General features: G+C 71.9%; 50 protein-coding genes and 1 pseudogene (1 of these 51 running past the window's edge). 24 read left to right on the top strand and 27 right to left on the bottom strand.

The features are described from left to right. On the bottom strand, positions 1-46 hold the beginning of the coding sequence (gene argG / locus ABGB14_RS33060; protein WP_347647762.1) for an argininosuccinate synthase. Its footprint begins 1,400 nt before the window's first position; the window shows 46 of its 1,446 coding nt (coding positions 1-46); the start codon lies at positions 44-46; its stop codon lies beyond the left edge, outside the window. Positions 47-133: 87 nt separating this feature from the next. Further along, positions 134-838, bottom strand: a complete 705-nt coding sequence (locus ABGB14_RS33055; RefSeq protein ID WP_347647761.1) for a GntR family transcriptional regulator — start codon at positions 836-838, stop codon at positions 134-136. 109 nt (positions 839-947) lie between these two features. Between ABGB14_RS33055 and ABGB14_RS33050 the strand changes: the two genes are divergently transcribed. The 6 genes from ABGB14_RS33050 to ABGB14_RS33025 are packed head-to-tail and all read left to right on the top strand — an operon-like array spanning position 948 to position 6,056. Then, positions 948-1,697 (top strand): sulfite exporter TauE/SafE family protein, encoded by a 750-nt coding sequence (locus tag ABGB14_RS33050; protein ID WP_347647760.1) that lies wholly within the window; start codon positions 948-950, stop codon positions 1,695-1,697. Positions 1,698-1,699: 2 nt separating this feature from the next. Then, a complete protein-coding gene (locus tag ABGB14_RS33045) occupies positions 1,700-3,082 on the top strand; it encodes an amidohydrolase family protein (RefSeq protein ID WP_347647759.1) in 1,383 nt (460 codons plus the stop codon). Beyond that, a complete protein-coding gene (locus ABGB14_RS33040) occupies positions 3,079-4,317 on the top strand; it encodes an MFS transporter (RefSeq protein WP_347647758.1) in 1,239 nt (412 codons plus the stop codon). The genes ABGB14_RS33045 and ABGB14_RS33040 overlap by 4 nt, the downstream gene beginning before the upstream one ends. Further along, positions 4,317-5,018: a fumarylacetoacetate hydrolase family protein gene (locus ABGB14_RS33035; RefSeq protein WP_347647757.1), complete on the top strand. Its 702-nt coding sequence runs from the start codon at positions 4,317-4,319 to the stop codon at positions 5,016-5,018. The genes ABGB14_RS33040 and ABGB14_RS33035 overlap by 1 nt, the downstream gene beginning before the upstream one ends. Continuing rightward, complete coding sequence (locus ABGB14_RS33030; RefSeq protein ID WP_347647756.1) at positions 4,996-5,868, top strand: polysaccharide deacetylase family protein; 873 nt, start codon at positions 4,996-4,998, stop codon at positions 5,866-5,868. Before ABGB14_RS33035 ends, ABGB14_RS33030 begins: the two co-directional genes overlap by 23 nt. Positions 5,869-5,906: 38 nt before the next feature. Further along, the gene (locus tag ABGB14_RS33025; protein ID WP_347647755.1) at positions 5,907-6,056 is read left to right on the top strand and encodes a hypothetical protein; all 150 of its coding nucleotides are present in this window, start codon (positions 5,907-5,909) and stop codon (positions 6,054-6,056) included. 9 nt (positions 6,057-6,065) lie between these two features. On the opposite strand, the gene narI is transcribed toward ABGB14_RS33025, so the two are convergent. From narI to ABGB14_RS32970, 11 genes are all read right to left on the bottom strand, one after another. After that, on the bottom strand, positions 6,066-6,779 hold the full coding sequence (narI, locus tag ABGB14_RS33020; protein ID WP_347647754.1) for a respiratory nitrate reductase subunit gamma: 714 nt from the start codon (positions 6,777-6,779) through the stop codon (positions 6,066-6,068). Beyond that, positions 6,776-7,393, bottom strand: a complete 618-nt coding sequence (narJ, locus tag ABGB14_RS33015) for a nitrate reductase molybdenum cofactor assembly chaperone (protein ID WP_347647753.1) — start codon at positions 7,391-7,393, stop codon at positions 6,776-6,778. Before narJ ends, narI begins: the two co-directional genes overlap by 4 nt. After that, the gene (gene narH / locus ABGB14_RS33010; RefSeq protein WP_347647752.1) at positions 7,390-9,036 is read right to left on the bottom strand and encodes a nitrate reductase subunit beta; all 1,647 of its coding nucleotides are present in this window, start codon (positions 9,034-9,036) and stop codon (positions 7,390-7,392) included. Before narH ends, narJ begins: the two co-directional genes overlap by 4 nt. Further along, positions 9,036-12,683, bottom strand: a complete 3,648-nt coding sequence (locus ABGB14_RS33005) for a nitrate reductase subunit alpha (protein WP_347647751.1) — start codon at positions 12,681-12,683, stop codon at positions 9,036-9,038. The genes narH and ABGB14_RS33005 overlap by 1 nt, the downstream gene beginning before the upstream one ends. Before the next feature lie 127 nt (positions 12,684-12,810). Then, positions 12,811-14,274: an aldehyde dehydrogenase family protein gene (locus ABGB14_RS33000; RefSeq protein WP_347647750.1), complete on the bottom strand. Its 1,464-nt coding sequence runs from the start codon at positions 14,272-14,274 to the stop codon at positions 12,811-12,813. Positions 14,275-14,347: 73 nt separating this feature from the next. Continuing rightward, on the bottom strand, positions 14,348-15,124 hold the full coding sequence (locus ABGB14_RS32995; protein ID WP_347647749.1) for a GntR family transcriptional regulator: 777 nt from the start codon (positions 15,122-15,124) through the stop codon (positions 14,348-14,350). A gap of 39 nt (positions 15,125-15,163) precedes the next feature. Further along, complete coding sequence (locus ABGB14_RS32990; RefSeq protein WP_347647748.1) at positions 15,164-15,853, bottom strand: response regulator transcription factor; 690 nt, start codon at positions 15,851-15,853, stop codon at positions 15,164-15,166. After that, on the bottom strand, positions 15,850-17,043 hold the full coding sequence (locus ABGB14_RS32985) for a sensor histidine kinase (protein WP_347647747.1): 1,194 nt from the start codon (positions 17,041-17,043) through the stop codon (positions 15,850-15,852). Before ABGB14_RS32985 ends, ABGB14_RS32990 begins: the two co-directional genes overlap by 4 nt. A gap of 10 nt (positions 17,044-17,053) precedes the next feature. Continuing rightward, positions 17,054-17,503: a hypothetical protein gene (locus ABGB14_RS32980; protein ID WP_347647746.1), complete on the bottom strand. Its 450-nt coding sequence runs from the start codon at positions 17,501-17,503 to the stop codon at positions 17,054-17,056. Then, entirely contained in the window at positions 17,500-18,024 is a 525-nt protein-coding gene (locus tag ABGB14_RS32975; RefSeq protein ID WP_347647745.1) for a hypothetical protein, read from the bottom strand. The genes ABGB14_RS32980 and ABGB14_RS32975 overlap by 4 nt, the downstream gene beginning before the upstream one ends. Before the next feature lie 145 nt (positions 18,025-18,169). Continuing rightward, entirely contained in the window at positions 18,170-18,661 is a 492-nt protein-coding gene (locus ABGB14_RS32970; RefSeq protein WP_347647744.1) for a hypothetical protein, read from the bottom strand. Positions 18,662-18,938: 277 nt separating this feature from the next. On the opposite strand from ABGB14_RS32970, the gene ABGB14_RS32965 reads away from it, so the two are divergent. Beyond that, positions 18,939-19,973, top strand: coding sequence for a Glu/Leu/Phe/Val dehydrogenase dimerization domain-containing protein (locus ABGB14_RS32965; protein WP_347647743.1), 1,035 nt, complete (start codon positions 18,939-18,941; stop codon positions 19,971-19,973). A gap of 4 nt (positions 19,974-19,977) precedes the next feature. Here ABGB14_RS32965 and ABGB14_RS32960 read toward each other — a convergent pair whose 3' ends face one another. Beyond that, positions 19,978-21,012: a hypothetical protein gene (locus ABGB14_RS32960; RefSeq protein WP_347647742.1), complete on the bottom strand. Its 1,035-nt coding sequence runs from the start codon at positions 21,010-21,012 to the stop codon at positions 19,978-19,980. 23 nt (positions 21,013-21,035) lie between these two features. Between ABGB14_RS32960 and ABGB14_RS32955 the strand changes: the two genes are divergently transcribed. The 8 genes from ABGB14_RS32955 (at position 21,036) to ABGB14_RS32920 (ending at position 29,355) form a co-directional block, all read left to right on the top strand. Next, on the top strand, positions 21,036-21,488 hold the full coding sequence (locus ABGB14_RS32955; protein ID WP_347647741.1) for a MarR family transcriptional regulator: 453 nt from the start codon (positions 21,036-21,038) through the stop codon (positions 21,486-21,488). Further along, positions 21,485-22,279: an SDR family oxidoreductase gene (locus ABGB14_RS32950; RefSeq protein WP_347647740.1), complete on the top strand. Its 795-nt coding sequence runs from the start codon at positions 21,485-21,487 to the stop codon at positions 22,277-22,279. Before ABGB14_RS32955 ends, ABGB14_RS32950 begins: the two co-directional genes overlap by 4 nt. Before the next feature lie 124 nt (positions 22,280-22,403). Beyond that, complete coding sequence (locus ABGB14_RS32945) at positions 22,404-23,528, top strand: ATP-binding protein (RefSeq protein ID WP_347647739.1); 1,125 nt, start codon at positions 22,404-22,406, stop codon at positions 23,526-23,528. Further along, positions 23,521-24,639, top strand: a complete 1,119-nt coding sequence (locus ABGB14_RS32940) for a hypothetical protein (protein ID WP_347647738.1) — start codon at positions 23,521-23,523, stop codon at positions 24,637-24,639. Before ABGB14_RS32945 ends, ABGB14_RS32940 begins: the two co-directional genes overlap by 8 nt. Then, positions 24,609-25,298, top strand: a complete 690-nt coding sequence (locus ABGB14_RS32935) for a response regulator transcription factor (RefSeq protein ID WP_347647737.1) — start codon at positions 24,609-24,611, stop codon at positions 25,296-25,298. The genes ABGB14_RS32940 and ABGB14_RS32935 overlap by 31 nt, the downstream gene beginning before the upstream one ends. 177 nt (positions 25,299-25,475) lie before the next feature. Continuing rightward, positions 25,476-26,849 (top strand): sodium:alanine symporter family protein, encoded by a 1,374-nt coding sequence (locus ABGB14_RS32930; RefSeq protein WP_347647736.1) that lies wholly within the window; start codon positions 25,476-25,478, stop codon positions 26,847-26,849. A 42-nt stretch (positions 26,850-26,891) separates the two neighbouring features. Then, the gene (locus tag ABGB14_RS32925; RefSeq protein ID WP_347647735.1) at positions 26,892-27,491 is read left to right on the top strand and encodes a DinB family protein; all 600 of its coding nucleotides are present in this window, start codon (positions 26,892-26,894) and stop codon (positions 27,489-27,491) included. A 253-nt stretch (positions 27,492-27,744) separates the two neighbouring features. Further along, positions 27,745-29,355 (top strand): ABC-F family ATP-binding cassette domain-containing protein, encoded by a 1,611-nt coding sequence (locus tag ABGB14_RS32920; RefSeq protein ID WP_347647903.1) that lies wholly within the window; start codon positions 27,745-27,747, stop codon positions 29,353-29,355. A 15-nt stretch (positions 29,356-29,370) separates the two neighbouring features. Here ABGB14_RS32920 and ABGB14_RS32915 read toward each other — a convergent pair whose 3' ends face one another. Genes ABGB14_RS32915 through ABGB14_RS32905 form a run of 3 tightly spaced genes read right to left on the bottom strand, consistent with a single transcriptional unit; the run spans position 29,371 to position 33,702 of the window. Beyond that, a complete protein-coding gene (locus ABGB14_RS32915; RefSeq protein WP_347647734.1) occupies positions 29,371-31,296 on the bottom strand; it encodes a hypothetical protein in 1,926 nt (641 codons plus the stop codon). After that, positions 31,284-32,282: a hypothetical protein gene (locus tag ABGB14_RS32910; RefSeq protein ID WP_347647733.1), complete on the bottom strand. Its 999-nt coding sequence runs from the start codon at positions 32,280-32,282 to the stop codon at positions 31,284-31,286. Before ABGB14_RS32910 ends, ABGB14_RS32915 begins: the two co-directional genes overlap by 13 nt. Beyond that, positions 32,269-33,702: a hypothetical protein gene (locus ABGB14_RS32905; protein WP_347647732.1), complete on the bottom strand. Its 1,434-nt coding sequence runs from the start codon at positions 33,700-33,702 to the stop codon at positions 32,269-32,271. The genes ABGB14_RS32910 and ABGB14_RS32905 overlap by 14 nt, the downstream gene beginning before the upstream one ends. A 248-nt stretch (positions 33,703-33,950) precedes the next feature. On the opposite strand from ABGB14_RS32905, the gene ABGB14_RS32900 reads away from it, so the two are divergent. Continuing rightward, positions 33,951-35,300: a DUF4407 domain-containing protein gene (locus ABGB14_RS32900; protein ID WP_347647731.1), complete on the top strand. Its 1,350-nt coding sequence runs from the start codon at positions 33,951-33,953 to the stop codon at positions 35,298-35,300. Continuing rightward, positions 35,290-36,780 carry a serine/threonine-protein kinase gene (locus ABGB14_RS32895; protein WP_347647730.1) on the top strand — a complete coding sequence of 497 codons (1,491 nt, stop codon included), beginning with the start codon at positions 35,290-35,292 and terminating at the stop codon, positions 36,778-36,780. The genes ABGB14_RS32900 and ABGB14_RS32895 overlap by 11 nt, the downstream gene beginning before the upstream one ends. 182 nt (positions 36,781-36,962) lie before the next feature. Here ABGB14_RS32895 and ABGB14_RS32890 read toward each other — a convergent pair whose 3' ends face one another. From ABGB14_RS32890 to ABGB14_RS32880, 3 genes are all read right to left on the bottom strand, one after another. Further along, on the bottom strand, positions 36,963-37,868 hold the full coding sequence (locus tag ABGB14_RS32890; RefSeq protein ID WP_347647729.1) for a class I SAM-dependent methyltransferase: 906 nt from the start codon (positions 37,866-37,868) through the stop codon (positions 36,963-36,965). Between the two features lie 200 nt (positions 37,869-38,068). Then, positions 38,069-38,722, bottom strand: a complete 654-nt coding sequence (locus ABGB14_RS32885; protein ID WP_347647728.1) for a TetR/AcrR family transcriptional regulator — start codon at positions 38,720-38,722, stop codon at positions 38,069-38,071. Then, on the bottom strand, positions 38,719-39,303 hold the full coding sequence (locus tag ABGB14_RS32880) for a TetR family transcriptional regulator (RefSeq protein WP_347647727.1): 585 nt from the start codon (positions 39,301-39,303) through the stop codon (positions 38,719-38,721). Before ABGB14_RS32880 ends, ABGB14_RS32885 begins: the two co-directional genes overlap by 4 nt. A 95-nt stretch (positions 39,304-39,398) precedes the next feature. Here ABGB14_RS32880 and ABGB14_RS32875 point away from each other — a divergent pair, with 95 nt between their 5' ends. After that, positions 39,399-40,439: an NAD(P)-dependent alcohol dehydrogenase gene (locus tag ABGB14_RS32875; protein ID WP_347647726.1), complete on the top strand. Its 1,041-nt coding sequence runs from the start codon at positions 39,399-39,401 to the stop codon at positions 40,437-40,439. Positions 40,440-40,451: 12 nt separating this feature from the next. On the opposite strand, the pseudogene ABGB14_RS32870 reads toward ABGB14_RS32875, so the two are convergent. From ABGB14_RS32870 to ABGB14_RS32855, 4 genes and pseudogenes are all read right to left on the bottom strand, one after another. After that, a pseudogene (locus ABGB14_RS32870) lies at positions 40,452-42,514 on the bottom strand (ABC transporter ATP-binding protein). Then, on the bottom strand, positions 42,511-43,425 hold the full coding sequence (locus ABGB14_RS32865; protein WP_347647725.1) for an ABC transporter permease: 915 nt from the start codon (positions 43,423-43,425) through the stop codon (positions 42,511-42,513). Before ABGB14_RS32865 ends, ABGB14_RS32870 begins: the two are co-directional and overlap by 4 nt. Next, the gene (locus tag ABGB14_RS32860) at positions 43,418-44,398 is read right to left on the bottom strand and encodes an ABC transporter permease (protein ID WP_347647724.1); all 981 of its coding nucleotides are present in this window, start codon (positions 44,396-44,398) and stop codon (positions 43,418-43,420) included. The genes ABGB14_RS32865 and ABGB14_RS32860 overlap by 8 nt, the downstream gene beginning before the upstream one ends. 6 nt (positions 44,399-44,404) lie before the next feature. Further along, on the bottom strand, positions 44,405-45,598 hold the full coding sequence (locus ABGB14_RS32855) for a serine hydrolase domain-containing protein (RefSeq protein ID WP_347647723.1): 1,194 nt from the start codon (positions 45,596-45,598) through the stop codon (positions 44,405-44,407). A gap of 153 nt (positions 45,599-45,751) precedes the next feature. Between ABGB14_RS32855 and ABGB14_RS32850 the strand changes: the two genes are divergently transcribed. The 3 genes from ABGB14_RS32850 to ABGB14_RS32840 are packed head-to-tail and all read left to right on the top strand — an operon-like array spanning position 45,752 to position 50,896. Next, entirely contained in the window at positions 45,752-47,353 is a 1,602-nt protein-coding gene (locus ABGB14_RS32850) for a D-aminoacylase (RefSeq protein ID WP_347647722.1), read from the top strand. A gap of 17 nt (positions 47,354-47,370) precedes the next feature. Beyond that, positions 47,371-49,140 carry a serine hydrolase gene (locus ABGB14_RS32845; protein WP_347647721.1) on the top strand — a complete coding sequence of 590 codons (1,770 nt, stop codon included), beginning with the start codon at positions 47,371-47,373 and terminating at the stop codon, positions 49,138-49,140. A gap of 25 nt (positions 49,141-49,165) precedes the next feature. Further along, the gene (locus tag ABGB14_RS32840; protein ID WP_347647720.1) at positions 49,166-50,896 is read left to right on the top strand and encodes an ABC transporter family substrate-binding protein; all 1,731 of its coding nucleotides are present in this window, start codon (positions 49,166-49,168) and stop codon (positions 50,894-50,896) included. A 7-nt stretch (positions 50,897-50,903) separates the two neighbouring features. Here the strand turns inward: ABGB14_RS32840 and ABGB14_RS32835 are convergent, their stop codons facing one another. The 3 genes from ABGB14_RS32835 to ABGB14_RS32825 all read right to left on the bottom strand — a co-directional run bounded on the left by ABGB14_RS32835 (position 50,904) and on the right by ABGB14_RS32825 (position 54,117). Beyond that, positions 50,904-52,550, bottom strand: coding sequence for a helix-turn-helix domain-containing protein (locus ABGB14_RS32835; RefSeq protein WP_347647719.1), 1,647 nt, complete (start codon positions 52,548-52,550; stop codon positions 50,904-50,906). A gap of 71 nt (positions 52,551-52,621) precedes the next feature. Then, entirely contained in the window at positions 52,622-53,383 is a 762-nt protein-coding gene (locus ABGB14_RS32830) for an ABC transporter permease (protein WP_347647718.1), read from the bottom strand. Further along, positions 53,380-54,117 carry an ABC transporter ATP-binding protein gene (locus ABGB14_RS32825; protein ID WP_347647717.1) on the bottom strand — a complete coding sequence of 246 codons (738 nt, stop codon included), beginning with the start codon at positions 54,115-54,117 and terminating at the stop codon, positions 53,380-53,382. The genes ABGB14_RS32830 and ABGB14_RS32825 overlap by 4 nt, the downstream gene beginning before the upstream one ends. 111 nt (positions 54,118-54,228) lie before the next feature. Between ABGB14_RS32825 and ABGB14_RS32820 the strand changes: the two genes are divergently transcribed. The 3 genes from ABGB14_RS32820 (at position 54,229) to ABGB14_RS32810 (ending at position 56,727) form a co-directional block, all read left to right on the top strand. Continuing rightward, the gene (locus ABGB14_RS32820) at positions 54,229-55,332 is read left to right on the top strand and encodes a sensor histidine kinase (protein WP_347647716.1); all 1,104 of its coding nucleotides are present in this window, start codon (positions 54,229-54,231) and stop codon (positions 55,330-55,332) included. Then, complete coding sequence (locus ABGB14_RS32815; protein ID WP_347647715.1) at positions 55,329-55,973, top strand: response regulator transcription factor; 645 nt, start codon at positions 55,329-55,331, stop codon at positions 55,971-55,973. The genes ABGB14_RS32820 and ABGB14_RS32815 overlap by 4 nt, the downstream gene beginning before the upstream one ends. 109 nt (positions 55,974-56,082) lie before the next feature. Further along, on the top strand, positions 56,083-56,727 hold the full coding sequence (locus ABGB14_RS32810; protein WP_347647714.1) for a GntR family transcriptional regulator: 645 nt from the start codon (positions 56,083-56,085) through the stop codon (positions 56,725-56,727). Positions 56,728-56,951: the final 224 nt, after the last annotated feature.

The raw sequence follows: 56,951 nt of genomic DNA, 5'->3' as shown, positions 1-56,951 counted from the left end.
TGCCGACACGTTCGCCGACAGGCAGAGAAGTGAGAACCTTGGACACGCGTGAAGTATATACATAGTTATGCATGATCATGCAACATCATCGTGCGACGGCCCCTCCGCCGTGTCGCGATCTCCGGAGAACGGCTCAGCGCGCGGGCTGCGTGGCCGCCGCGGCTCGGGGTTCGTTCTCCGAGGCCGGTTTGTACGCCCGCCCCGCGGCCTCGATGTGCGCCTTGGCCGCCCTCCCCGCCGCCTCCGGGTCGCCCGCGCGGATTCCGGCGACGATGGCCCGGTGCTGCTCGGTGATCGCGCCGGCCCAGTGAGGGTCGTCGAGGTTGGCCACGGTCGTGACCGCGATGCGGTCCCACACCCGGTGCAGGGTGTCCTCGAGGAACGGGTTGCCGGCCGCCGCTCCGATGGCGCGGTGCAGGGCCAGGTTGGCCTGGGCGGAGGCGTGGGCGTCGTGGGTCTGCACCGCCGCCTCGACCGCGTCGACGGCCTTGTCGAGCGCGTCGATGTCGGCGGGGGCCAGCTGCCCGCGCGCCTGCCGGGTGGCGGCCAGCTCGGCGGCCAGCGCTTCGAGCGTGGCGCGCAGGACGAACAGGTGCTCCGCCTCGGCGACGGTCAGCGCCGCGACGGCGACGCCGCGGGCGGCGGGGATGACCAGCCCTTCGGCCAGTAACCTGCCGATGGCCTCGCGGACGGGAGTGCGGCTGACGCCGAGGTCGGCGGCCACGGCGGCTTCGGTCAGCCGCTGGCCGGGGGCGTATCGCCCCTCCGAGAACCGGTGGCGCAGCGCCACGTAGACCGCATGGGCGCTGCCCGGCTGGGATTCGGAAGAGACCGCCATGCGGCGAGTATACATTGCATGCAATCGCCTCTCGAACACTCTTGACATGCATTGCATGCAATGAATACGTTGCCTCCCAAGCAAGGCAGGGAGCCGGAGGGAGGACGACATGCTCGACCCGCTGCAGCTGCTCGTTCTCGCCGGTGCGGGCTTCCTGGCCGGCGCCGTGAACGGTGTCGCGGGCGGCGGTTCGCTGATCTCGTTCCCCGCGCTCATGGCGATGGGATATTCGCCCATCGCCGCCAACGTCACGAGCGCGCTGGCCACCCTGCCCGGCTACGCGGGCGGGCTGGCCGGCTACCGCGACGAGCTGCCCGCCGTGCGCCCGCGGGTGCCGCGGCTCGCCGTGGTCAGCGCCTGCGGCGCCGCGTGCGGGTCGGCGATCCTGCTCGCCGCGCCCGCCGAGCAGTTCGAGTCGGTCGTCCCGTTCCTCGTCCTCGTCTCCGTCGTCGCCCTTGCTCTTCAGGAGAGCCTGGCCCGGCGCGTCGGCGGGGACAGGGCGGCGGGCGGCGGTCGCGCGCTGCTGGCCGGCCAGTTCGTGGTCGCGATGTACGGCGGCTACTTCGCCGCCGGGCTCGGTGTCATGATGCTCGCCGTCCTGGGCACGTTCCTGGCGGACGACCTGCACAGGCTCAACGCGCTCAAGAGCGCGCTGTCCCTGGTCGTCGGCCTGGTCTCGGCCCTGTGCTTCTCCGTGTTCGGGCCCGTGGAGTGGATCCCGGTCGCTGTCATGTCGCTCACCGGGCTGGCCGGCGGCCGGAGCGGAGTGGTGCTCGCCCGGCGCGTGCCGCCCCACGTCTTACGGTGGCTCATCGTCGGCTTCGGTCTCATCCTGTCCGTCGCGCTCTTCGTGAGGTGACCATGCGCGAACGACCTGATCTTCTCATCACCGGCACCCACCTGATCTCCATGGACTCCGCCGTCGGCGACGTCGCGGACGCCGACGTCCTGGTGCGTGACGGGCGGATCGCCGAGATCGTCCCGCACGCCGGCGCGCGCGACGCCATGGACGCGGAAGTGATCGACGGCACGGGCACGATCATGCTGCCCGGCTTCGTCGACACCCACTGGCACCTGTGGAACTCCCTGCTCCGCGGCACGGTCGGCGACCGTCCCGGCAGCGGCTACTTCACCGTCAAGCGGGCCCTCGCACCCCACTTCGAGCTGGGCGACTTCTACTGGGCGGCCCGGTTCGGGCTGGCCGAGGCGATCAGCGGCGGCATCACGACGGTGCACAACTTCGACCACAACGTGCGCGGTCCCCAGGACGCCGACGCCAACATCCAGGCGCACCTCGACTCCGGCCTGCGCGGGCGCTTCTCGTACGGCCCGCCGGACTCGGCGCCGCCCGAGGCCACCAACGACCTCGACGACCTGCGCAAGCTGCGGGCGCGCTGGCCCGCCGAGCAGCTCGACGGCAGGCTGGACTTCGGCGTCGCGCTGCGCGGGCCGTACCGGACGCCTCCCGAGGTGTACGAGCGCGAGTGGGCCGAGGCCCGCGCGCTCGGGATGCCCATCACCATGCACTGCGACCGGTGCCTGCGCGAGGAGGGCTGCCGCGCCTGCGGCCTCGTACGCCTGGAGGAGCTGGGCCTGCTGGGCGAGGACGTGCAGGTCGTTCACGCCGTGCACGTCGACGCCCGGGACATCGAGGCGCTCGCCCGCACCGGCACCAGGGTGTCGCTGAGCCCGATGACCGAGCTGCGCACGATGGGCTTCCCGCTGCTCACGGAGCTGCTGGAGGCGGGCGTGCCGGTCTCGCTCTCCCTCGACACGCTCGCCATGCCGACCAGTGCCGACATCCTCGGCCACCTGCGCATGATCGTCTCGATGGAGGCGGCGCGTACGGGTTCCGGCACGGTCACCCCGCGCCGGCTGCTCCAGCTGGCCACCATCGACGGGGCCAGGGACCTCGGCCTCCACGACACCATCGGCTCCGTCACCCCCGGCAAGAGCGCCGACCTCGTGATCCTGCGGGGCTCCGACATCAACCTGGTCCCCTCGGGCGACCCGGTGGAGGCGCTCGTCTACACCGGCCAGGTCGACAACATCGACACCGTCATCGCCGACGGCCGCGTGCTCAAACGGCGGGGAGGGCTCGTCCGCGACGACGACGAGCCGGACCCCGTCGCGATGGCGGCGGCCCGCCGGGACGCCCTGCTCGCCAGGGCCGCGGCGGCGGGCGACTGGCCCCCTTCATCGACCACGCCGTCAACCACCGCAGGCGAAGGGAGTCTGCAATGACCGCCCCCCACCCCACGGCCGAGCGGAGCGCGCTCGCGCCCAAAGTAGCCGTCACCATGTTCGGCCTGCTGCTGCTGGCCTACACCATCAACGCCATGGACCGGATGGTCTTCCCCATCCTGCTCGTCGAGGTCCGCGCCGAATACGGCTTCAGCCTGGAGGCGGCGGGCCTGCAGGCCACCGTGTTCGCCATCGGCATGGGCCTGGCCGGACTGCCCGCCGGATACCTCCAGCGCAAGCTCGGGCGCAAGCGCACGATCGTCGTCGGCACGCTGGTGTTCTCGATCGCGACCGCGCTCACCGTGGTCTCGGTCGGGTTCTTCGACATGCTGCTGTGGCGCGTGTTGTCCGGCGTCGGCGAGGCACTCCAGCTCGCGATGATCATCGCCGTCGCGTCGAGCGCCTTCCCGGCCCGCCGCGGCGTGGCGATCGGCAGCGTCAACATGGCCTTCGCGGCCGGCTCGATCATCGGCCCCTCGCTCGGCAGCGTCCTGCTGGAGGGGTACGGCACGTGGCGGGCCCCGATGATCGCCTACGCCCTCATCGGCATCGCGCTGTCGCTGGCCATCGTGTTCCTGGTCTCGCCGCGGCTGACCGAGATCGACCCCGCCGAGAGCACGTCCAGGCACGTCGGCGGCGCCCGCCGGCTCCTGTCGCGCAACCCGCTCGTGCTGGCCGTCATCACGGCCCTGTTCGGGCTGGCCGACTTCGCCTTCATCGGCCTGTACGCCAGCTACCTGCGCGACCAGCTCGACTACAGTCCCGGCGGCGCCGGGTTCGTCATCGGCCTGTCCGGCCTGGCGGCCTTCGCCTCCCCGGCCGGCGGCTACCTGGCCGACCGGTTCAGCCCTCGGGTCGTGCTGACGGTGCTCAACCTCGGCGTGGCCGCCAGCGGGTGCGCCCTCTTCCTCGGGTCCGCGTCCACCCCCTGGCAGGCGACCTTCTCGTTCCTCTTCGGTCTGTTCGCCAGCGCCGGCATGTACGTCGCCGCGGCCAGCTACCTCGTCAAGTCGGCCGGCAGCGAGATCGTCAGCCGGGCCGCCGGGCTCTTCGTCACCTGCATCTACGTGGCGGCCGGCGTCGCGGGCCTGCTCTTCAGCACCCTGGTCGAGGCCACCGGCTGGGTCGGCGCGGGCATGGTGCAGATCGTCGGCTTCTCGGTGCTGGGCGCCGCCCTGGCGCTCGCGTTGCGCCCCGACCTGTTCAGCAAGACCACCACTCCTGAGGTTCACTGATGCTCTGGCAACCCACCCAGGTCACGCTGCCCGTGAGCGGCGGCCCCGACCGTTTCCCCGTACGCCGCGTCTACTGCGTCGGCCGCAACTACCTCGACCACATCAGGGAGATGAAGGAGGGCGACGAGCGCGACGACCCCTTCTTCTTCCAGAAGCCGGCCGACGCGGTCGTCCCCGACGGCGGCGAGGTGCCCTACCCGCCGCAGACCGGGGACCTGCACTACGAGGGCGAGCTCGTCGTCGCCATCGGCGCCGAGGGCGCGGACGTCGGCGTGCGGGACGCGTACGGCCTGGTCTTCGGCCATGCCGCCGGCATCGACCTGACCCGGCGCGACCGGCAGCGGGACTGCCGCGAGCGGGCCCACCCGTGGGAGGCCGGCAAGTCGTTCGACCACTCGGCGCCCTGCGGCCCGATCCTGCCCGGCTCCGACCCGCTGGCCGGAGAGTTGGCGCTCACCGTCAACGGCGAGCGCCGCCAGCACACCGGGCTGGAGCTGATGATCTGGAACGTGCCCGAGATCATCAGCCACCTGTCGCGCTCGTTCCGGCTGATGCCGGGCGACCTGATCTACACCGGCACCCCGGCGGGCGTCGGCCCCGTGCTGCCCGGCGACCGCGTCGGCGTCGAGATCACCGGCCTGCCCTCCCTGACCGTCACCATCGTCGAAGGAGACACCCATGCGCCCCAGCGAACGGCTTGAGTACGACCCCATCGAGGGCCGCCCCGCGCTCCGCCTGCCCGCCGGCAAGCGCATGGCGGTCTGGGTCATCGTCAACGTGGAGACCTGGTCCGACACCGACCCGATGCCGCGGACGGTGCTCACCCCGCCGGCCGGCGGCATCCCCGCCCCCGACGTGCCCAACTGGGCCTGGCACGAGTACGGCAACCGCGTCGGCGTGTGGCGCATGATCGAGGCCATGGACCGGCAGGAGGTGACCGGCACGCTGGCGATCAACGGCCAGGCCGTCACCCACTACCCGCAGATCGCGAAGGCCGCCCAGGACCGCGGGTGGGAGTTCGTCGGCCACGGCTTCACCCAGAAGAACATGCAGAAGGTCGAGGACGAGCGGGCCGACATCCAGGCCACCACGAAGGCGATCGAGACGGCGACGGGCCGCCGCCCGCGCGGCTGGCTCGGCCCCGGGCTGACCGAGACCTGGGAGACCCCCGACATCCTGGTCGAGGAGGGGTACGAGTACGTCTGCGACTGGGTGCTCGACGACCAGCCGGTGGAGCTGGCCACCAGGACGTCGCCCATCGTGAACATCCCCTACACCCAGGAGTGCAACGACGTCGCGATGATGCTGATCCAGCACCATCCGGCCCGCGAGTACTTCCAGCGCGCCGTCGACCAGTTCGACCAGATCTACAAGGACTCAGCGGACTCGGCCAGGGTGATGGCGCTGGTCATGCACCCGTACATCATGGGCGTCCCGCACCGGCTGCGGTATTTCGAGCAGGCGCTGCAGCACATCAGGGCCCACAAGGACGTCGCGTTCATGACCGGCGAGCAGATCCTCGACTGGTATCGGGACGTACGCCGTCCCTGACGGCGCCCCCTCGGGCCGTACCCCTTATCGTCTGGTCGATGACCGGAGACAAGAGGTGGGCCGCCGCCGCGCTGCACGGCGTGGCCAGCGCGAAGGGCAGGCCGGGGCCGGCCAGGACCATGGCGGTGGCCTCCTTGGCCGGCTCGCTCGCCGTCATCCTGCTGGCCACCGCCCTGCCGGTGACCTGATCCCGTGACCTAGCGGGAGGGTTCCCAGCCGCGCCGGGTGGCCGGCCGCGTCTCGTCCCTGCTGCGGTAGACGATGTAGGGCCTGGTGAGGTAGCCGACGGGAGCGGTCAGCATGTGCACCAGCCGGGTGAAGGGCCAGATGGCGAACAACACGAGCGCGCTGAGCGCGTGCAGCTGGAACAGCGGGGGCGCGCTCGCCATCAGCGCCGGTTCCGGACGGAAGTAAAAGATCGACCGGAACCAGGGAGAGACGGTGGTGCGGTAGTCGTAGCCGCCGCCGACGACGTTGGCCACGACCGTCGCGGCCAGGCCGAGGGCGATCGTGAGGGCGAGGACGGCGTACATCAGCTTGTCGTTGCGGGTGGTGGCCATGAAGACCGGGCCCACGGTACGGCGCCGGTAGATCAGGATCGCCATGCCGCCCACCGTCGCCACGCCCGCGATCGTGCCGAGGACGACGGCGAGCAGGTGGTAGAGCCCTTCGCTGATGCCCACCGCTTCGGTCCAGCTCTTGGGGATGACGAGGCCGCCGATGTGGCCCAGCGCGACGACGAGGATGCCGAAGTGGAACAGCGGGCTGCCGACGCGCAGCAGCCGTGACTCGTACATCTGGGAGGAGCGGGTGGTCCAGCCGAACTTGTCGTAGCGGTAGCGCCACACGTGGCCGAGCACGAACACGGTGAGCGCCACGTACGGCAGGACCACCCAGAGCAGGATGCTCATCGGCCGGCCTCCATGGTCGCGTAGGGTTCCAGGCCGACGGCCTCGGCGGGTGGCCCCTCTTCCGCCAGCCGCAGCGCGGCTTCCCGTTCGCGGGCGCGGGCCGGGGGCAGGGTGGCCAGGACGGCGGCGACGACGCCGGCGTACGGTGAGCGCTCGTCCTCCAGCGCCGCGCGCAGCACTTCCATGCCGGCGCGGTGCTCGGTCATCAGCCGCCGGGCTGGGCGGACGGCGCCGCGTGCCGACAGCTCGCACACCACGGCCAGGTGGTCGGGCAGCTCGCCGTCGGCGAGCTCGAAGCCCGCGGTGTGCAGCGCGTGCTTGAAGCGCAGCAGTGCGGCGCCGCGTTTGCGGGTGTCGCCGTAGGCGTAGTAGGTGAGGTACGGGCAGCAGCGCCGTTTCAGGTCGAAGGTCGCCACGTAGTGGGCGGCCAGGTCCGCCTGAGGAGTGCCGGCGGCGTGTCCGAGGAAGGCCGACAGGCGGTCGCGGACCTCCCCCGAGGGCAGCGCGGCCACCGCCTCGACCAGCACCTGCCGGGAACCGTAGAGCCGCTCGTCGGGGTAGCCCAGCAGCACCGAGGCCACCATGTGGGCACTGCGCAGGTCGCCGTCGTTCACTTCTTCCTCCTGGGGAACAGCCCGTCGGGCGTGCCTTTGCCGTCCCAGTTGAGCAGGTTGACCCGGCCGCGCAGCTCGTCGGCCTCGTCGAGTTCGTCGCCTGCCTGCCGCTCGCGCAGGGCGTGGAAGCTCTCCACCGCGATCGGCGACGGCCGCCCCGACGCCTCGCCGAACGGGCCGGCCATGCCGGGGCCGCCCTCGTAGTCGAGGCTGCAGCCGGTGGCCGTCTCCTCCAGCCGGGCGCCCTGCTCGGCGTGCGCCTTCGGGATGACGTACCGCTCGTCGTAGGGGGCCAGGGCCAGCAGCCGGTGCATGTCCTCGATGCGCGGGCCGTCCATGCCGACGGCCGCGGCGATCGACTCGTCGGGGTCCTGGCCCAGGTTGAGCCGGCGCATGTACGAGCGCATCGCGGCCAGGCGGCGCAGCACCGCGCGCACCGGTTCTGGGTCGCCGGCGGTGAACAGCTCGGCCAGGTAGCCGATCGGGATGCGCAGCGCCTCGATGGCGCCGAACAGGTTGCCGGCGTCCTCGCCGTCGTGCCCGGACTCGGAGAGCACGTCCACGACGGGCGACAGCGGCGGGATGTACCAGACCATCGGCATCGTGCGGTATTCGGGATGCAGCGGCAGCGCCACCCCGTAGTCGAAGATCAGCTTGTGGATCGGGGACGTGCGGGCGGCGTCCAGCCAGTCATCGGGGATGCCCGACCTGCGGGCCGCCTCGATCACCTCGGGGTCGTGGGGGTCGAGCAGGACACCTTTCTGCGCCTGGTACAGGTCCTTCTCGTCCGGAACGGAGGCCGCCGCGGCCACCCGGTCGACGTCGTACAGGACGAGCCCGATGTAGCGCAGCCGCCCGACGCACGTCTCCGAGCAGACCGTGGGGATGCCCACCTCGACGCGCGGGAAGCAGAACGTGCACTTCTCGGCCTTGCCGGTGCGGTGGTTGAAGTACACCTTCTTGTACGGGCAGCCGGTCACGCACATCCGCCACCCCCGGCAGCGGTCCTGGTCGACCAGCACGATGCCGTCTTCTGAGCGCTTGTACATCGCCCCCGACGGGCAGGACGCCACGCAGGAGGGGTTGAGGCAGTGCTCGCAGATGCGCGGCAGGTAGAACATGAACGCCCGCTCGAAGTCCAGCTTCACCTGGTCCGACACCTTGCGCAGCACCGGGTCGGCGGGCGCCAGCTCGGGGCCGCCGGCCAGGTCGTCGTCCCAGTTCGCGCTCCAGCTGATCTTGGTGGGCCGGCCGGTGATGAGCGAGCGGGGCCGCGCCACCGGGGTGTCGTCCTGCATGGGCGCGGAGAACAGCTGGTCGTAGTCGTAGGTCCAGGGCTCGTAGTAGTCCTGGATGGAGGGCATCAGCGGGTTGGCGAAGATGGAGAGGAGCTTCCTGAGCCGGCCGCCCGCCTTGAGTTTCAGCCGGCCGCGCCGGTTGAGTTCCCAGCCGCCCTTCCACCGGTCCTGGTCCTGGTAGGTGCGGGGGTAGCCCTGGCCGGGGCGGGTCTCGACGTTGTTGAACCAGACGTACTCGGTGCCCGAGCGGTTGGTCCAGGCCTGCTTGCAGGTGACCGAGCAGGTGTGGCAGCCGATGCACTTGTCCAGGTTCATCACCATGGCCAGCTGCGCCATGACGCGCATCAGTAATCGACCTCCTGGCTGCGGCGGCGGATCACGGTGACCTCGTCGCGCTGGTTGCCGGTCGGCCCCAGGTAGTTGAAGGCGAAGCTCAGCTGCGCGTAGCCGCCGATCAGGTGGGTGGGTTTGATGAGGAGCCGGGTCAGGGAGTTGTGGATGCCGCCGCGCCGGCCGGACGTCTGGCTCTTGGGCACGTCCACCACGCGCTCCTGGGCGTGGTACATGTACACCGTCCCTTCGGGCATCCGGTGCGAGACGACCGCGCGGGCCACGACGACGCCGTTGCGGTTGACCGCCTCCACCCAGTCGTTGTCGGCGATGCCCGCCTTCGCCGCGTCGGCCGGGCTCATCCAGATGTTCGGCCCGCCCCGCGACAGCGTCAGCATGAGCAGGTTGTCCTGGTATTCGGAGTGGATCGACCACTTGGAGTGCGGCGTGAGATAGCGCACGGCGATGCCGTTCTCGCCGCTCTCCCCCACGCCGGGCTCGCCGAACATCGCGGTCATGTCGAGCGGCGGCCGGTAGGCCGGCAGGGCTTCGCCGGCCTCGTGGATCCAGTCGTGGTCGAGGTAGAAGTGCTGGCGGCCGGTGAGCGTGTGCCAGGGTTTGCGGTGCTCGACGTTGATGGTGAAGGCCGAGTAGCGGCGGCCGCCGGTCTCGATGCCCGACCACTCCGGCGACGTCGTCACCGCCACCGGCCTGGCCTGCGTGTCGGCGAACGTGATCTGCTTGTGCTCGTCGGCCAGCCCGTCGAAGGACGTGCCCGTGCGGCGGGCCAGCGTGGCGAACCCCTGCGCGGCCAGGCGCCCGTTCGTGGTGCCCGACAACCCCAGGATCGCCTCGCACAGGTCGATGTCGCGGGCCAGCGACGGCCGCCCGGCCGCCACGCCGCCGCGCACGGCGCCGTTCCTGCGGCGCAGTCGCTCCACCTCCTCGCCCACCTGGAACGTCAGCCCCTTGGTGGTGGCGCCGAGGGTGTCCAGCAGCGGGCCGAGCGCGGCCATCTTGTCGGCGACGGCCGCGTAGTCGCGCTCCACGATCGTGATCTTCGGGAAGTTCCTGCCCGGTTCAGGGATGGTCCCGGCGCGCCGCCAGTCGTCCACGCGGCCGTGCGGGGTGGCGTACTCGTCGGGGGTGTCGTGCAGCAGCGGCGCCGCCACCAGGTCGCGGCGCACCCCGAGGTGGGTGGCGGCCAGGGTGCTGAACGCCTTGGCGATGGCGTGGAAGGCGGCGAAGTCGGTACGCGTCTGCCAGGGCGGGTCGATGGCCGGGCTGAAGGCGTGCACGAACGGGTGCATGTCGGTCGAGGACAGGTCGTGCTTCTCGTACCAGGTGGCGGCGGGGAGCACGATGTCGGAGAACAACGTCGTGGACGTCATCCGGAAGTCCAGCGACAGCAGCAGGTCGAGCTTGCCGCGCGGCGCCTCCGGCCGCCAGGTCACCTCGTCGGGCCGCTGCTCGGGCGCGGCCTCGACGGCCCGCAGCGACGCGTCGGCGCCCAGCAGGTGCCGCAGGAAATACTCGTCGCCCTTGGCCGACGAGCCCAGCAGGTTGGCCCGCCACACGGTCAGCACGCGCGGCCAGTTGGCGGGCGCGTCCGGGTCCTCGCAGGCGAAGCCCAGCTCGCCGGAGGCGGCCCGGCCCGCGACGTACGCGCCCGGCTCCTGCCCCGACGCCGCCACCTCGTCGGCCAGGTCGAGCGGGTTGCGGTCGAAGGTCGGATACGACGGCATCCACCCCATGCGGGCCGAGGCCGACATCAGGTCGGCGGTGGACCTCCCGGCGAACGCGCCCCGGCCCAGCGGCGACGCGACGGTGTCGGCGCTGTAGGTGTCGTAGCGCCACTGGTCGGTGTGCAGATACCAGTACGCCGTACTGATCATGTGCCGGGGCGGGCGCGACCAGTCCAGGGCCGACGCGAGATGCGCCCACCCGGTGATCGGCCGGGCCTTCTCCTGGCCGACGTAGTGGGCCCAGCCGCCGCCGTTGACGCCCTGGCAGCCGGTCAGCGTGGTCAGCGCGAGGAAGGAGCGGTAGATCTGGTCGGCGTGGAACCAGTGGTTCGCTCCCGCCCCCATGATGATCATCGACCGGCCGCCGGACTCCTCCGCGTTCGTGGCGAACTCGCGGGCGATCCGGGCCGCCCTCGCCGCCGGCACGCCGGTGATGCCCTCCTGCCAGGCCGGCGTGTACGGCTGCGCCGCGTCGTCGTAGCCTCGCGGCCACTCGCCCGGAAGGTCGCGCGGCACCCCGTACTGCGCCATGAGCAGGTCGAACACGGTCGTGACCAGGTGCCCGCCCACCTCCATGACCGGCACGCCCCGGTGCAGCACGCCGCCCGGCAGGTCGAAGCGGGGCAGGGCGACCTTCACCGCCTGCCCGCCGAGCAGCGTGAGCGCCGGGTCGACCGCGCCGAGGTCCAGGTTCCACCGGCCCTCGCCGTCGGGGCGGTAGCGGAAGCCGAGCGAGCCGTTGGGCACCACCGGCTCGCTCGTGCGCGCGTCGATGAGCACCGTCTTGAACGCGTCGCCCTCGCCCTCGCGCAGGTCGGCGTCGGTGAGGAACTTGTCGGGCACGTACCCGCCGCTGTCGTGCTCGCGCAGCCGCACCAGGAACGGCAGGTCGGTGAAGCGTTTGGCGTAGCCGGTGAAGGCAGGGGTCTCGCGGTCGGCGAAGAACTCCTTGAGGATCACGTGGCCCATCGCCATGGCCAGCGCCCCGTCGGTGCCGGGACGGGGGGCCAGCCACTCGTCGCCGAACTTGGCGGCGTCGCTGAAGTCGGGACTGACGATGACGACCTTCTGGCCCCGGTAACGTGCCTCGGTCATGTAGTGCGCGTCGGGGGTGCGGGTGACGGGCACGTTGGAGCCCCACACCAGCAGGTAGGAGGCGTCCCACCAGTCGGCCGACTCGGGCACGTCGGTCTGGTCGCCGAACACCTGGGGCGAGGCCACCGGCAGGTCGGCGTACCAGTCGTAGAACGACAACATCGCGCCGCCGATCAGCGAGACGAACCGGGCGCCGGCCGCGTGCGAGGCCATCGACATGGCGGGGATCGGGGAGAAACCCGCGACGCGGTCGGGGCCGTACTCCCTGATCGTGTGCACGTGGGCCGCTGCGACGATCTCGACGGCCTCGTCCCAGCCGATCCTGACCAGCCCGCCCTTGCCGCGCGCCGACTGGTAGCGCTCCCGCCTGGCGGGATCCGTGGTGATCTCCGCCCACGCCTCGACCGGGTCGCCGAGCCTGGCCCGCGCCTCGCGGTACATCTCCACCAGGACGCCGCGCGCGTAGGGGTATCGCACCCGGGTGGGCGAGTAGGTGTACCAGGAGAAGGCGGCGCCGCGCGGGCAACCGCGCGGCTCGTACTCGGGCCGGTCGCCGCCGACGCTCGGGTAGTCGGTCTCCTGCGCCTCCCAGGTGATGATCCCGTCCTTGACGTAGACCTTCCACGAGCACGAGCCCGTGCAGTTCACGCCGTGGGTCGAGCGCACCACCTTGTCGTGGCTCCAGCGGTCGCGGTAGAACGCGTCACCCTGGCGCCCGCCCACCTGGTGCAGGGTGCGCAGATCCGGCGAGACCGTCCCGGACCGGAGATGCCGCCCCATCTTCAGCAACGCGTCGCTGACAGGCCCGTCCATCGCCGTCATATCACTCGTCTTCCTGCCGTCACGAAGCCGACATGCCAGGCACTGCTGTCGTAGCCCAGGAGGGAGTAGGAAAACGTGGAACGGCCGACAAGGCGGCTTTCCTGATTAAAACTTCGGTGAAGTTAGGTCAGGCGGGGAAACCGATGGAATGGGTGTCCATGAATTCGCGGATCCCCTCGATGCCCATCTCCCGGCCCATGCCGCTGTGGTTGAAGCCGCCGAACGGCGCCCGCTCGTCCAGGCTCCCGGCTCCGTGCGCGTTGACGAACGTGTAACCGGTCCGCAGCCGCGCGGCCAGGGCGGCGGCACGGCCGGGATCGTCCGTCCACACCGAGGAGCACAACCCCGACCAGGTGTCGTTCGCGCGGGCCACGGCGTCGTCCTCGTCGTCGAACGGCAGGATCGGCAAGGTCGGGCCGAACTGCTCCTCGGTCACCACCCGCGTGTCGTCGGCGGGGTCGAGCACCAGCGACGGGCGCAGGAAGTTGCCCCTGGACAGGTCGGCGCCCTCGGCGGGCGCGCCGAACTCGCGCACCTCGGCCCCCGACGAGCGGGCCTGGCCGAGGAGCTCCCGCACGTACGCCAGCTGCCGCCCGCTGTGCAGGGGCCCCATGGTCACCCGCTCGTCCAGGCCGTGGCCCAGCCGGGTCGCGGCGAGCAGCCCGGACAGGCCCTCCACGACCTCGTGGTAGCGCGACCGGTGCACGTAAAGGCGCTTGATCGCCATGCAGATCTGCCCGGTCGAGTCGAACGTGCCCGCGAACAGGCGGTGCATCGCGTCAGGGCCGAGATCGGCGTCGTCCAGCACGATCGCCGGGTCGTTGCCGCCCAGCTCCAGCGCCACCCGGGTCAGCGAGTCGGCGGCCATGGACATGATGCGCTTGCCGCCGGCCGGGCTGCCGGTGAAGCAGACCTTCCTGACCCGGTCGTCCTGGATCAGCGCCGCGCCGATCTGCGCGTCCGCGCCGGTGACGACGTTGAGCACGCCGGGCGGCAGCGCGCGCGCCACCACCTCCACCGTGCGCACGGTCGCCAGCGGGGTCGTGGGCGGCGGCTTCACCACGACGGTGTTGCCGGCGATCAGCGCCTGCGGCAGCGAGGCGGCCAGGATCGCCAGCGGCCAGTTGAACGGCACGATGATCGTCACCACGCCCAGCGGCACGTAGGAGACCTCCGTGCGGTACGGCGGCGCCGGAAGCGTGGTCACCCGCCCGACCTCGCCGGCCAGCCCCGCGGCCAGCCGGAAACGGTGCTCGAAGACGACGGAGTCGATGTGGGACTCCAGCCGGATCTTGCCGTTCTCGCGGGTGAGGATCTCGGCCGTCGCCGCGCGTTCCGCCTCCAGCGGAGCCAGCGCGGCGATCAGCGCCGCCGCGCGCTCCTCCGGAGTGCGGGCCGACCAGGCGGGGAACGCCCGGTGGGCGGCGGCGACCGCCGACGTGGCCTGCTTGGCGTCGGCGGCGGCCGCGTAGCCGACGACCGACGTGCCGTCGGCCGGGTCGATCACCTGCAGCGAGTCGCCCGCGCCGTGGCTCTCGCCGTCGATGTAGAGCTCGGTGCGGATCTCGGGTAGCTGGTCCAGCGGCGTCATCGACTGTCACCTCAGCGTCGTCCCAGGCCCGTATCACCGGACCCGTCGGCTTTGGCGTCATGCTACAGCGGCTTCACCGGGGGTCCTCGTGGTCATCCGACCCGTTCCGTCCGGTGCGATCCGGCAAGACCGACCGCGACAGACGACGTAGGCGGTCGCCGCCGAGCAACCGCCAGGCGGCCTGGGCGCCGAGGCTGGTGTCGACGTGCCGGCGCATGACGGCGGCGGCGCCCTCCCCGTCACCCGCGATCACCAGCTCGACCAGCGCCTCGTGCTCGGCGGCCGAGCGGTCGCGGGCCTCCTGGTCGCGCCCGGCCTCCAGCGCCAGCCGGCGGTAGCGGTCTGATTTGTCCCACAGGCCGTCGAGCGTCTGGATGAGCAGGTCGTTGTGCGAGGCCGAGCAGAGGGCCCGGTGGAACGCGCGGTGGGCGGCGAGGTGCTCGTAGGCGGGATTGCCGGGCAGCGGCTCGAGCCCTTGCCCGGCGGCGCGCATCGCGGCGATGTCGGCCCTGGTACGGCGCTCCGCGGCCAGCGCGACCGCGAGAGGGTCGAGGGAACGCCGCAGCTCCAGCAGGTCGCGTGCCTCTTCCGCGGCGAGCGGGGCGACGCGGGCGTCGCGGTGGGCGTCCAGCTCGACCAGCCCTTCACTCTTGAGGCGGCGCAGGGCCTCGCGCAGGGGAGTGGTGCTGATGCCGATGTCGCCGGCCAGCCGTGCCTGCGCGATGACGGAGGCGGGCGGCAGCTCGCCGGAGAGAATGAGCTCCTTGACCCGCAGGTAGGCGTGGTCCGCCTTGGTGAGGTGCGGGGTGAGGTGGGGGGCGGGGTGGGATTCGGCCGCTGGTCCGGTCATCGTCGTCCTAGGTTATTACCCATGCACGGCCCGCGGGCCTCACCGGACGTGCGGATCGGCGGGAGGCGGCGTCCCGGAGCCGGGAGTGAGCAGACCCGTCTCGTACGCGAGGACGACGAGCTGGGAACGGTCACGGGCGCCCAGCTTGGTCAGCAGCCGGCCCACGTGAGTGCGGGCGGTCGCCGGGCTGATGAACAGCCGCTCGCCGATCTCGGCATTGCTCCGGCCCGCGCCGACCTCCGCCAGCACCTCCCGTTCGCGTTCCGTCAGGCGGTCGAGCCGCTCAGGCGACGACGGGCGAGGACCGGTCGCGGCGGCCCGCATGACGCGCCGGGTGACGGCGGGCGACAGCAGCGCGTCGCCACTGGCCACGATCCGCACCGCCTCCCGCATCCGCTCGGGGCTGGTGTCCTTGAGCAGGAAGCCCGCGGCCCCGGCCCGGATCGCCTCCTGGATGTTCTCGTCGGTGTCGAAAGTGGTGAGCACGATCACGTGGACGTCGCGGAGCGCCGGGACGGCCATGATCCGCCGGGTGGCGTCCAGCCCGTCGGGGCCGGGCATGCGGATGTCCATGAGCACCACGTCAGGGCGGAGCCTGGCCACCAGCTCGACACCCGCGTCGGCGCCGCTCGCGTCGCCGGCCACGACGATGTCGTCGGCGCGTTCGAGCAGCAGCCGCAGCCCCTCCCTGACGAGGTGCTGGTCATCGACGATCACGACCCGGATCATGCGCGGTCCTCCAGCGGGACACTCGCCTCCACCACGAATCCTCCCTCGCCGGGCGACGACGTCCGAAGGCCGCCGCCGAGCAGCGCCAGCCGCTCGCGCATCCCGGTCAGCCCCCACCCCGGCGGCCCCGCGGCGCCCGCGGCTCCGCGGCCGTCGTCGCTCACGCGCAGCAGCAGGGCGTCCGTCCCGTAGTCCAGGTCGATGCGGACCGTACGGGCGCCGGCGTGCCGCAGGACGTTGCTCAACGACTCCTGCACCACCCGGTAGGCCGTCGCGTCCGAGATCGCGGGCAGCCGCTCGGGCCGGCCCGAGGTCCGCACGCCGACGTCGAGCCCCGCCGCGGTGGCCGTCGCCACGAGTGCGCCGAGCGCGTCCAGCCCCGGTGCCGGGCCGTCGTCGGGATCGCCCGCGCGCAACGCTCCCAGGGTCAGCCGCAGCTCGCGGCCCACGTCGCTGCACGCCGACCTGGCCGCGGCGAGCGAGCGCTCGGCCACGTCGGGGTCGTCGCGCAGCGACTCGCGCGCCACGTCCGTGTGCAGCGAGATCACCGACACCGTGTGCGCCATCAGGTCGTGCAGATCCCTTGCGATGCGCAGACGCTCCTGCTCCACCCGCCGTGCCGCCTCCCGCTCGCGCTCCAGGCGGGCGGCGTGCTCCTGCCGGGCCAGTTCCGCGCGCCAGGCACGCCGGGCCCGCACGCCGTCGCCCAGCGCGATCGCGGCGGCCATGAGGCCCGCGGAGGTGGTGGTCTCGAAACCGAGGAGGTAGGCCAGGTCGTCGCCCTCCAGGATGCGCTGTGCGGTCGAGACGACGAGCAGGGCGACGGCCGTACCGATGGACCAGCGCGGCCTGCCCTGCTCCGCCGCGGAGTACAGCGCCGCGGCGAGCGGTGCGGCCAGCCCGATCGGCGGGTAGGACAGCATGTAGTAGACGATCAGCGCCGCGGCCGTGAGCAGGAGCGTCGCCACCGGCCAGCGCCGGCGGGCGAACATGAGGACGGCGAACGACGCGCCGAACGCGTACGCGGCCGGGCCAGGGCCGGCCGACGCGCTGCCGACGTCGGCCGTGATGGCGGTGCCGACCACGACGAGCACCAGCATGGCCAGGCCGAGGTCGACCGCCGGCTCGCGGCGGGCCGGTGATTCGACCCGCACGCCCGGCTCGTGGCGGGCTGGTGATTCGACCCGCACGCTTCCTCCGTCATCGTCGTGGGCGGGGCCGGAAGCCCGGCACGATCCTGCTGATCAGCCAGGCCGCCGCGCCGACGGCCGCGCCGACCGCGAGCCCGGTCACCAGGCTGCTGCCCAGCGAGAAGGCCCGGAGCACCAGCCCTTCCGCGGCGGGGGAGAGCGCGCCGGCGAGGTTGCCTCCCAGGTGGGGAGGGTCGCCGCCGAAGGCTCGTGCCCAAAATAGCTGATGGGCCAGACCCAGCAGGACACCGTAGGCGGCCCCCACGGCGAGCAGCGTCACGAACGGGTTGGGCACCCGCTTCCAGAGCACCACCGCCGCCCAGACGGCGATCGGGACGAACACCAGCAGCGCGTTGCCCACCGGGCCGACGAGCTTCAGGTCGTGGGCGACCACGCGTGGCACGCCGAGCAGCGCGAGCCCCCACACGGCCCAGACCGTGATGCCGAGCCGGGCCGTCACGACGAGCCTCCCGCGGGCGCGGCGGCGGCCAGGGCACGGCCGCGGTGCAGACGCCACAGGCCGGTGAAGGCCAGGGTGGCGGTCACCGCGCTCATCGCCAGCCGCCCCCAGTGGCCGGTCTCGAACTCCAGCGCCGTCTGCCGCAACACCTCCGCGGAATGGACCGCGGCGCCCTCCTCGAACATGATGTCGTTACGCGGCCAGAAGTAGAGCGCCGAGAACAGGAACTCGCCCAGCAGCAGTGACAGCAGGCTCCCGCCGGCCCACAGCCGGGTGTCGCGCACCGGCCAGGCCAGCGCCAGGGCGGCCACCGAGGCGACCACGGTCACCGCGCCCATCGGCGGGAAGAAGTCCGCGGGGCCGGTCACCACGAAGAACTCCATCGACTCCGCGAGCGAGGCGGGCACGTCGTGGAAGACGTTCGGATAGATGACGACCGTCTCCACGGCGATGCCGCCGAACGCCACCATGGCGATCCAGACGTACACGGTGAGGACGGCGGGGGTGAGGCGTTGTCGCATCGGGCTCACTTCGGTGGTCGGAGGCGCGGACCTGGTCAGGTCCAGGACCCGGTCAGGTTACGAACCGGGCCTCCCGCCCGTCGTCCGCCTCCAAGCCCTCCCGACGTACGCGTTTCGACGTATCAGCCCAGGCGGCGGGGCCCCGTCACCCGGGGGTGAGGCGCAGGACGGCGCGGTCGCCGGAAAGGTGGGTGAGGTCGAGCCGCAGGTCGTTGACGCGGCCCGTCTCGCCGGGGGAGAGCACCAGGTCGCCCTCGTCGCGGCAGCGGCCGTTGACGCAGTTGCTGCTGATGCTGGCCTGCATGCCCTGGACGCTCAGCCTCCCCGTCGAGCCCCTGAGCGTGATCCGCGCTCCGTCCGGCTGCAGGGCGCCGATGGTCAGCTGCCGCACCCCGAACCGCCCGTCGATGGTGAGCTCGTCGCCGGCCCGGATCTCGATCTCGCAGTCGGCGTCCTCGCACGACGACAGCTCGCGCCCGTCGGCGGCCTGGAATCCGGCGGGCGTCTCCTCCGGGCTCGCGGCGGGTGCGCTGGGTGAGGCGGGGAGGCGCGCCGCCGGCGTGGTGGGCGTGGCGGCGCAGCCGCTGACCACGATCAGCAGGAAGGCGGTGGCGGCGGGCCGGGCGAGGATCGGCATGACGCTCCTAGTCAGGTCGTGGGCTCATCGGGCGGGCGGTCTTTCCCCATGGAGAAGATAACCCTCCGAGACGATCCGAATCCGGACGGCGACGGATCGGCGTGGCACGTCGGCGCGTACGACCATTCGGTCGGCGCCGGCGGCCCACACGGCCGGGAATCTCGCGCTTGGCCGGAGAATCGGCAGATCTCCAGCCGATCGTTCGGTCTATATGGCGGTCCTGTGACAAAAGGTCGATTCTTGATCGCGGTGACCAACCATTCGGAAGGGGCAGCACATGCCGGATTTCCAGCACGAACACGTCGTGGTCCGCTCCGGCAGCCGGTCCGGCCTGCCGGTGATCATCGCGGTGCACTCGACGAAGCTCGGCCAGGCGGTCGGCGGATGCCGCGTCTGGCGCTACGCCGACTGGCGTGACGGGCTCGCCGACGCGCTGCGCCTGTCGGCCGCGATGACCGCCAAGTGCGCCGTGGCCGGGCTGGCGAACGGCGGCGGCAAGACCGTCGTCGCCCTGCCCGCGGACGCCGACCTGGACGCGGCGACGCGCCGGATGGTGCTGCACGACGTCGCGGACGCGATCACGTCCCTGTCCGGCACGTACGCGACCGGCCCCGACGTCGGGACGACCCCCGAGGACATGGCCGTCATCGGGGAACGGACCCCGTACGTGTTCTGCAAACCCGAACGGCACGGCGGCAGCGGCGGCTCCTCGGAGGCCACCGCGCTCGGCACGCTGGCGGCCCTGCGCGCCGTGCGCCGGCGGCTGCACGGCACGGCGGCGTTCACGGGCGCGCGGCTGGCGGTCGTGGGACTGGGCAGCGTCGGCATGCGGCTGGCCCGCCTGCTCGCCGCCGAGGGGGCCGAGCTCGTGGTCGCCGACATCGACCCGGCCAGGCGGCAGGAGAGCGACGCGCTCGGCGCCACCTGGGTCTCGCCCGAGGAAGCGCTCACCGCGGAGGTCGACATCGTCGTCCCCGCGGCGCTCGGCGGCGTGCTCACCGCGGACGTCGTACCCGATCTGCGCTGCGCCGCCGTCGCGGGACCGGCCAACAACCAGCTCGCCACGGAGAAGGTGGCGGATCTGCTGCACCGGCGCGGCATCGCGTGGGTGCCCGACCACGTCGTCAGCGCGGGCGGCGTGATCAACACGCTCGCCGTGGAGCTGCACCACGAGAGCGCCGACGAGGCTCATAAGCGGGTCGAGGCGATCGAGCACACCGTCGCCGACCTCCTGCACACGGCCGCACTCCAGCGGGTGACCCCCGCCCAGGCCGCGACTGAGCTGGCCCGCCTCCGCCTGGCCTCCGCCTGAGGCGTTACGGACGCGGGGACGCCGGGCCGCGGATGAGCCGGGCGACGCGCAGTCCCGCCCAGAGCAGCAGGGCCAGCACGCCGACGAGCACGTACTCGATGGCCGGGATCCTGATCGCCTCGCCGGCGCCGCCGAGGAGGTCGCCGCGCAGGGCGTACACGACCATGAGGGAGACCGCGTAGCAGGCGGCCAGCAGCAGGCGCGCGGCGCGCGAGAGCCCCAGCCCGTGCATCTGGGTGATCAGGAAGACGCCGAGGAAGCCGAACAGGAACATCGGCCACATCCCGTCGGGGCCTGAGGTCATGACGGCCACGAGGGTGCCGTGCACCACGACCGTCAGCTCCAGCGTCAGCGTCCACCAGCGGTTGGTGTGGGCGCGGGTGAGGAACAGGCTGCCCTGCAGCAGCAGGAGGAACATGTAGAAGAAGCCGACCAGGTGGCCGCTGGTGGCCTCCGCCGGGTGGTACCAGAAGGTGTACACCGCCGCCCAGCTGAACAGGTAGCCGTGATAGCGGCGGGCGAAGTCGACGACCTCCCGGCCGAGGGGCGCGGGCCTGCCGAGGAACAGGCCGCGGCGGCGGTTCTCCATGAGCAGGACGACGACCAGGAGGAGCACCACGGAGCCCTGGGAGCTGTAGATCGACACGTCCTGGGCCAGGCCGTCGTAGAAGAGGTGGGTCTGCAGCGTGTGCAGGGCGACGAAGCCGGTGTTGACGGCCAGGGCGACGACGTTGACCGGGTGCAGCCCGGCTGCGTGGCGGCGCACCCTGGTCTGCGCGTAGAAGATCATCCACCAGAACGCGACCTGGTGGGCGGCGTATCCCGTCCAGGCCGACAGCCTGGTCCACACGGTGGGCTCGGGCAGTTTCCAGTAGTACCAGGAGGCGCCCTGGTCGGGCAGGAGCGTGATGCCGTGCAGTCGCTGGCCGAACAGCCAGATCAGGCCGGTCAGCACGGCGCTGGCCGCCACCCCGGCCGCCAGCGCCGTGCCCGGCCGCACCGTGCTCAGCGCGTGCTTCGTGCCGTAAGGTATTTCCACCATCGAAATATATAGGGAGGGTTGTGAGCCCTTACGAGGTGATGGTGCTGATTCGCCGGCTCAACGTGGAGAGCGACCGATTCGTCGAGGGCTTCGCCGTGGCCCACCGGCTGCACCGCACCGACCTGAACGCCCTGGTGGAGATCCATGACGCGCACCACGCCGGTCATGCGCTCTCGCCCGGCGAGCTGGGCGCGAAGCTCAACCTCAGCGCGCCCGCCACCACGGCCCTCATCGACCGGCTGGAGCAGGCCGGCCATGCCGGACGCCGGCGCAGCGCCACCGACGGCCGCAAGGTCGAGGTCGTCATCACCGAGCGCGCGGTCGAGCTGGCGCGCACGTTCTTCGCCCCGCTGGGGCGCCACCTCACCGCCGTGGTCGAGGAGTTCGGCCCGGAGGAGCGGGAGACCATCGGCAGGTTCCTCACCCGCGGCATCGAGGCCACCGTGGCGGCCCGGGGGGACCACGGGGCATGAAGAAGATCGTGATCACCGGGGGCACCCGCGGCCTCGGGCGCGGCCTGGCCCGCGCGCTGCTGGAGCAGGGCCACCAGGTGGTGGTGTGCGGCACCACCCAGGCCGGCGTCGCCGCGGTCACCGCCGAGCTCGGCGTGCCCGCCCTCGTGGCGGACGTCACCGACCGCCCCCAGGTCCAGGCGCTCTGGGACGAGGCCGTACGCCGCTTCGGCCGCGTCGACATCTGGGTCAACAACGCCGGGGTGCCCCACCATCGCCTCCCGCTGTGGCGGCTGCCCGAGCCCGAGGCGCGCACGGTGGTGGAGGTCAACCTGCTCGGCGTGCTGAATGGGTGCGCCGTCGCGGCGGCGGGGATGGCGGCGCGGGGCGGCGGCCACATCTGGAACATGGAGGGCCTGGGCAGCGACGGCCGCATCGTGCCCGGCCTCGGCGTCTACGGCGCCTCCAAGCGCGCAGTCACCTACCTGACCTGGGCCCTGGCCAAGGAGGCTCCCGACGGGGTGACGGCGGGCCTGCTCAGCCCGGGCATGGTGGTCACCGACCTGCTGACGTACGGCTACTCGGGCGACGACTTGGGCGGCGATTCCGGCGGCGACTCGGAGGCGGCGCGGGGGCGCGCCTCTGAGATCTTCGCGATCCTGGCCGATCCGGTCGACACCGTGGCGCCGTGGCTGGCACGGCGCGTCGTCAGCCGGGCGAAGAACGGCGCCCACGTCCGCCGGCTGACGACCGCCAAGATCGCCTACCGGTTCGCCAGGGCGCCCTTCGCCAGGCGGTGTCCCCGGAAGTGACGGGTTCCGGACACCAGCGTTGATCAAGTAACGGCCTGACTCGTTAGGCTGCGTGGGTCGCACGTCGCCCATCGGATCACCGGCGGGCCCCCGCAGGCGGCGAAGGATCGATGCGAGGTGACGGTTGGCTGGCGAGGCGGCGCGGCTGCTGGAGCACTTCGGCCGCCGCTACGCGGCCGCGGTGCGCCTGGCCACGATCGCGCCGATCGTCGCCATCGCCCTGTTCCGCGCCCCGCCCGAGAACGTCGCGGCCACCGCGGTGGCGGCCGCCGCCGCGGCGGCGTGGACCTGCGGCTACGCATGGTGGTTACGCGCGGGACGCGGGCACGCGGCGGTCGCCCTCGACGTGGTCGTCCTGCTGGGCCTGTACACGAGCATCTTCCTGACCGACGCCGTCGAGGACCGTAACACCGGGTGGCTGCGGCTGCTGATCACGTTCGCCTGCGTGACGTGCCAGTGGCACGCCCCGCCGCTCGTGGGAGGCCTCGCGGCGGTGGCGACAGCGGGCGGGGCGGTGGCCTTCCTCACGGTGGCGGGAGCGGCCCAGGTGGACAACACGCTGGTCACGGGGACGGTGTGGGCGCTACCGGCCGCCGGGCTGTCCAGAGCGGCCTGGGTGCTCGTCCACCGCGCCGCGGAACGCGCGGACCGGATGGCCGCAGAGGCCGAACGGGCACGCGCCGAGTCTCAGGTGGCCGAGGCGGTCAGGGCCGAGGAACGCGAGCTCGGCAACTCGCTGCACGACACGGCGGCCACGACCCTGCTGATGGTCGGCATCGGGCAGGTGCGCTCGGACGCGGAGTGGCTGGCCCCGCAGGCGAGCCGCGACCTCGACAGGCTCCGCTCCGACAACGGGCGCGCCCCCCTGCACGCCGACCTCGTCGAGCTGCTGAGCGACGACCTCGATTCCGTGCAGCTGACCGTGGACCTCGACACCCCGGCGGAGCTACGGCTGCCGTTCGAGGTGGCCAGGGCGATCGCCGACGCGGCCAGGGAGTCACTCACCAACGTACGCCGCCACGCGGGCACGACCAGGGCGGCCGTCCGGCTGAGCGGCGACGCGCGGTCGCTGCGGCTCGACATCGCCGACCAGGGCAGGGGATTCTCGCCATCGCAGGTGCCCGCCACCCGGCGCGGCCTGCGCGAGTCCGTACGAGGCAGGATGAGCCGCATCGGCGGCACGGCCACGATCACCTCCGCCGAGGGGGAGGGCACCCTCGTCCGGCTGGAATGGCGTGCCGATGGGTGACGCCGCCGAGGAGATGACGCGGACGCAGCTACGGCGGGGCCTGCGGGTCGCGACGCTGCTCGTCGTCCTGGTGACGGTGTGCGGGCAGGGGCTGGCCAACCTCCTGCGCCACCTGGACGACTACACCTCGCCGCTCGCGCAGCTGGCCGCTTTCGCGGTGCTCGCCGCCGTGCTCGCCGGCGAGGCCGTCCTGCTCGTCCGGAGGCGACCGTGGGGACGGCTGCGCCGGGCCGCCATCGCCGCCGTGCTCGCCGCGTCCGTCCTGTCGTACGTGACCCTCCCGGAAGGGCGAACCTCCACCGGCACCGACTGGATGTTCGGCGCCGCCGCCTGGGTGGGCCTCGTCGTGCTGCTCGACCGTCCGCTGCGGGTCGCCGTCGCGTTCCTGCTCGCCCACGACCTGACCGCCCTGGTGCACCTGCTCGCGGTCGACCCCAACCGGGGAGACCTGGCCCGCTTCGCCACCGGCTCGGTGACCGTGGTCGGCCTCCCCCTGTGCGTGGCCGTGGTGGCGGCCGTATTCGCCTCGCTGAGCGCGGCCTCGGCGGCCTCCCAGCGGGAGATCGAGCGGGTACGCGTCGCCGAGGCGGTCGCGGCGGAATCCCACCGCCGCAGGCAGCAGCGGCTCGCCGAGCTGTCGGCGACCACGGTCCCGCTGCTGGAAGGGCTCGCCGACGGCTCGCTCAGCCCCGAGGCCCCGGCGATCCAGCGGCGCTGCGCGATCGAGGCCGGCCGGATGCGCAGGCTGTTCGCCGAGACCGACACCGTGGCCAACCCCCTGCTGCACGAGCTGCGGCACTGCGCTGACGTCGCGGACCGCAAGGGCGTCGTGGTGGAGCTGGACGCGCGGGGGCAGTGGCCGACGCCGCCCGTGGCCGTCCGGCGTGACCTCACCGAGCCGGTGCTGAGCGTGCTCGCCACCGCCTCCTCCCGGGCCAGGATCGCGGTCGTCGGCGGCGCGGACCTGGTGTCGGTGAGCGTCGTCGCGGACAGCGGCGAGGTGGATCTGCCGGACCCGGTGACGCCGGGAGTGCACGTAGAGACGTTGAACGCCGACAACACGGTATGGATGGAGGTCCGATGGCAGCCGAGCCCGCAGCCGGCGAGCTGATCACCGTGGTGATCGTCGACGATCACGTGGCCATCGCCGCGGGCGTGCGCTTCTGGTGTTCCCAGGCCGTGCCGCCGATCGAGCTCGTCGACGCCGGCGACCGGCTCGCCGACGTGTGGACCGGCCCCGGAGCCGACGCCGACGTCGTGATCTTCGATCTGGAGCTGGTGCCGCGCAGGCCGGACTTCGGCGAGCTGCGCAGGCTCGTCGACAACGGCCGCCGCGTGATCGTGTACTCCCAGCACGTCGACGACGCGATCGCGATCAAGTGCGTCGACCTCGGCGCGCTCGCCTACCTGACCAAGCGCGAGGGCCCCGACCACCTGTTGCCCGCCATCCGGGCGGCCGCGAAGGGCGAGCCCTACACCGCGCCGTCGCTGTCCGGGGCGCTCATCGCCGACGACGCTCCCGGCCGGCCGCGCCTGTCCCAGCGCGAGACCGAGGTGCTGCGGGCGTGGTTCGTGGCCTCGTCCAAGGAACTCGTCGCCGCGAAGCTCAACATCACCGTCAAGACCGTCGACACCTACATCGCACGCGTACGGGTGAAGTACGCCAACGTGGGGCGGGCCGCCCGCACCAAGAGCGAGCTCGTCGGCCGCGCCCTCGACGACGGGCTCATCACGCTCGCCGAGCTCAACGAGACGGCGACCTCCCTGTAGGGCCTCCACGGACGTCGGCGCCTCGCCGTCCACTGACCACCGCCAGGGCACGCAGGCTCTCCGCCCGGCGTGTCCAGCGAGCTGCGAGCCCTTGACCTGCGTGAACATGGTGGGAAGGTTGCTGTTCCCGTGACAGGGAACGGGACGCCCTTCACATGCGAGCGTGAGGAGCTTGGGGTGCAAGACCTACTGTCCGCGATCTCGGACTTCGTCTGGGGGCCGTTCCTGCTGATCCCCCTGCTCCTGCTGACCGGCCTCTACCTCACGATCGTGCTGCGCGGCCTGCAGTTCCACAAGCTCTTCTACGCCCTGTGGCTCGCGCTCATCCGGCGCAAGGAAGCCGAGGGCGTGGGCGACATCTCCCACTACCAGGCCCTGTCGACGGCCCTGGCGGCCACCGTGGGCGTCGGCAACATCGCGGGCGTCGCCACGGCCATCCACCTCGGCGGCCCCGGCGCCCTGTTCTGGATGTGGGTGACCGGGCTGCTCGGCATGGCGACGAAATACTCCGAGGCGTTCCTCGGCGTGCGCTTCCGCCGTGCCGACGCGAAGGGAGAGCAGAGCGGCGGCCCGATGTTCTACCTGACCTACGGGGTGGGCGGGAAGTTCGGCGCGATCCTGGGCGTGCTGTTCGCCGTCTTCGGCGCGCTCGCGGCGTTCGGCATCGGCAACATGGTGCAGTCCAACAGCGTGGCCGACGCGATCAACTCGCAGTGGGGTGTTCCCATGTGGCTGACCGGCGCGATCATCACGGTGCTCGCCGCGGTCGTCATCCTGGGCGGGATCAAGAGCATCGGCGCGGTGACCAGCGCCTTCGTCCCCGTGATGATCGTCTTCTACATCCTCGGCGCCCTGTGGATCATCATCGCCAACCTCGGCAACCTGCCCGAGGCGCTGGCCCTCGTCTTCGCCGACGCGTTCACCGGCACCGCGGCCGGCGGCGGGTTCGCCGGCGCGGGCGTCCTGCTGGCCATCCGGTACGGCGTCGCCCGCGGCATCTTCTCGAACGAGTCGGGTCTCGGCACCGGCGGCATCGCCGCGGCGGCGGCCAAGACGAACGAGCCCGTGCGGCAGGCGCTCGTGTCGATGACCCAGACGTTCATCGACACGCTGATCGTGGTCAGCATGACCGGCCTGGCCATCGTCGTCACCGGCGTCTGGCGCAGCGGCGAGACCGGCGCGCCGCTCACCACCTCGGCCTTCAGCCACGGGCTGCCCGGCCAGTGGGGAGGCATCGTCGTGACGATCGGCCTGGTCTTCTTCGCGTTCTCCACGCTGCTCGGCTGGGCCTATTACGGCGAGCGCTGCATGGACCGGCTCTTCGGCAGGGGAGCGGTGGTGCCGTACCGGTTGGTGTTCATCATGCTGATCTTCGTCGGCACGGTGCTGGAACTGCAGACCGTGTGGACGTTCTCCGACATCATGAACGGTCTCATGGCGCTGCCCAACCTCATCGGCCTGCTCCTGCTCTCCGGGCTCGTCGTCCGGGAGACCCGCGCGTACTTCAACCGTCCCGACTGGGACAAGGTGCCAGCCGTCGAGCCGCGGTGAACACGTGTGCGCGCCGCCGGTGCCGGCTGCCAGGATGCACGCATGACTGATCTCGAACTGAAGTCGGACCTGAGCTTCTACCTGCAGCGCGCCCGCGAGGCCCTGCTGTGGAAGCTCGACGGCCTGTCCGACCACGACGTCCGCCGCCCGCTGACGCCCACCGGCACCAACCTGCTGGGGCTGGTCAAGCACGTCGCCGGCACGGAGGCGGGCTATCTCGGCGACGTCTTCGGCCGGCCGTTCCCCGAGCCGCTGCCGTGGATGGCGGAGGACGCCGAGCCCAACGCCGACATGTGGGCGAGCGCGGACGAGCCGCGCGAGGACATCGTGGGCCTCTATCACCGGGTGTGGGCCCACTCCGACGCGACGATCGACGCGCTGGCGCTCGACGCGGCCGGAGAGGTGCCGTGGTGGGCGGAGGGGCGTCGCAAGGTGACGCTGCACCGGATCATCACGCACATGATCGTCGAGACCAACCGGCACGCCGGCCACGCCGACATCGTCCGCGAGCTGATCGACGGTGCCGCCGGGATGCAGCAGGGCAACGACAACCTGCCGCAGGGCGACCGGGCGTGGTGGGAGGCCTACCGCGGCCGGCTGGAGCAGGTCGCGCGGGAGGCGGGCCAGCGGTCCGCCGGGTGAGGTGAGGCGGCGGCGCCCGCTGAACCGGCGGCTCACACACCGCTGCGCCCGCCGGGCCGACGGCCGTTATAGTGGACACGTACAATATCTGTTCTTCCTCTGAGGACGACGACGCCGGCCGCCGTTGCCGACCCGGTTCTGCCCTGATCGACGGGCCCGGGCGCGGCCGGATCCCTCCGTCGTCAGCTCTCGTCTCTCACCGGGCGCCCGCCTGCGCGCGAGCCCGGTCCTTGGAGGAAGCGTGTCCACCGCCATGTCCCTACCGGCTCGTGCGCGGGCCCATCTCAGCGCCACCGACGTGCGTCTCGCGCGCGGTGGCAGGCCGGTCCTGACCGGCGTCAACCTCACCGTCTCTCCCGGTGACCGCCTGGGCGTGGTCGGCGAGAACGGCCGCGGCAAGACCACCCTGCTGCACGTCCTCGCCGGCGCCCTGACCCCCGACTCCGGCTCGGTCAGCCGGGTCGGCACCGTCGGCGTCGCCGACCAGGAACTGCCCATCGGCGACGACCGCACGGTCGGCGACCTGATCGACGTCGAGCTCGCGCAGGTGCGGGCCGTGCTCCGCGCGTTCGACGCGGCGACGCGCGCCCTGGAGGAGGAACGTCCTGGCGCCGAGCAGGACTACGCCGACGCGCTCGCCGCCGCGGAGTCCCTCGGCGCGTGGGACGCCGACCGCCGCGTCGACGTCTCGCTCGCCGCTCTCGGCGCCGTCAGCGACCGGGACCGGCCGCTGGCGGGCCTGTCCGTCGGGCAGCGTTACCGGATCAGGCTCTCCGGCCTGCTGGGCGCCGGGCACGACCTGCTGCTCCTGGACGAGCCGACCAACCATCTCGACGCGAGCGGCCTCGACCACCTGACCGCCCGGCTGCGCGCCCATCCGGGCGGGGTCGTGCTGGTCAGCCACGACCGCGCGCTGCTGGCCGACGTCGTCACCGCGGTGCTCGACCTCGACCCGACCAGCGACGGGCTGCCCCGTACGTACGGTGGCGGCTACGACGGCTACCGTGAGGGCCACCGCGCGGAACGCGAACGCTGGGAGCTCGCCTACCGCGACCAGGAGAACGAGCGCCAGAGGCTCGCGCAGGATCTGTCCGCCGCCCAGAACCGCCTGTCCACCGGATGGCGGCCCGACAAGGGGACCGGCAAGCACACGCGCGCCACCCGGGCGCCCGCACTGGTGCGGGCCGTACACCGGCGGCGGGAGGCGCTGGAGTCGCACGTGCTCGACGTGCCGAAGCCGCCGCTGCGCTTTCAGATGCCGCGCCTGGAGGCGACGCCGGGAGCCACGCTGCTGCGGGCCGACGACGTCACGGTGGCCGGAAGGCTGCGGGCGCCCCTGTCGGTGCATCTGCGCGCCGGTGACCGTCTCGTGGTGACCGGGCCCAACGGCGCGGGAAAGTCGACGCTGCTCGCCGTGCTCGCCCAGACGCTGGCGCCCGGCTCCGGGACCGTGCAGCGCAAGCGGGGCGCCCGCGTCGGCCTGCTCGCCCAGGAGTCACCGCCGCCGTCGCGGCGGCGGGCCTTCGAGGTGTACGAGGCCGCGGTCGGCCGGCTCGTCAGCTCCGGCGTGCTGCGCGAGGGTGACCAGGTCGGGCTCACGCAGCTGGGGCTGCTGCCCTCCGAAGCCGCGCACCGGCCGGTGCACGAGCTGTCGGTCGGCCAGCAACGCCGGCTCGACCTGGCCGTCCTGCTGGCCGCGCGGCCCCAGGTCGTCCTGCTCGACGAGCCGACCAACCACCTGTCCATGGCGCTGGTCGAAGAGCTGACCGAGGCGCTGTCCGTGACGGCCGCCGCGGTGGTCCTGGCCACCCACGACCGCAGGCTGCTGCGCGACACCGACACCTGGCCGCGGCTGCGGATCTGAGAGCCCGCGGGCGGTTCAGAGCCACAACCACAGGGCGAGCGCGGCGGCGGCGACGAGGACGATCGAGGTCCCGGCGAGGGCCTTGCCGAGCGTGGAGACCGGCGCCAGCCGGCCCAGGCCGGTGCGCCGGCCGTGGCGCGCCGTCCGGCCGTCGCCGCCGCCGTCCCGCGAGAGCATCCGGTCGAGGCCGGCCTTGACGGTGTCGGCGACGGGGGTCCCGGTCATGCTCAGCTCGCGCATCGTGCCGCCGGCCATGGTGTGGAGCAGGGCCGGGGCCGTTCCCGGCGCACCGAGCGTCATGATCGCGAGCAGGAACGTCCGGGGCGGGCTGTCCAGGTCCGCCAGGATCTCCTTGATGTCGGCCGATGTCAGATAGCGGCGATGGCCCACCCAGAGCACGTCCTGGTAGCGGAGCACGCTCTCCTCGGCCGCGCAGATGGAGCTGATCGCCTCGATGAGGTAGCGGTGGCGCGCCAGCGCGTACCTGACGGCCTCCATGCCCCGCGGATCGGTGGGCAGCGCGCGGCGGTCCGCCTCGGTGATCACTATCTCCAGCACCTTGCGGTTGCGGGACCGGACGGCGACGTGGCACAGCTCGTCCTCCGACATGACGGCGAGCACCTTGTGCAGGTGCTCGGAGCCCTGGAGGCAGGCGATGAGCAACCTGCCCGACGGAGCGCTCGCGGGCAGGAGCTTGCTCATCGCGGCGAGCAGCGCCGGGGAGAGTCCGTGCTCCAGTCGGTGCTGGCCGCCCAGATCGACCAGCATCTCCTCCACGTCCGCCGCGTGCATCGGCGCCGCGTACAGCAGCCGCAGCAGGATCTCGAAGAAGTCGCGGACGGCGGCCGAACCGCTCAGCCTCTCCGGCGGGCGGATCGGGTTCGCCCTGATGAACACCCGGTACGTCTTGCGGTCCTGGTCCGTCACCCGGTCGCGCGCCCGCTCCGCCAGCTGCACGTTGAGCGCGCCGAGCCGTTGCTCCTCGGCGTGCGCGATGCTCTCGCGGCACTGGTGCAGCAGCTGCTCCACCGAGGGTCTCGGCGGGCGTACGACGGACTGCCCTCCGTACGCCGCGACCCCCTCAGAGGCATGGCCGCGGAGCAGCCTGGACGCCGCCGCGCGGTCGGACACGTCGTCGAAGTCGCGCGGCTCCACCAGGGTTCCGAGCCACCCCACCAGGTCGCGGAGGTCGTCACCCTGATACCGCTCGAGCTCCTTCTCGTAGAGCAGCGCCTGGGGCGGGAACGACGCCGAGCGGTCATCCGCCTCCCAGGGCAGCTCCCACGCGCCGTGGGTGGGCGGCACCTCGGCGAAGGAGAGCCGGATCCGGTGCCGGGAGGCGCTGTTGGTCCAGGTCGAGACCGCCAGCGTGTGGCGGAACCCGTACGGGAGGAGCGCGGCCACGGCGTCGAGGAAGTCCAGCCGCCCTTCCGGCGGGAGGTGGCCGGCCCGCACCACGCAGACGGGCCGTCCGGTGAGCAGGAGCGCAGCCGCCCGCCGCGCCGTGCCGTTCACCTGGGCGGCGAGGTGCCGCTCGTCGTAGGCGGTGAGGGAGAGCCGGAAGGGCGCGTCGCCGGAGAAGTCCTCCCCGGCCAGCGCTTCGTACAGGGCGCGGTACGACGCCGCGCTCGGGCCCGCGATCACGTCCGCCCAGCGCACGCAGACGTAGTACGTCATCGCGTACGGGCGGTGGAAGCCGTCCTGGGAGTCGGGCTCCCTCTGCAGGGACAACCCCAGCCACGGCTCGCCGCCCGCGGCGAAGTAGCTGGTCGCCACGCGGGGCAGGGCCTTGGGCTCCATGGTGCCGGAGGTGAACGCCTTGAGCCACATGCCGAACTCCGCGTTGGAGATCGCCCCCGCGCTGCAGCGGATCACGCCGTAGTCGTCGAGGCTCTCCGGCGTCTTGCCGAGGATCGCCCAGTGGGCGGTCAGCCGTCCCATCGCCTGCTCCCGATCGCGCCGGGCCGGAGCATCCGGCCGAGCCAGAGCACGGGCTCCATGACGTTCATGGGGCGGATGGCGCCCCTGATCGTCAGCCCGCCGCCGGCGTTGTCGATGACGTTCAGGTAGTCGTCCGGGTCGAAGCGGCCGAGATCCTCGTCGATGAACAGCCCTACCGACGACGTCACGAAGTATCTGATGCGGTCCTTGTGGAAGAACGCCTCGATCAGGTCGAGGATCATCTCCGTGTTGTGGTCGTGGGCCTCGTGGCACAGCAGCCGGAAGAAGTCGCGGACGCGGTCAGGGGGCACGTGGGGGATGCGCAGTTCGTCGGTGGGGTCCCGCTCCGTGAACCCTCCCTCCATCGCGATCCGCAGCACCCGGGGGTCGTCGTACTTGGTGATGCAGACCGCGATGTGGTGGGGCAGCTTGCCGTCCTCGTACTCGTCGCCGACGAGCATCCGGCCGGCGACCTCGTGCAGCGCGGCGTCCAGGTGCTTGAACGCGTCGCCCACCCGGGCCTCACGGTCGGGGTCGAACATGTAGATCAGCCCGCGGCTCTTGACGAGGCTGTCGACCAGGGCCTTCTTGTCGATGTTCGACTCCGACTCGGCGAACAGGTCGCCTCGGAGGTCGAGGAAGTCGAGCTTGATCTTCGGCGCCCTCGCCGCGCGCGCCGTCCACGGCCACCACCATCGCCGGCGTGTCTCCGCCGGGCCGATGATCATCCAGCTGTAGTGGGTGAGGGCCTCGGTGGGGGCGGGGAACGTGCGCGCCTGCAGCAGCGTGTTGCGCAGTTTCGCCAGCTCTGTCCGCGACACCGCGTTCTCGCCGATGAGCCTCCAGCCGGCGTCACGGGACTTGTTCAGCGCGATGCTCAGCGCCGCCAGGAAGGCGGTCTTGCCGCTGCCCGAGGCTCCCCACATCGCGATGTCGGGCTCCCGGCCGCGCTCGGGGTCGTCAGGGACGGAGTCAGTGTCGGCCACCGCTGTCCTCACTCTGGGAGACGAAGGGAAGGGAGAGCACCCTCGCCGGCTCGGTCACCAGGCCGAGCCGGACCGCGAGCTCTTCCGCGTTGACCGCGTCCACCTGGAACAACGCGGTCGCGCCGAGCCGGTGCCAGGGCGACGTGGAGGTGGCCGGCGGGCTGTCGCAGATGACCGCGCTCCGGAGGCCGTGGCGCTGCTCCATCTCGCGCAGCAGCGCCAGCCAGTCGTGCCGCGCGGGACAGGCCGGCACCCGGTCGAGGCCGGACCGAGGAGGGTGCGGGGGCCGCGCCCCGATGGTGAGCAGCGCCGTGCGCGTGCCCTCCGTCTGCTGGATCAGCCGGGTGCGCACCTCCGCGAGCACGTCCTCGACCTGGGCGGCGTTCGGGTAGGTCGGCGCGGTGGGCCGCAGGAACTCGAGGGCGGCGCGGGCCTGCGCCGTGGACGCCGACCAGGCGGCGACGGCCGGCCTGCTGCGGTCCGCGCGCCTCGTGTCGTACACGTGGGTGCCGTACCCCATGACGGACACCTTGAGCTGCCGCAGGTCGGGGCAGCGGTCGGCGAGGAGGTCGATGACGTAGCCGGCCCAGTGGCAGCGGGCCTCGAACTCCTCCCTCGTGCCCGCCGTCTCGATGGCGCACACCAGGTGCGCGGGCCGGGGCGGGCGCTGGAGCCGCTCCGGCAGCGTGGCCACGATCTCCTCCCACGGGCGCGTGTCCGGCCGGAGCCCGGGGACCTCGGGGAAGCGGACCAGGCCGGGGCGTTCCAGCACCGCCCGCAGCGGGTGCCGCCCCGGCGGGAGCGGCGCGTGGTCGGCCGACACCAGCCCCGACGGCCGGAGCGGGCCCGACCAGGCGGAGACGGCGAGCACCATGCCGCCCGCGTCGGTGCACGTGACGGTCACGTGGGCCTCGTCGCCGGGCTGCGCGCCGGCGCCGAAGAGCCGCCGGCCCACGAGTTCGAGCCTGCCGTCCTCAGCGCGTTCCCTGGCCACGATCAGGTCGTACGTCTGGCGCAGGGGTGCCCCGGCGGTCAGCTCGCCGAGCAGTTCGCCGACCTTCACCCCCGGCGCCTCGATGAGCCGGGCCGAGGGGCGCCACCGCAGCAGCGCGCGCACCGCGGCCTCCTGCTCGTGCCCGCCGGCGGAGCGCGCGATCACCACGGGATCGGCCTCGTCGGCGGAGACGAGATCGCGGGCGACCCGGAGCACCGCGTCGAAGACCTCGTCGCCCGAGGCGGTCAGGGTGGACCACTTGGCGGAGGCTCTGCGCGTGTGGTGGGCCGTGCCGACCTCGTCGGCGCGGACCTCGAAGACACGTATGCCGGCGGCGTCGATCTCCACGACGGCCAGCCGTTCCCTGAATGAGACGATCAGATCGGCGAGCTCGCCACGCAACCCGCCCTCTGCGAAATGGTGCAAGAATCTCCCCGCCCGTTTCAAGACCCTGTTCGGCGACTAACCCTGTTCAGCACCAAGGGTGAAATATGTAGTTGATCATCGTTTGTCCGTTTTCTGATAGTTTGAGACGAGCTGGTGGATCAGGCTCCTGAGTGAGCCGACATTTATCCTCTTGTTATAAGTCATGATTGCCGGTTGTTTATGGTAGTCATGGGATTACTCACGGGATAGGTTGTGCGGCATCCTGTCCCTTTCCCCCGGGGTGGCGTGTGGTCGGTAGATGGTTGATCGTCCTGTCGGGTGCGCGTCCCGAAGTGCTGGACAGGTGCAGGGGAGAGCGCGCCAGATTCCACGGCATGGGTGGCGCCATCCTGACCACGGCCTGCGTCGCCGCCATCTCCATGACGTTCGCCCTCGCCTCGGCGCTCAAGGTGTTCACGCCGCTCGCCGTCCTCATCGGCCTCGTCTGGGGCGTGGCGATCCTGAGCCTCGACCGGTGGCTCGTCACGTCCCTGCCGGCCCAGGGCGGACGTCGCTTCTGGCTCGCCCTGCCCCGGGTGCTCCTCGCGCTGCTGCTCGGGGCCGTCATCTCCACGCCGCTGGTCCTGCAGATCTTCAAGCCTGAGATCGACGCCGAGATCGTCGACATCCAGCAGGAACGGACAGACGCGTTCACCCGCGCGCAGCAGGCGGGGGAGACCGGCCGGCGCATCGCCGAGCTGGAGAAGTCGGCCACGGCACTGGAAGCCGTGATCGTCTCACGCGGTGAGAGCCCGCTCGACCCCGCCGCCGACCCCCGCGTCCAGGAGCTGACCAAGTCGCGGGCCCAGGCCGTCAAGCAGCGTGACAAGGCCTACCAGGAATGGCAGTGCCAGCTGTACATCGGACCGCCCAAGTGCGCGAAGAAGGGCCGAGGTCCGCTCGCGAAGGCGGCGGAGGAGGCGTACATCACGGCCCGCGACCGGGCGAAGGACCTCGACGGGCAGATCGAGCAGCGCAGGCAGCAGCTCAGCGACACCCAGAAAGCGGGAAAGGCGAGCAGGCTGACCCAGGCGGAGCAGGACCTGCGCGCCGTGCAGGCCGAGCTGGACAAACTGACCGAGCAGCAGGCCGGGCTCCGGAACGGCTTCGCCCAGGAGATCACGGGGTCCGACGGCCTGATGTTGCGGCTGGAGGCGCTCAGCAGGGTCTCGCGGGACAACGCCACCCTCAGCACGGCGAGGCTCCTGCTGTTCCTGTTCATCCTGCTCATCGAGTGCCTGCCGATCCTCGTCAAGCTCATGCAGCGGCCTGGCAGCTACGACACGATCGTGGCGGCGCTGGAGAAGCAGGAGGTCAACGACGCCATCGACCAGATCAACGAGGCCGACAGGCGGCTCGCGCGCGGCGCCGGGCGGGACGGCCCGACCCGGCCGTACACCGCGGAGGATCCGCATACGGGCACCTTCCACGACACCTTCCGCGACGCCGGCACCTCCTACCCGCCGCCGCGGCAGGAGGACAACGTGACCAGGAGTTTCGAGGACGAGGCCCTGCGCGAGCTCCGCGACGACCGCGCCGCACGGACGGCCGCGACCGGCGGGCGGGCCGGGTACGCCGGGCTGAACGATGATTGGTAGGCGCGTCGCCGGCCGGTTCGTCATCGAGGCGCCCCTGGGCAGCGGCGGCATGGGATGGGTCTGGCGTGGGCGTGACAGCAAGCTCGACCGGGTGGTGGCGCTCAAGCAGGTGCGCGCCGACGTCGGGCGCCTGCCGGAGCTGAGGGCGCGGGCCGAACGCGAGGCGCAGGCGCTGGCCAGGATCGACCACCCCGGCATCGTCCGCGTTCACGACGTGCTCGACGCCCCCGACGGCCCGTGGATCGTGATGGACTACGTCCAGGGCACCGTGCTCGGCGAGCTCATCAAACGAGCGCCGCTGTCCGAGCCCGCCGTGGTGCGCATCGGCGCCCAGGCGCTCCACGCGCTCGCCGCCGCGCACGCGGTAGGGGTGCTCCACCGCGACGTTAAGCCGGACAACATCCTGATCACCGCCTCCAGCTCGGTCGTCCTGGTCGACTTCGGGATCGCCACCATCGAGGGCCACGAGCGCATCACCATGCTCGGCCACGTGGTCGGCACCCCCGACTTCATCGCCCCCGAGCGCATACGCGGCACGCCGGTGGGCCCGGCGGCCGACCTGTGGTCGCTCGGGGCCACCCTCTACACGGCCCTGGAAGGACGCCCGCCGTTCCACAAGCGCACCGAGGAGGCCACCAGGTTCGCGATCCTCACCTCGCCCCCGGACCCGATGACCAGGGCGGTCCGGCTCAAGCCGGCCCTCGACCGGTTGCTCGCCAAGAGCCCGGCCAACCGGATGACCGCCGGTGAGCTGGCGCGGCACCTGGAAGGGGCCGCCAGGGGCGATCCCGGCTCCGGGCCGCGGCGGCCGTCGCGCGCTTCCACGGCAACGCCGCCCCATCCTGCCCGATCTTCCCGGCCGCCCGGGGAGGACGGGGCCGTACGGGCGAACGGCGGCGTTCCCGGCGGCAGGGGCGTCTCCGCAGGCGGGGGAGCAGGCGCCGGGGCGGCGGCGCGACGCGTACGCCGGACGCTGGCGGACGCCGGCGAAGCGGAGCGGGGTTCGATGGTCCTCGCCCTGCCCCCCGACGAGGCGGCGGTGCTGCTCGCCGAGCGGTACACGTTGTTCACGACCGCCGCGGTCGAGGAGATGTGCCGCCAGGCGGCGAAGAGCGCGACGATCCTCCAGATGCTGCTCCCGTCCCGCGCGGGCTGGCTGCTCGACCAGGTGCGCGACCCGCGCCTGGTGGCCAGGGTGGTCCTCGCGATGAACGCCCACCACCGCGGGCTCGTGCTGGGCCAGATGCACGACCGGCATTCGGCGGCGGCCATCGAGGCGATGGCCGACATCGACACCCGGCAGAGCGGCCTCGCCGTCGCCGCGATGCAGAAGGACCCGGCGGCTCAGGCGCTGAGCCGCCTTCCGCCCGCCACGATCGCCGGGTTGCTGGCGCAGACCCCGCCGTCCTGCCGCGCCGGCCTGGTGCCCTTGTTGCCGTCGGGGATCCGCGAGGACGTGGCGCGCCGGCTCGCTGGTTGAGGCGGTCGAGGAGCCGCCCGGCCGGAGGCGAGGGGCTGTTTGGCGAGGCGAGGTCCGGCCGGACGCGAGAGCCGGCCCGGCCGGGGTGGGGGCTGCCCTGCCGGGGATGACGGTGCTTCGGCTGGGGTGAGGGTGTGACCGGAGGCCGAGGCCATGGTGGCAGCGGCCTCCGGCCGGCGGGCTCAGCCGAGCAGGTGGTTCGTCGCGGAGGCGGTGTCAGGCGGGGCCAGGTCCTCCAGGATCGCGTCGATGGGCGCGACGGCGACGTCCTCCCTGGGGCGGGAGAGGAAGACGTTGACGTGATACTCGCCGTCCGCTTCCTTGCCCGTGGGGTCGAGGCCCTGCTCGGCCAGCGACCGCAGGGCGAACTCCCGCTCCAGGTCGTCGGCGAAGCGCCGCTGCGGGAAGGTGGCGTTGTCCAGTTGCTCCGTGATCAGCCCGTGACGGGCGAGCGTGTCGGCGACGGGGGTGAAGTCGACCGTCCGCAGGCAGAGAGCGGCGAACCAGGGGCGGCGGTCGGGGGACGTGCAGTCGAGCAGGCGGTCGATCGACCGGTCGGTGATGTAGCCGATGCCGCCGGTGACCGTGATGAGGTCCGCCTCGCCGACGATTTGCGCCAGCTCGGGCGATGGGTCGTTCTGCTCCAGGTTGTCGGACGCCCCCGCGTCCAGCAGGCCCACGTGTACGGCGTAGTCGACGGCTGAGGAGGCGGTGTCCAGCCCGATCACCCGTGGAGCGGCCTCCCGTCGGCGGCTCCGGTAGAAGCTGCGGTCTTCGTCGGCGAGCGCTTCTGGGGCGAGGTGGGCCACCTGGTCGGCGGCGTAGTGGTCGTAGAGGTGGTCGAGCGTGAGGTCGCATTTCATCAGCGCCGCGTTCACGCCGTACGAGCAGCACAGGTCCACGACGGTCGGGGAGTCCACGTCGAGCGCGTCGAGCACCTTGCGGAAGACGCGCTGCCCGTGGTGGGGGACGGCGTAGTCCAGGCTGCCGAGGCGGTCGTAGTACGCCCGGGGGTCTGGACGATCATAGATGTCGTTGAAGTCGGCCTTTTCTAGCTTCCGGTCAGTGATCTGATCGTCGGCTCGCACACTCTGCCTCTCTGGGTGGCTGTGTCACTACAGGGACAAACGACCCGTTTAACGTATCACGTGTGATAAATCATGATTTAGTGGGATTTCCGTAGAGCGGAAGTCGGGAGGGGTGCACGCTCCCCCGTCCAGGCGGCGGGAAGCCCGACGTGGTCGCGGAGCCGGGACGTGGGTGGTGGTGGCCGGCGTGGTCGCGAGGCCTACGTGGTGGTGGAGCCGGGGCGGTCCAGGCCGGCGGCGAGTTCGGCGATGGCGGCGTCGCACTGCTGACCCAGCAGGGCCGTGGCGGACGCGTGGTCCAGGCCCGCGGCCTGGTCGAGCCACCGGTCCAGGACGACGTGGAGCGCCGCAAGCACGGCGGCCGCGCACACGGCCGGATAGTAGCCGTCGCGGCCCGGGGGTTCGACGCGTTCGGCGATGGCCTCGGCGAAGGTCTCCTCTTGGGCGGCGAGCACGGCCAGTTGCTGCGGCATCAGTGACGGTTCGCGCCGGATGAGCCGCAGCGCTTCGATGTGGTCGTGGCTGACGGCGTCGCTCTCGTTGAGGACGATGAGCACCGCCTCGCGGAACGCCCGCAACACCGACTCCGTGCGCGGCCGGGCCCTGAACTGGGTGATGAGCTGCTCCGCGGCGGCCGACACGGGCGCCACCATGGCCTCTTCCTTGCTGGAGAAGTAGTTGAAGAAGGTCCGCAGCGCGATGTCGGCCTCGTCGGCGATCTGCTCGACCGTGACGTTGTCGACGCCGTGGCGCAGGGCCAGGCGCAGGGCGGCGTCGCGGAGCGCGGTCCTGGTGGCCTGCTTCTTGCGTTCGCGGCGGCCGGGGGCCGGCGCCGCGCCGGTGCGCGCGCTCACGTCATCACGGCGCGCTTGACGCTCTCGCGCAACAGGGCGCGACGCTGCTCGTGCGCGTCGGGGGGTTCGTCGGCGGTCGCGGCGTAGACGTTGCTGACCGGCGACCAGGCCATGGACATCGCGATGACCAGGGCCATCACGTCGAACGGGTCTCCGGGTCGCACGGCCCCCGCGGCCTGAGCCTCGGCGATGGCGCTCAGCTTGCGCTCGTCGAGGCGGTCGGTGTCGTCGACGAGGTGGCCGGCGGGGCGCCGCTCCAGGCGCGCCCAGGTGGCCAGCCGGATGAGGTCGGGGCGGCGGAGATATTCGTCGTAGAGGCGCACGGCCCAGTCGGCGAGGTCGGTGGCGTCGATCGGGACGACGTTGGTGATCCGCTCGAGGGAACCGTAGAAGATGGCGTCGAACAATCCTTCCTTGCTGCCGAAATAGGCGTAGAGCTGCGCCTTGTTGGTGCGAGCTGCCGCGACGATCCGCTCGATGCGCGCCCCGGCGATGCCGTGCTCGGCGAACTCCCTGGTCGCCGCGTCGAGGATGCGGCCGCGGGTCGCGGCGCCGCGCGAGGTCAGGGGCGGGTCGGCCATGGCGCGAGCTTACCAAACAGAACAGTCGGTTTGCTCTGCGGGCATACCCTGTGCCATCGTGAAATAAACCGAACAGTCTGTTTATAGGAGTCCAGATGAGAACCACACTGGGATGGCGCGCGGACGGCCCCGTGACGACGCTGCGGCGGGCGTCCCTGGAACGGCGCGACCTGCGCCCCGACGACATCGCGGTACGCGTGGACCACTGCGGCGTCTGCCACACCGACCTGCACGCCGTCCGCGCCCCCCGCGAGCCGGGCGCGTCCGTCGTGCCCGGCCACGAGTTCACGGGAGTCGTGACCGAGACCGGGCCCGAGGCCACCCGGTTCGCGCCCGGCGACCCCGTCGCGGTCGGCAACATCGTCGACGCGTGCGGGGAGTGCGCCATGTGCCGCGCCGGCCAGGAGAACTTCTGCCACGCGTTCCCGACCCTGACCTACGGCGGCACCGACCGCCACGACGGATCGACCACCCTGGGGGCCTACTCCCGCGAGTACGTCGTCCGCGACCGCTTCGCCTACCGGCTCCCCGCCGGCCTCGACCCCGCCGCCGCGGCTCCGCTGCTCTGCGCCGGGGTCACCGTCTGGGAGCCGCTGAGCGCGCTCGGCGTGGGGCCGGGCACCCGCGTCGCCGTGGTGGGGCTGGGCGGCCTCGGCCACCTCGCGGTCAAGCTCGCCGTGGCGCTCGGCGCCGAGACCACGGTCGTCAGCCGGTCGGCGGGCAAGGCCGGCGACGCCCGCCGGCTCGGCGCCCACGACGTCGTCGTCCTCACGGACCAGGACCGGATGGCCGCGGCGCGGGACCGGTTCGACGTCGTCATCGACACCGTCCCCGCCCCGCACGACCTCGGCCCCTACCTGCGGCTCGTGGCCATGGACGGGACCCTCAGCCTCGTCGGGCACCTCGGGGAGGTCACCCTGCAGGCCATGGACCTGCTCGTCGGGCGTAAGAAGCTCAGCTCCGCGGGCAGCGGCGGCCGGCTCGGGACCGCCGCCCTGCTGGACTTCTGCGCCCAGCACGGCGTCGCCGCCGACGTGGAGGTGCTCCCGTCGGCGCGCGTGAACGAGGCACTCGACCGTCTCGAACGCAACGACGTGCGCTACCGCTTCGTCCTCGACCTGTCCGACCTGTCCTGAACGCCGGGGCGATCACACGGCGGGAACCTCCGCGTAGTGGCAGGCGGCCGGGTGGCCGTGGCCGCGGTCGACCAGCTCGGGCGCCTGCTCGACGCAGGCCCTCTGCTCGTCCGTCGTGAGCTGCGCGAACTTCGGGCAGCGCGTACGGAACCGGCACCCGCTCGGCGGGCTGACCGGGTTCGGCATGTCCCCTTCGAGGACGATCCGCTCGCGCGCCCTGATCCGTTCACGCCGCGGGTCGGGCACCGGGATGGCCGAGATCAGCGCCCGGGTGTACGGGTGGGCGGGCCGGTCGAACAGCTCGTCCCTGTCGCCGATCTCGACGATGCGGCCCAGGTACATCACCGCGACCCGGTGGGCGATGTGCCGCACCACGGACAGGTCGTGGGCGACGAAGAGGAAGGCGAGGCCCAGCTGCTGCTGGAGGTCCTCCAGCAGGTTGACCACGCCCGCCTGGATCGACACGTCGAGCGCCGACACGGGTTCGTCGAGGACGATCAGCTCGGGCCGCATCGCCAGCGCGCGGGCGATGCCGACGCGCTGCCGCTGGCCGCCGGAGAACTCGTGCGGGTACCGGTTGCCGTGTTCGGGGTTGAGCCCGACGTTGCCGAGCAGCTCCCGCACCCGGTCGGGCCCGTCCTGACGGTAGGTGCCGTGGATGCGCAGCGGCTCCGCGATCGCGTCGTTGACCGTCATGCGGGGGTCGAGGGACGCGTACGGGTCCTGGAACACGATCTGCATGCGCCGGCGCAGGCGGCGCATGCCGGCGGCCGTGACGGCGCCGAGGTCCTGGCCGTCGAGCAGCACCTGGCCGGAGGTCGGCGGCTGCAGGTTGAGCACGGCCCGCCCGGTGGTGGACTTGCCGCAGCCCGACTCCCCGACCAGGCCGAGGGTTTCGCCGCGGTGCAGGTCGAACGACACCCCGCACACGGCGTGCACGTTGCCGGTCGTCCGCCGCAGGAGGCCCTTGCCGCGCACCGGATAGTGTTTGACCAGGTCGCGCACGGACAACAGCGGCTGCCCGGTCATGACGCACCTCCAGCGGCATCGTCGGCTGACGTCACGGTGAAGACGTCCTCGGGCCGCCGCCCTTCCAGGTCGGCGGAGAAGTGGCAGGCGGCCAGGTGGTCAGGGCCGGAGGAGGCGGCCAGCTCCGGCTCGGCGGTCTCGCAGGTGTCCTGGCGCATCGGGCAGCGCGGCGCGAACGGGCATCCCGGCGGCAGGTCGAGCAGCGACGGAGGCGATCCCGCGATCGGCGTCAACCGCTCGCCCCCGCGGGCGCCGTCGAGCCGGGGAAGGCTGCCGATCAGACCGAGCGTGTACGGCATCCGCGGCGTGTAGTAGATGTCGTCGACGCCGCCCAGCTCGACCGGGCGGCCGGCGTACATGACGAGCACCCGGTCGGCGGCCCCGGCGACGACGCCGAGGTCGTGGGTGATCAGCACCATGGCGGCGTCGGTCGCGGCCCGCGCGGTCTCCAGAGCCCTGAGCACCTGGGCCTGCACGGTGACGTCGAGCGCGGTGGTCGGCTCGTCGGCGATGATGACGTCGGGGGAGTTGGCCATGGCGGTGGCGATGACGACGCGCTGGCGCATGCCGCCGGAGAACTGGTGCGGATAGTCGCGGGCGCGTTCGCGGGGCCGCGGGATCTGCATCATCGCGAGGAGTTCGACGGCGCGTTCGCGGGCCTGCGCGGCGGTGACGTCGTTGTGCGCCCTGACCGCCTCGGCGATCTGGTCGCCCACCGCGTAGACCGGGTTGAGCGAGGTCATCGGATCCTGGAAGACCATCGCGATCCGGCCGCCGCGCAGGGCCCGCATGCGCCTGTCCGGCGCGCCGATCAGTTCCTGGCCGCGGAACCGGACCGAGCCGCCGATCCGCGCCGAGGCCGGCAGCAGGCCCATCACCGCCATCGAGGTGACCGACTTGCCCGAGCCGGACTCGCCGACGATGCCGAGCACCTCGCCGCGCCGCAGCTCGTAGCTGACCCCGCGGACGGCGCGGACCAGGCCGTCCTCGGTGGGGAACGACACGGTGAGGCCCTCGACCTCGAGCACCGCCTCACGTTCGCTCATGCGCGCACCTTCCGCTGGGTCGGGTCGAAGGCGTCGCGCAGCCCGTCGCCGATGAAGTTGATGGACAGGGCGATCACCACGATGAACGCGCCGGGGAAGTAGAACAGCCAGGGCCGGGTGCTGACCGCGGTGTCGGCCTCGCTGACGAGGAGGCCGAGGGAGGTGTCGGGAGGCTGCACGCCCAGGCCGAGGAACGACAGCGCCGTCTCCACGAGGATGGCGGCGGCCACGAGGATGGTGACGTTGACGATGATGGGCCCGAGCGCGTTGGGGATCAGGTGCCGGAAGATGATCCAGCGGTCGGTGGCGCCGAGCGCGCGGCTCGCCTCGACGTACTCCTTCTCCCGCAGCGACAGCACCACGCCGCGCACCACGCGGGAGACGTACGCCCACTGGAGGGCGGCGATGACGAGCGCGACGAACCACCAGGAGCCGGAGGTGGCGCGGGTCAGCACGGCGGCGACCGCCAGCAGCGGCAGCGTGAGGACGAGGTCGGCGATCCGCATCATCACGCTGTCGGTGATGCCGCGGTAGTAGCCGGAGAACGCCCCCCACAGGGTGCCCACCAGCCCGGCCAGGAACGCGATGAGCAGGGCGATCTCGATCGAGCGTTGGGTGCCGCGCAGCACCTGGGCGAACGTGTCGTGGCCGAGGTTGTCGGTGCCGAACGGGTGGTCGAGCGAGGGCGGTACGGACACCGCCGAGGTGATGTCGGCGTAGTCGTAGCGCCAGAGCGCGCCGCCGACGAAGGCCAGCAGGACGACGGCGGTGAACAGCGCCAGGCTGATCACGGCGGCCTTGTGCCGCAGGAAGCGGCGGAGCACCAGCTCGCCCTGGCTGCGCTGGCGCACCGCGCCGGCCGCCTGCGCGCTCGATGGGGGGCGGGGTGCCGCCTCGGTGTGGTCACTCATGGCGAATCCGGGGGTCGAGGAGGGCGTACAGCAGGTCGGCGATCAGGTTGAAGACGATGACCGCGACCGCCACCACCAGCAGCCAGGCGAGCACCGCGTAGGCGTCGCGCTGGTTGACGGAGGTGACGAGGAACTCGCCGAGCCCGCGCCACTGGAAGACCGTCTCGGTGATCACGGCCCCGGAGATCAGCGTCGCGAAGTCGAGCGCGGTGACGGTGGTCATGGGGATGAGCGCCGTGCGCAGGGCGTGGCGTACGACGACGCGCCGCCTGGACAGCCCTTTGGCGCGGGCGAACAGGACGTAGTCGCTGTTGAGCACGTCGAGCATGGACGCCCGCTGGAACCGGCTCCACGCGCCGAAGGACAGCAGCGCCAGCGAGATCGTCGGCAGCACCATGTGGCCGGCGGCGTCGGCCAGCTGGGCCCAGGCGCCGCCCTCGACGATGACGGATCTCTCCCCGATCGTGTACACGACCTGGTCGCCGATGAGGTTGTTGAGGGAGATGCCGCCCTGCTTGAGCAGCACGGCGAACCAGAACGACGGCATCGACAGGAACAGGAACGCGGCGAACGTGAACCCGTAGTCGATGCCCGAATACTGCTTGACCGCGCTGATCACGCCCACCACGACGGCGAGCACGAGGGCGAGGAGCACCGCGACGGCTATCAGCCGCAGGGTGACCCCGAACCTGGCGGCGATCTCGTGGCCGATGTCCACGTTGGTGCGCACGGAGGGGCCGAAGTCGCCCTGCACGACGCCGGTGATCCAGGTCCAGTACCGCTGCAGCGGCGGCTCGTCCAGGTGCAGGCGCTGCTCCTCGACCGCGATCACCTGCGGCGACGGCGGCGGGTTGCGGCCCTTGAGGCCCGCGAGCGGGTCGCCCGCCATGGTCACGAGCAGGAAGACGGTGAAGGTCGACGCCACGATCACCGGGACGGCGATGAGGAGCCGGCGGAGTGTGTACGTGAGCACGGGTCGCTACCAGATCTCTCGCACGGCGTCGAAGACCTTGGGCGCGCTGCGGTCGATCGCGGGATAGGTGGTCTGGTCGTTGCTCAGCAGGATGACGGAGATGTCCTGGTCCGGGAACAGGGCGTTCATGGTACGGAACCCGCCCATGCCGCCGTTGTGCCAGACGTACGGCTTGCCGTCGTGTTTCTGGACGACCCAGCCGCACGCGTAGTTGTCGAGCTCCGGGGTGAACATCATCCGCAGCGTCTCCCGGCGGAACAGGCCGGGCCGCGACAGCGCCGCGTTCCACACGGCGAGGTTGCGCGCGCTGCCGGTCAGCCCGCCGGCGCCCGCCATCCACGGCAGGCTCCACTGGTACGCGCGGTGCACCCCGTCGGTCTCGGCGTAGTAGCCGAGGGCGACGTCCCGGCTGCCGCGCGCCGGATATCCCTGGGTCGTGTCGCGCATCCGCAGAGGGCCGAAGAGGTGGCGGTGCAGGAAACGGCCGAGGGGCATCCCGGCCACCTTCTGCACCACCAGCGCGAGGAGCAGGAAGTTGCTGTTGCTGTAGGCGTACTTCGATCCGGGCTCGAACTGGAGCGGCAGCGACTCCAGTTTCGTGACGACGGCCGAGTGGTCGGTCTCCCCGGAGGCGACGAAGGCGTCGTACGCCGACTGGAACAGCGGAAATTGGTTGTAGTCGGGAATGCCGGTCACCTGGTGCATCAGCTGGAGCAAGGTGACGTCGGCGGCCCGCCGGTAACCGGGGAGAAACGTGCCGAGCCGGTCGTGGACCGACAACCTGCGCCGCTCGTGGAGCAGCAGGACCGCGGCCGCCGTGAAACCCTTGCTGATGGAGCCGAGGTTGTAGACGGTGTCGAAGGTGGCCCGGCGCCGGCCCCGCCGCAGGTCGAGCACCTCGTCGAGCTGCTCGACCCGGAAGAAGTCCTCGCCGGTGAAGCGGTCGGGCAGGCCGCGGTCGCGCAGGCCGTAACCCTTCGCGAACACCGTACGGCCCTTCTTGCTCACGGCCACGGTGATGCCGGCGCCCTCCGGCTCGATGGCGGCGACGATCTCGTCGATGCGACGGTGCCAGTCCGGGCGATGCCGGCCGGACGAGGCGGCCCGCGCACCCGGGACGGCGCCGGCGCTCATCACCGCCCCGCCCGCACCGGCGAGAGACGCCTTCAACAGCGTCCGCCTCGTGGCTGTGCTCTCCATGCTCGACCTCCGTGTCGTCGTACCGCACACGCCTAGGAGCCCAGTGCAGTCCACCGGCCGGGCAGGCTCTTCGTGGAGAGGGACGTAAAGTGGCCGCCGACTTCGTGCGATCGGATGAACTCCTGCGTGGTCCCGGCGTCGCAGGATGCTCGCATGTCGACGACCCTGGTGATTCGCGGTGGCACAGTCCATGACGGCAGCGGCGGGCCCGGCCGCGTGGCCGACGTCCTCGTCGAGGGAGACCGGATCCTCGCCGTCGGCCCGGGCGGGGGCGATCCCGACGCGCCCGTGCTCGACGCCACGGGCCTGGTGGTCGCGCCCGGCTTCGTGAACGTGCTCAGCCACGCGTACTTCACGCTGGAACGGGACGGCCGCGGCCTGTCCGACCTCTACCAGGGCGTCACCACCCAGGTCTTCGGCGAGGGGATCTCGATCGGCCCGCTCACCGCCGAGATCAGGGCCGAGCTCGAACCCGGCATGGGGCCCGACGACCCGCCGCTGACCTGGGACCGCCTGTCGGAGTTCCTCTCCCACCTCGAGACCAAGGGGGTGGCACAGAACGTCGCGAGCTTCGTCGGCGCGCACAACATGCGCATGATCGGCGCGGGTGCGGACGACCGGCCGATGACCGCGGCCGAGCTCGACCGCGTCCGCGGCATCCTCGACGAGGAGATGGCCGACGGCGCCCTGGGGCTGGGATCGGCGCTCATCTACCCGCCGGGGTGCTTCGCCTCGACCGACGAGCTGGTGGCGCTGTGCGAGGTGGTCGCGCGGCACGGCGGCATGTACATCTCGCACATGCGCAGCGAGGGCGACCACTTCCTCGACGCCGTCGACGAGCTGATCGAGATCGGCCGCCGGGCCGAGCTGCACGCGGAGATCTACCACCTCAAGACCGCGGGACGGCGGAACTGGCCGAAGATGGCGCGGGCCATCGAGCGCATCGAGGCCGCCAGGGCCGCGGGCCGGCCGGTGACCGCCGACGTCTACCCCTACCTCGCCGGGCAGACCCAGCTCGCCGCCTCGATCCCGCCGGAGTTCCACGACGGCGGCCACGAGGCGCTCGCGGCCAGGCTCGCCGACCCGGGCGAGCGGGCCCGCATCCGTGCGGCCGTCGTCACCCCGTCGGAGCGCTGGGAGAACCTCTACCTCGCCGCGAGCGGCGCGAGTGGCGTCATGCTGCTCCCCGACCCGAACGGGCCGGTGGCGAAACACCGCGGCCTCAGCCTCGCGCAGGCGGCGGACGCGGCCGGCACCGACCCCGTGGAGATGCTGCTCCAACTGGTCGAGCAGGAGCCCGCGCTGCACGCCATGTACTTCATGATGGACGAGGAGGCGCTGCGCACCGCCCTGCGCAAGCCGTGGGTCTCGGTCTGCTCCGACGCCCCCACGTTCGCCGCCGAACCGCCCGACTCCGGCGTGCCCACCCATCCGCGCGCCTACGGCAGCTTCGCCCGGATTCTCGGCACGTACGTCCGCGAGCAGTCGCTGCTCACCCTCGGCGAGGCCGTGCGCCGGATGTCGAGCCTGCCCGCGGGCAACCTCGGCCTGCGCGACCGCGGCGTGCTCGCCCCGGGCAACTTCGCCGACATCGTCGTGTTCGACCCGGACACGGTCGGCGACCGCGCGACATATGAGGACCCCCACCAGTACGCGACCGGTGTCCGGCACGTGGTGGTCAACGGAGAGACCGCGCTGGCCGACGGCGTACCCACCGGGCGCCTGTCCGGCCGGGCCCTGCGCCGCCGGCGCTGAGACGACAGGAGAAACGCGTGAAAGAGCAGGTGGAGCAGGTCCTTGGCGCGGTCGGCGCGCGGGCCTGGGCGCACGCCGTCGATCTCGACAGCGGCGAGGAGATCGGGTACGGCGAGGACGGGCTCGTGGTGCTCGCGAGCGTCTTCAAGATCCCGGTGCTGGTGGAGTTGTTCCGGCGGTTCGGCGACCGGCGGCTCGACCCCGCGGAACGGATCGACGTCCCCGTCGAGGGGCGCTCGGCGGGACCGACCGGGCTGTCCGTGATGGCCGACCCGATCGAGCTCTCGCTGCGCGACCTCGCGTACTGGATGATGAGCGTCAGCGACAACGCCGCCACGGACCTGCTCGTCGACCTGCTCGGCACCGAGGCGATCAACGCCACCCTGCGCGAGCTCGGCCTGACCGCGACCCGGGTCGACGGCACCTGCGACGACATCTACCAGAGCATCTACGAGGACGTGCCGGACGAGAAGGCCGGCCCCGAGGTCTGGCGCGCAGCCCGCGCGGTGGACCCGGAGCGGTCCCTGCAGGCGGGCACCCCCCGCGAGATCACCCGGCTGCTCGCCGCCATCTGGAACGACGAGGCTGCGCCTCCCGAGCAGTGCGCCGAGATGCGCCGCATCCTCAGCCTGCAGGCCTGGCCGCACCGACTGCGCTCCGGGTTCACCGAGCCGGACGCGCGGGTGAGCGCCAAGACGGGCACCCTGCGCTTCTGGCGCAACGAGGTCGGCGTCGTCGAGACCGGCGGCCGCAGGTACGCCGTCGCCGTCTTCGTACGGTCCGACTCCTACGAGTACCGCATCCCCGCCGCGGACGCCTGCGTCGGCACGGTGGCCAGGCTGGCCGTCGACCACCTGCGCGGCGTCGAGACCCGCCGGAGGCCGCGCAGCACCGCCAGGGCGGCGACCCCCGGCCAGATCCGCGACCACGCGCGCGAGCTCGGCGCCGACATCTGGCTGCACGCGCGCGACCTGGCCGGCGGGAGGTCGGTGGGCGTCGGGGAGAGCACCCCGGTCGTCACCGCCTCGGTGCTCAAGGTGCCGGTCGCCCTCGAACTGGCCCGCCAGTCGGTGGCCGGCGAGATCGACCTCTCCGAGCGGGTCACCGTGCCGCCGGGCGGGGTGCCGTCGCCGTACGGCCTGTCGGTGCAGCGCGACGACACCGTCATCTCGTACCGGGACCTCGCCCAGCTGATGATCGTGATCAGCGACAACGTGGCCACCGACCTCGTCATCGACCGGGTCGGCAAGGACCGGGTGGCGGCGCTGCTCGCCGAGCTCGGGCTCACCGCGACGGCCGTGCCGCAGAACTGCGCGGAGATCCTGGCCTCGCTGGAGGAGGACCTCGGCATCAGCTACCGCGACGACGAGCGGGACCTGGCCGAGGTGCCGCTGGAACGCCTCCAGGCGCTGCGGGCTCTGGTGCCCGATGAGACCTGCCGGACGACGCCAGAGGAGATCACCCGGCTGCTGGCCGGGATCTGGCGCGACGAGGCGGCCGCGCCCGAGGCCTGCGCGCTGGTCCGCGGCTGGATGGGCGACCAGATCTGGCCGCACCGGCTGACCAGCGGGTTCCCCGGAGACGACATCGTGGTGAGCGGCAAGACGGGCACCCTCCCGCTGGTCCGCAACGAGGTCGGCGTGGTCGAGTTCGCCGACGGCGGCAGGTACGCCGTGGGCGTCTTCACCCGTGCCGACGACCCCTCACCCAACGCTCCCCATCTCGACGCGCTGATCGGCTGGGCGGCGGCCAACGCCGTCGCGCAGCTGCGCGACGAGCGTCCCTGACCCTTCTCTGCATCTGGAGCAGACCATGGCTTACCGCGGGAAGCACTCCCTGGCCCTGACGACGAGCGCCGTGGCACTGCTGCTCGCTGCCTGCGCGGGCGGAGGCGGCGGCACGGCGTCCGGCGACGGGCGCGTCACGGGTGACGTGAACACCATGAACACCGCGAAGGTCGCCAAGGGCGGGACGGCGACCTACACCATCACCTATCCGATCTCGAACTGGAACGTGCTGAACTCCGCCGGCGCGACCTACTCGGTGCTCGACATCTCGAGCGTGCTGATGCCCGGCGCCTTCATGATCAAGCCGGACGGTACGCCGGTCCGCAACGAGACCCTCGTGACGAGCGCGGAGAAGGTCGGCGACTCACCGCAGACGATCAAGTACACGATCGACCCCGAGGCGGTCTGGTCCGACGGCCGGCCGATCTCGGCGGACGACTTCGTCTACACCTGGCGCGCCCTCGACCCGCGCGAGTGCCCCAAGTGCCAGGCGTCCAACACGGCCGGGTACGACCGGATCAAGTCGGTGAAGGGCTCCGACGAGGGGCGGACCGTCACCGTCGTGTTCGACAAGCCGTACGTCGACTGGCAGGCGCTGTTCTCGCCGTTCCTGCCGGCCCACGTCGCCGAGACGTACGGGCCGACCGACACCGCCGCGGGCCTGGCGAAGAGCTTCAACGAGGGCTTCGCCAAGTCCGTCCCGAAGTTCTCGGCGGGCCCGTTCCGTATCCAGGAGTACACCTCCGACGGTTCCGTGGTGATGGTCCGCAACGAGAAGTGGTTCGGCCCGCCGCCGAACCTGGACAAGCTGGTCTTCAGGCTCATCACGGACGTCGCGCAGCAGCCGACCTCGCTGGCGAACGGGGAGGTCGACGTCATCTACCCGAACCCGCAGGTCGACATCGTCCAGCAGGTCGAGGAGCTGCCCGGGGTCCGCTACCAGGTGACGCCGGGCGCATCGGTCCACAAGCTGTGGCTGAACCTCAACGCCCGCGCGCTGCAGGACGTCGCCCTGCGCAAGTCGATCTTCCAGGCGATCCGCGTCCAGGACGTGATCGACAAGACGATCGGGCAGTTCGACGACACCGCGGAACCCCTGCTGAGCCACCTGTTCATCGGCGGCGCGCCCGGCTACTCCGACGTGGTCAGCGAGCTCGGGTACGGCATCGGCGACGTCGAGAAGGTGAAGAAGACCCTGACCGACGCGGGGTACACCGGCGTCGGGGCGAAGCTCGCCGACCCGGACGGCAAGGCCGTGCCCCCGCTGCGCATCGTGGTCCAGGCGGGCGACCAGCTGCGCGCCAGCGAGGCCCAGCTGGTCAAGGCGTCCCTCGCGCCGCTCGGCGTGGACGTGCAGGTCGCCACCGTCGCCAACACGATCGAGGCCGTGCAGGAAGGGAACTGGGCGATGACGGTCGCCACCGTGTCGCAGTCGCCGTTCGCGACGACCAGCAACATCCCGTACTACCTGAGCTGCCCCGAGGACCAGACCTTCTGCCGGTTCAACCTCAACAACTACGGCAACCCCAAGGTCGACCGGCTGCTGAACGAGGCACTCTCGGCATCGAGCGCGCAGGCGGCGACGGAGAAGCTTCAGGAGGCCGACAGGATCGTCTCGTCGGACTACGCGATCCTGCCGCTCTACCAGAACAGGTCGTTCCTCGCCTACAGCGCCAAGCTCGGCAACGTCCGCGACAACAGCCTGGGATTCCCCACCTACAACACCGAGCAGTGGGGCCTGCTGGGCGAGTCATGACGGGTCATCACCGGGACCGGGCGGATCCCGTCTCCTTGACCACGTCCCGGTCCCTGGCGACGCGGTAGAGCCGCAGCTGCAACGTCGCGGCGAGCCGCGCGTCGGCGTCGGCGAGGTCGAGGCCGGTGATCTCGCAGACGCGGCGCAGCCTGTACCGGAACGAGTTGGGGTGCAGGTGCATCGCGGCGGCCGCCTCCGCGACGTTGCCGAAGGCGTCGAGGTAGGCCGACAGGGTGTCGACGAAGCCGCTCTCGTGCTCGGCGTCGTAGTCCACCAGCGCTCCGAGCGAGCCGAGGTGCAGCTCGCCGTCCTCCGCGACGAGATCGGCCAGGCGCAGCAGCAGCGACTCCACCTGGACGTCGCTGTAGCGGGCGATCCGCCTGCGGCGGCGGTCGGTCTGCAACACCCGCAGCGCCCGGTCGGCCTCGCGGCGGGAGTGGGTCACCTCGGCGAGTGACATGGTGGCCCGCCCGACCCCGATGACGGCGTCCGTACGCGCCCCCACCCGGGCGAGGAAGTCCACCGCCAGCCGGACCACGGACGCCGTGCCGTCGCGGTCGCCGCTCGCGCCGACGGGCAGCACGACGTAGGTGGTCCCGCCGAGCAGCGCCGCGGCCGAGCGCGGGTGCACCGCCGAGAAGTGCAGGGCGAGGGCGTCGCGCAGCCGTTGCATGGCCGCCTCGGTGTCCGCGGCGTCGCCCGTGACGACCTGCGCGGCCATCACGCAGAGCCGGCCGTCGGTGAGCCCGAGGCGGTTGGCCGCCTCGGGAGCTCCGGGGCCGCCCTCCAGCACCATGGCCACCAGGTCGGCGCTGAGCCGGCGCCCGACGTCGGCGCCCGCCCTGGCCCGCAACATGTGCAGCGCCACGATCTTGGCCGAGTCGGCGAAGGCCGCCGCACGTGCCTCGGACAGCGGCTCCCTGACCACGGCCCACATCGAGCCGAGCACCTCGTCCCCGGCCCTGACGACGATGGCGACCCGCGGCAGCATGTCCTCGGCGAGGGGCTCGACGTAGACCGGCGTGCCCTTGGAGAGCTCGCGGAACGCACCCCGCTGTTCGAGCAGCTGCGTGTAGCGGTCGGGGACCTGCCGGCCGAGGATGGTCTCGACCCGGCCCTGGTCGGCGCAGTGCTGGTGCCCGGAGAAGGCCAGCACGCGTGACGCGCGGTCCTCGATCGTCACCGGCGCGTCGAGCAGCGCCCCCACCGCGTTCGCGAGGGCGAACAGGTCACCGGCAGGCGCGCCGGCGAGCAGGTCCGCCCCGCCGGTGAGGTCGGTCGTGGCCAGCGGCAGCGCCCTGAGCATGGCGGCCACGTGCGACCACGAGGCGGCGCGGTTGAGCCCGAACAGTGCCACGCCGCTGTCCCGCACCGCCGCGACGACGGAGGCGTCCGCGGTCACCGGGTGCTTGACGACGAGCCCCACCGCACGGCGTTCGCCGAGGCGAAGCAGGAGCCCGGCGATCGCGTCGTTGTCGTGCAGGCCCACGCCGAGCACGAGCTCGCCCGGTTCGACGGTGAGTTCGTCGCCCGGGCCGTGGATCGCCACACCCGTCAGTTCGCCGTCCAGATCCCCGGGAGACGCGATGAGGTCGAGCAACATGCGTCCGAGGTCGTCGAGCAACCGCGAGAGCCGCGCTCTTGGTGCAACCATCGGTGACAGATCCTAAGCCCCACATCGGACATAAGGCCAGCTCTCGGGCTTCTGTCCTCTGCGCGACGCCGTCAGTCCCATCGGAAGAACGCGGCCGAGACGGCGCCGCCGACGAGGACCGTCACGGACAGGCTCACCAGATGGAGGGGCTCGATCGGGGTGCCCGCCCAGGCGTTCGACAGGACCTCGACGGTGGCGCCGAACGGCAGCCACTCGCCCACCATGGCCAGCGTCTCGGGAAGGCTCTCCCGGCTGCCGAACAGCCCGCCGAGGGCGCCGAGGGCGAAGAAGGCGACGAGCCCGATCGCCACGGCCGAGTTCGGCGTCGGGGCGACGGCGGCCACGATCATGCCGACCGCGTACATCGCCGCGGTCGCGAGCAGCAGGAGGCCGAGCGCCGTGACGGGACGCAAGGGGAGGTTGGCGTCGAAGACGAGCACGGCCACGGCGAGCGCCGCCCCGATGCCGATGATCGTCTGCAGCGCGCTCACCGCCGCCTGGGCGATCAGCACCATGGCCGGCGAGGCCGGCGTGACCGACAGGCGGCGCAGGATCCCGGCACGCCGGTAGTACGCCAGGAAGCTCGGCATGTTGACGACGCCGATGGTGGCGATGATGATGGCCAGCACCAGGGGCAGCACGTAGAGGTCCAGCACCGTGCGGCCGTTGACCACCACCTCGCCGCCGGCTGACGAGGCGTTCATCACGAGGACCAGCAGGGGCAGCCCGATGGGCACGACGAGCCCGGCCGTGTCGCGGACGACCATCCTGGCCTCGCACCGGATGAGCGTCAGCCACGACCCGAGGCCGGGACGGCGGGCGTCGGCGTTCATGAGATCTCCTCCGGCCGCGATCCGGAAAGGGCGACGAACGCGTCGTCGAGGTTCGCGGCTCCCGTCCTGGCGACCAGCCCGGCGGGCGTGTCGAGCGCCACGAGGCGGCCGGCGTCGAGGAGGGCCACCCGATCGCAGAGCCGCTCCACCTCCTCCATCGCGTGGCTCACGAGCAGCACCGTGACCCGCTCGTCGCGCAGCCGCTCGACCGCGGCCCACATCCGCCGGCGCGTACGCGGGTCCAGCCCGGTCGTGAGCTCGTCGAGGATCACGACGCGGGGCCGCCCGACGAGGGCCACGGCGATGGAGAGCCGCTGCTGCTGGCCGCCGGAGAGCTTCTCGAAGCGGGTCGTACGCCGGTCGGCCAGCTCGACGAGCTCCAGGACCTCCTCGACGGGTCTCGGATGCGGGTAGAAACTGTGGAACATGCCCATGAGCTCGGCGACCGTCAGCGCGTGGTGGAGCTGGGCCTCCTGGAGCTGGACCCCCAGCACCTGGCGGAGCCTCGCGCGGTCGCGCCCCGGATCGAGGCCGAGCACGCGGACACGCCCGCTGTCGGGCTTCCGCAGCCCGGCGATCATCTCCACCGTGGTGGTCTTGCCGGCCCCGTTGCCGCCGAGGATGCCGAGGATCTCGCCCGTCCCGACGCGCAGGCTCACATCGTCGACCGCCACCGTGTCGCCGTAGCGTTTGCGGAGGTTCGCGGCCTCCACCGCCGTTTCCGTCTCTTCCATGCGGCGACGGTAGGCGGGCCAGGCGGGCGCGCGCCCGTGCCGAAGGTCAGGGCATGCGCGCGTGACTTTCGGCACCCGAGGACGGCGACGGGCCGGCGTTAGGGTGAGGCCATGCGTCGACTCGGGCCGGAGGAGTGGTCAGGGCTGGCGATGTTCGTCGTGTCGGTCGTGGCCGGCGGTCCCGTCCTGGCCGGCGCGGCCGGCGCGGTCATTCCCCGGGCCCTGTGGATCACGTTGTTCGTGGTGTTCATCGCGGCCGTTCTCGTCGCCGGCGGCCCGGGCCGTCCGCGGTGGGTCCGCCACGCGGCGTTCGCGGCGGCGGTCGTGGCGTCGTGGGCCGTGGTGGTGTCCGCGGAGCAGTGGAGCCTCCTGCCGATCCTGCTGGTGATCGTCGCCGCGATCAGCGTCCACGTCGTGCCCCCGTGGGCGGGCTTCGTCGTGGTGGGCCTCAACACCGTGGTGCTCGCCCTGTCCGCGGCATCGCGCGGCATGGACGCCGCCGACACGGCCCTCGGCATCGGCTTCTACGTGCTCATCCAGGCGGCGACGCTGCTGAGCTCGCTGGTGACCATGCGGGAGCAGCGCATGCGGCGCGAGCTGACCGAGGCGCACGTCGGGCTCCAGGCGGCGAGCGTGTTGTTGTCGGAGTCGGCGCGCACCGCCGAGCGGCTCCGGATCTCCCGCGACCTGCACGACCTCATCGGCCACCAGCTCACCGTGCTCACCCTGGAGCTGGAGGCGGCGCGTCACCGCGACGGGGAGCGGGCCAGGGAGCACGTCGAGCGGGCCAACCGGGTGGCGCGCGACCTGCTGGGTGACGTGCGCGCCACCGTCGGCCGGCTGCGCACCGAGTCGTCCGACCTCACGGAGGCCCTGCGGCAGGTCGTGCGCGATCTGCCCGGCCTCGAGGTGTCGATCGAGGTCGCACCCGAGGTGCGGGCAGGCGAGGAGCAGGTCGCGGCGCTCGTACGAGCCGTGCAGGAGATCGTCACCAACACGATCAGGCATGCCGGCGCCCGCGAACTGTGGATCGAGGTCGCGTCCGACGGCGACGCGGTGCGGCTGACCGCGGTGGACGACGGCCGTGGCGCGGCCGATCCGGTGCTCGGCAACGGGTTGCGCGGGCTGTCCGAGCGGTTCGAGGCGCTCGGCGGCGAGGTCAGCGTCGACGGCCGGAGCGGGTTCCGGGTCACGGCTCAGGTGCCGGCGTCGTGACCCGGGTCGTGGTGGTCGACGACCAGACGCTCGTCCGTCAGGGGATCCGCAGCCTGCTGGAGGTCGCCGACGTCGAGGTGGCCGGTGAGGCCGACGACGGGCACGCGGCGATCGAGGTCATCGCGGCGACCGGGCCGGACGTGGTGCTGCTGGATCTGAGAATGCCGCGTTACGACGGGATCTGGACGCTCGAACGCCTGCGCGAGCGCGGCATCGAGACGCCGGTCCTCGTGCTGACGACCTTCAACGACGACACGCTCGTGCTGCAGGCGCTCCGGGCGGGCGCGCGCGGCTACCTGCTCAAGGACGTGACCTTGGAGCAGCTGACCAGGGCGGTGCGCACCCTGGCCGACGGCGGCACGCTCGTCGCGCCGTCGATCACCGACCGGCTGCTGCGCGCGATCCGCTCCGGCCCTCCACCGGCCGGCGGCGACGCGGCACCGGTGCAGGAGCTCACCGAGCGCGAACTCGAGGTGTTGCGGCTCGTGGCCGAGGGCTACGCCAACCGGGAGATCGCCAGGGCGTTGTTCCTGGCCGAGGGCACGGTGAAGAACTACGTGTCCACGATCCTGCTCAAGCTCGACGCTCGCGATCGCACCAACGCCGTGCTGCGCGCCCTGCACGAAGGCATCCTGCGCTGACGGTCGGTCGATGACCGATCACGGTGAATGAGCTCAGGGTCTTGACCTCGGCATGCACCGTCTCGTACTTTCCTTGTACTTCAAATATATCGAGGGTATACGGATGACCTTGACCGGACGGACAAAGACTGAGCAGGCGTACCACGTTCTGCGAAGGGCGATCGTCACGGGCGACCTCGTCGAGGACCTGCCCCTGGACGACGCGATGCTCTCGACCCGCTACGGGTTCGGGCGCACCCCCATCAGGGAGGCGCTCAAGAAGCTGGCCGACGAGCAGTTCATCAACTACCCGCCGCACCGCACCCCTTACGTGCGCGGGATCCGGGTCAGGGATCTGTCCAGGCTGTACGAGTCGCGCCACCTCCTGGAGGAGCCGGTGGCGCGGCTGGCGGCCAGACGCGCCACCCCAGCGCATCTCGACGAGCTGGAACGGATCTGCGATCGCATCGACGACGAGATCGCGGCCGGCCAGCCGTACGGGGCCATCGAGTACGACCACCAGTTCCACCTCGAGATCGCCAAGTCGACCGACAATCCGTTCCTGGCCGAAGCGGTGAACCGGCTCAACTGCGGATCTCTGCGGATCTGGTACCTGGCCCACAGCACGCTCGGCATGGAGAACACCAACGAGGACCACCGGGCGATCGCCGCCGCGCTCAAGGACAAGGATCCGGACAGGTCAGAGACGCTGGTGCGGCAGCACATCGACAAGTCGTACGCACGGCAGATGGCGCTGCAGCAGCTCGACCCGTGATCCCTCCACCGGCGGCCCGGTGGTCGTCGTCGCACAAGGAGAACCACCTTGACTTCCTCCCCACGGCTGAAGCCGGGGGATTCCAACCGTCGCCGGTTGGTCTTCCTGCTTCACCGCCAGCCGCCCGCCGGGCTTGCGCCCTTGAGGTCTTACACCGGCTCCACAGGCGTTTCAGCTCTCCGCCAGCCCGGCGGCGAGCACGTTCTTGGCCGCGTTCACGTCCC

The organism is Nonomuraea sp. B10E15, assembly GCF_039871615.1.
In the GTDB taxonomy this organism is placed as follows: Bacteria; Actinomycetota; Actinomycetes; order Streptosporangiales; family Streptosporangiaceae; genus Nonomuraea.
This window is presented reverse-complemented; position numbering and strand designations above follow the sequence as displayed.

Bases quoted from the DNA above. Each gene is read 5' to 3' on its own strand.
- narH (WP_347647752.1), bottom strand. From the start codon at position 9,036: ATGCGCGTCATGGCGCAGCTGGCCATGGTGATGAACCTGGACAAGTGC.
- narI (WP_347647754.1), bottom strand. From the start codon at position 6,779: ATGAGCATCCTGCTCTGGGTGGTCCTGCCGTACGTGGCGCTCACCGTG.
- ABGB14_RS32840 (WP_347647720.1), top strand. From the start codon at position 49,166: ATGGCTTACCGCGGGAAGCACTCCCTGGCCCTGACGACGAGCGCCGTG.
- ABGB14_RS32830 (WP_347647718.1), bottom strand. From the start codon at position 53,383: ATGAACGCCGACGCCCGCCGTCCCGGCCTCGGGTCGTGGCTGACGCTC.
- ABGB14_RS32975 (WP_347647745.1), bottom strand. From the start codon at position 18,024: ATGCGACAACGCCTCACCCCCGCCGTCCTCACCGTGTACGTCTGGATC.
- ABGB14_RS33040 (WP_347647758.1), top strand. From the start codon at position 3,079: ATGACCGCCCCCCACCCCACGGCCGAGCGGAGCGCGCTCGCGCCCAAA.
- ABGB14_RS32880 (WP_347647727.1), bottom strand. From the start codon at position 39,303: ATGGCCGACCCGCCCCTGACCTCGCGCGGCGCCGCGACCCGCGGCCGC.
- ABGB14_RS32915 (WP_347647734.1), bottom strand. From the start codon at position 31,296: ATGGGACGGCTGACCGCCCACTGGGCGATCCTCGGCAAGACGCCGGAG.
- ABGB14_RS32925 (WP_347647735.1), top strand. From the start codon at position 26,892: ATGACTGATCTCGAACTGAAGTCGGACCTGAGCTTCTACCTGCAGCGC.
- ABGB14_RS32950 (WP_347647740.1), top strand. From the start codon at position 21,485: ATGAAGAAGATCGTGATCACCGGGGGCACCCGCGGCCTCGGGCGCGGC.
- ABGB14_RS33050 (WP_347647760.1), top strand. From the start codon at position 948: ATGCTCGACCCGCTGCAGCTGCTCGTTCTCGCCGGTGCGGGCTTCCTG.
- ABGB14_RS32990 (WP_347647748.1), bottom strand. From the start codon at position 15,853: ATGATCCGGGTCGTGATCGTCGATGACCAGCACCTCGTCAGGGAGGGG.
- ABGB14_RS32865 (WP_347647725.1), bottom strand. From the start codon at position 43,425: ATGAGTGACCACACCGAGGCGGCACCCCGCCCCCCATCGAGCGCGCAG.
- ABGB14_RS32875 (WP_347647726.1), top strand. From the start codon at position 39,399: ATGAGAACCACACTGGGATGGCGCGCGGACGGCCCCGTGACGACGCTG.
- ABGB14_RS32920 (WP_347647903.1), top strand. From the start codon at position 27,745: ATGTCCCTACCGGCTCGTGCGCGGGCCCATCTCAGCGCCACCGACGTG.
- ABGB14_RS32855 (WP_347647723.1), bottom strand. From the start codon at position 45,598: ATGGAGAGCACAGCCACGAGGCGGACGCTGTTGAAGGCGTCTCTCGCC.
- ABGB14_RS32835 (WP_347647719.1), bottom strand. From the start codon at position 52,550: ATGGTTGCACCAAGAGCGCGGCTCTCGCGGTTGCTCGACGACCTCGGA.
- ABGB14_RS33055 (WP_347647761.1), bottom strand. From the start codon at position 838: ATGGCGGTCTCTTCCGAATCCCAGCCGGGCAGCGCCCATGCGGTCTAC.
- ABGB14_RS32940 (WP_347647738.1), top strand. From the start codon at position 23,521: ATGGGTGACGCCGCCGAGGAGATGACGCGGACGCAGCTACGGCGGGGC.
- ABGB14_RS32825 (WP_347647717.1), bottom strand. From the start codon at position 54,117: ATGGAAGAGACGGAAACGGCGGTGGAGGCCGCGAACCTCCGCAAACGC.
- ABGB14_RS32935 (WP_347647737.1), top strand. From the start codon at position 24,609: ATGGCAGCCGAGCCCGCAGCCGGCGAGCTGATCACCGTGGTGATCGTC.
- ABGB14_RS33000 (WP_347647750.1), bottom strand. From the start codon at position 14,274: ATGACGCCGCTGGACCAGCTACCCGAGATCCGCACCGAGCTCTACATC.
- ABGB14_RS33030 (WP_347647756.1), top strand. From the start codon at position 4,996: ATGCGCCCCAGCGAACGGCTTGAGTACGACCCCATCGAGGGCCGCCCC.
- ABGB14_RS33025 (WP_347647755.1), top strand. From the start codon at position 5,907: ATGACCGGAGACAAGAGGTGGGCCGCCGCCGCGCTGCACGGCGTGGCC.
- ABGB14_RS32970 (WP_347647744.1), bottom strand. From the start codon at position 18,661: ATGCCGATCCTCGCCCGGCCCGCCGCCACCGCCTTCCTGCTGATCGTG.
- ABGB14_RS33045 (WP_347647759.1), top strand. From the start codon at position 1,700: ATGCGCGAACGACCTGATCTTCTCATCACCGGCACCCACCTGATCTCC.
- ABGB14_RS32995 (WP_347647749.1), bottom strand. From the start codon at position 15,124: ATGACCGGACCAGCGGCCGAATCCCACCCCGCCCCCCACCTCACCCCG.
- ABGB14_RS33005 (WP_347647751.1), bottom strand. From the start codon at position 12,683: ATGACGGCGATGGACGGGCCTGTCAGCGACGCGTTGCTGAAGATGGGG.
- ABGB14_RS32965 (WP_347647743.1), top strand. From the start codon at position 18,939: ATGCCGGATTTCCAGCACGAACACGTCGTGGTCCGCTCCGGCAGCCGG.
- ABGB14_RS32895 (WP_347647730.1), top strand. From the start codon at position 35,290: ATGATTGGTAGGCGCGTCGCCGGCCGGTTCGTCATCGAGGCGCCCCTG.
- ABGB14_RS32850 (WP_347647722.1), top strand. From the start codon at position 45,752: ATGTCGACGACCCTGGTGATTCGCGGTGGCACAGTCCATGACGGCAGC.
- ABGB14_RS32820 (WP_347647716.1), top strand. From the start codon at position 54,229: ATGCGTCGACTCGGGCCGGAGGAGTGGTCAGGGCTGGCGATGTTCGTC.
- ABGB14_RS33035 (WP_347647757.1), top strand. From the start codon at position 4,317: ATGCTCTGGCAACCCACCCAGGTCACGCTGCCCGTGAGCGGCGGCCCC.